Source organism: Blastococcus sp. LR1, from assembly GCF_020166105.1.
GTDB lineage: Bacteria > Actinomycetota > Actinomycetes > Mycobacteriales > Geodermatophilaceae > Blastococcus.
The window spans coordinates 283,832-341,502 of record NZ_JAIUJY010000002.1 but is presented as its reverse complement, the minus strand read 5'-3'; the positions used below and the strand labels follow the sequence as shown (position 1 = coordinate 341,502).

Here is a 57,671-nt window from a genome sequence, read left to right as displayed (position 1 = left end):
GCGGTCGGCGGGAACGTGCTCGGAGGCCTCGGCCTCGTCGCACCAGCGGATCTCGTTCCCGGCGTGCACCAGGGCGTGGGTGAACAGCGTGTCCTCGCCACCGGTCAGCCCCAGGCGCTCGTCGAAGCGCAGCCCGAGCGCGCGCACGCGGTCGAGGTCGAGCAGCAGGTTGCCGGCCCCGGCGCCGCGGACGCGGGTGCCGGTCGGCCGGGTCGGTCGGTCGAAGACGCCGGTGCCCAGGACCCACGGGTCCACGGTCGCCGGAAGCCGTCCCGCGACCGGTCCGGCCACGGCGGCGCAGCCCCAGTCGCGCCAGGCGGAGACGAGGAGGGACAACCAGTCGGGGGAGGGGTGCTCGTCGTCGTCGAAGAAGACCAGCGCGGCGGCGTCGCCGGCCTCGGTGAGGGCCCGGTTCCGGGCCGCGGAGATGCCCGGCTGCGGCTCGTGCACGTACCGGACGCCGCGGGCCGCCCAGCCGCGCACGACGTCCGCGGCGCTGCCGGCGGGGTCGTTGTCGACGACGAGGATCTCGGCCCGGGGTTCGACGGTTCCTGCCTGGACGACCAGCTCGGTCAGCAGCGGGGGGAGCAGGTGCGTGCGCCGGTAGGTGAGCACGGCGACCACCACGCGCGCCGGGGCGCCGACGAACTGCACGGCTCCTCCATCTCCAGCGGACACGGGCGCGCCGACCGGCCCGTCCTCCCTGACATCGACGCCGGAGGGCGAGACCTTGACCCCGGGCCGGATCACGCGGCGACCAGCGCGGACCGCGCGGGGCCGGTCGGTCCGGTCGCGGGATCCTCGGCGGCACGCGGCCGGCGGGCCACCAGCAGGAGGCCGAGGGCCAGGGTGAGGGTGTCGACGTTGCTGGCCATCGGGCCGAAGGGCAGCGCCCACAGCGCCATCGGGACGAGCAGGCACACCAGACCCGAGGCCTCGCGGCGGCCGAGCCGGTCGGCCAGCCCCAGCAGCACGAGCGCGCCCATCGCCAGGCCGAGCAGGATGCCCGCCGGTCCGATCCCGGACCACAGGTCGGCGACGATGGAGTGCAGCTGCACGCCGCCGTCGAGCATGTAGTTGCGCAGGTAGTTCTCGGCGGTCGGGATGTTCAGGACCTCGAGCCCCTGCGAGGCCACCTGCACGTCGGTGCTGTTGGGCACGATGCCCAGACCGAAGCCGAACGGGTGCTCGTGCATCAGCGCCCAGGTGGCGGTCCACTCCGGCCGGCCGCCGAGCAGCAGCGAGCCCGACTGCGCGATCTGCGTCGCCGTCCGCTGCTGGATCTCGCTGCCGAGCGTTCCGGCGAGCATCAGCTGGGTCATCAGGGAGTACGCGGCGGCGCCGAGCACGCCGATGAGCGGCAGCATCAGCAGCTGCCGCGACCGCCGCACGGGGCGGTCCCGGCCGGGGCGCTGCTGCCAGAGCACGAGGGCGGCCGCCACGGCGCAGAAGCCGAAGGCGCTGCGCGCGTCGTTGACGATGTTCAGCAGGCCCAGGACGCCGAGGGCGCCCACGGTGACCAGCGGATTCCCGCGGCGGGCGGCCAGCGCCATCCCCATCACCATCAGCGGGGAGGAGAGCTGGAACTTCCAGAGGTTCTCGGGACCGGACATCTCCGAGAGCTCGGTGGCCAGCATCGCCAGGCCGAAGACGGTGCCCAGGACCGGCACGCTGAGGAGCCCGCGGGCCCAGACGAGCAGTCCGATCCCGCCGACGGCCCCGAGGACGGCGGTGCCGCGGACGACGGCCTCGTGCAGCGCGAACGCGTGGTCGTCGGCGTGGGCCCAGGCGAGCAGGACGCCGGAGACGAGCCCGATCCCGGCCAGCACGAACAGCAGCGTCAGGCCGCGGTAGCGGCGGATGACCGGCAGCCACAGCGGCAGCAGCGCGACCGCGGCCAGGAAGCCGGCGGACAGGCCCATCGGCAGCGGCTGGGTGAACCCGACCGCGGCCACGGCCAGCGCCGCGATCGCGCGCGGGACGATCCGGGCCGCCCGGCCGCCGGACGGGCGGGACCGGCCGTCCACCAGCCAGGTCGCCTCCGCGCGGGAGCCGGCGCGCAGCAGCGCCCGCCGTCCGGCGCCCGGGGGGAGCAGGCCGTCGACGACCACGCCGGCCAGCGGGAGCCCGGCCGCGTCGACGGCGTCCAGCGTGGCGCGCAGCTCCGAGGTGCCGGTGCCGCGTCCGTCGACGACCACGAGCACGCCGTCCACCCCGGTCGACGGCACCGCCTGCGGATCGGGCGCCGCGACCACCTCGAGTCCCGGTGTGGCCAGGTCGGCGGCGAGGGAGGTGGGCACGCCCCGGGTGCCGACGACGGCGATCCGCCGCCCGGCGTCCTCGGCCGTGGCCGGACCGAGGGCCATGCGCACCCTGGCCAGTTCGTCGGCGCGCTGCGGCGCGGTCCCGAGCAGCCGCGCTACCCACGCCGGACGGCGGTCGGGCGCGGACAGGTGCCGCGGGAGCAGCGCCAGGACGGGCGCGGTCGTGAGCCGGGCGACGCCGCCGCGCCCGCGGACGCGCGGGCTGATCAGCTCGGCCACGCCGGCGGCCAGGGCGGCGGCGCCGACGCCGGCGACCAGGCCGAGCGCGGCCAGCGTGGACGCCGAGCGGGACGCGGGCAGAGCGCCGGCGGCGTCCCCGACCACGGTCACGGTCAGCATCGGCCCGTCCGTGCCGGCGAAGAGCAGCCCGGACTGCCGGCTGACCTCCTCGCCGACGGCGAGGACCAGGTCGGTGGCCTCCGCGGGCGTGGCGCGGGTGGCCGAGAGGTGCAGCACGCTGGCGCGCTTGTCGCGGACGACGTCGAGGTCGGCGGCGAGCGACGCGGCGGGCTCGTCCAGGTCGAGCCCGTCGGCGACCGCGTCCAGCACCGTCGCCGACGTCGTCAGCCGGGCGACCGAGGGCAGCACCGTCGTCCGCACCTCGGCGGCCGAGGAGGGGTCCTGCTCCTCGGCGATGAGGGCGGCGTCCACGTAGAGCGTGACGTCGGCCTGGTAGGCGGTGGGGGAGAGCAGGCCGACGGTGGCACCGAGCAGCACGCCGGAGGTGCCGGCGGCAGCCGCCCACACCCAGCGGGCGACGACCGCCCGCACGTAACCAGCCGGTTCCATGCCCACCCCCCTCAGGTCCGACGGTCATCTTGACCCGCATTCCAGGCCTTCCCGCCCGGAGCGACCGAAGTCGGCCCCGGGCATTACCCCTTGGGGTGGCTCCGGTCGGCGCCCGGGCCCGGGAGCGGCCCGCGCGCCGCAGACTTCCCGACGAGCAGGACCGTGCCCGGGCTCGATCGGGCGGGTCGATCGAGTTCCGCGGGGGAGCACCTGGCTGCCCGGGCGTGCGCAGGATGGAGAGCAACCGTGAATACCCGAGGGCCGTTGCACGTGCTCCGCCGGAGGTGGATCCCGGTCGCCGCCGCGACCCTCGTGGGGCTGGTCGTCGGGCTGATCTCCACGGCCACCGCACCGGTCACCTACGAGGCCCGCTCGGCCGCCTTCTTCTCCCTGGTCTCCGGCAGCTCCGCCTCCGACCTGGTGCAGGGGTCGACCTACGCGCAGAACCAGGTGGAGTCCTTCGCCCAGCTGGCGACGACGCCGGCGGTGCTGCGGCCGGTCATCGAGTCCCTCGACCTGTCGGGGACGACGGGGCAGCTGGCCGCCCGGGTGTCGGCCACGGTCCCCACCGGCACCGTCATCGTGGAGGTGACCGCGGTCGACGGCTCCGCCGAGGGCAGCGCCATCATCGCCGACGCGGTGGTCGCGTCCCTGTCCGAGGTCGTGGAGCGCATCGCGCCCAAGGACGAGCAGGGCGACCCGACCGTCACCGCCACCACCGTGTCGCCCGCGGAGGTCCCGGCGGACCGGGCCTCGCCCGACGTCCCGCTCACCCTGGCCCTCGGGCTGTTCGCCGGCCTGCTGGTCGGTCTCGCCCTCGCCTGGCTGTGGGAGCTGCTGGACACCCGCGTCCGCGACACCGACGTGCTGGCGGAGCTGACCGAGCTCCCGGCCATCGGCAGCGTCCCGTCCTGGGGCCCGGAGTCCGGCCGGGTGGTGGTCGCCACCGCGCCGCACAGCCCGCCGGCCGAGAGCTTCCGGCAGCTGCGCACCAACCTCGAGTTCCTCCGGGTGGCCGGCGAGGACGCCGGGGCCCTCGAGGGCGCCTCGGTCCTGGCCATCACCTCCTCGCTGTCGGCGGAGGGCAAGTCGACGGTCGCGGCCAACCTGGCCGTCAGCCTCGCCGAGACCGGCGCCGAGGTGCTGCTGATCGACGCCGACCTGCGCCGCCCCGCGGTCGCCGACGTGCTCGGCATCGAGGGAGGCGTGGGGCTGACGACGGTGCTCGCCGGCCACGCCGGGTTCGACGACGTGGTGCAGGACTGGGGCACCTCCGGCCTGCAGGTGCTGCCGGCGGGGGCGGTGCCGCCGAACCCGGCCGAGCTGCTCAGCTCCCCGGCGATGCGCCGTCTGATCACCGACCTGCGCGCCGCCTACGACTACGTCGTCCTGGACACCACCCCGGTGCTCCCGGTGACCGACGCCAGCGTGCTCTCCCGGATCGTCGACGGCGTCGTCGTCGTCGCCAACACCCAGCGGGTCCGCAGGCCCCAGCTCACCCAGTGCCTCGGCGACCTGTCGCAGGTCTCCGCCCGGGTGCTCGGCGTCGTCCTCAACCAGGTCCGCCGGGACGAGGAGTCCTACACCTACCGGCAGCGGGAGGACGTCGCGGACGCCGGTGGGACGCCGGACGCCGCGGAGCCGGCCGCCGAGGTGCCGGCGCCCCGGGCCGGAGATCGGCCGCGGACCGGCGCGCGGCCGGTCGGCCGAGCATGACCGTTCCGGCTGCGACGCCGTTCTCCGTGCTGATGGTGTGCACCGGCAACATCTGCCGCTCCCCGGCCGCGGAGCTGCTGCTGCGCGCCGGGCTCGACGGGGATCCCGGCGTCGAGGTGTCCAGCGCGGGGCTGGCCGCCCTGGCCGGGCAGCCGGTCGCTGCGCCCGTGGCCCGGCTGCTGGCCGAGCGCGGCGTCGACGTCGACGGCTTCACCGCCCGGCAGCTGCAGCCGCCGGCCCTGCGTGCCGCCGGGCTGGTGCTCACCATGACGGCGGCGCAGCGATCGGCGGTGGTCACCCGGCTCCCGGCCGCCGTGCGGCGCACCTTCACCCTGCGGGAGTTCGCGGAGCTGACCTCGCTGGCCGGGCCGGGGACCGGTCCGCCGGCCGAGCGGCTCGCCGCCGTGGTCGCCCAGGCGCCCCGGCTGAGGGCGCAGCGCGCCGGCTCCCGCGAGGACGACATCGAGGACCCCTACCAGCGGCCCGACGACGTCGTCGCGCGCGTCATGGACCTCATCGACGACGCGGTGGCGGGGCTGCTCGACGTCGTCGGTCCGCGCTCCGCTCGCACAGCGTGACCGGAGGACGGAGGGCCGGAGCCCCGGATCACGGGCGCTTTCGGGTGAATGACCCGTACGGGCGATGACCGAGCGTAGTCGGTTCTGGTGGAGTGGACGGGACGTCCTCGGGGGAGAGCACACATGAGTCGAGTGATCGGATACGCGCCTGGCGCGTACGACCTGTTCCACATCGGGCACCTGAACCTGCTCCGGCACGCCGCCGAGCAGTGCGACCACCTGGTCGCCGGTGTGGTCTCCGACGAGATGCTGCTGCTGACCAAGGGCCGGGCGCCGGTGATCCCGCTGGCCGAGCGGATGGAGATCGTCCGCGGCCTCCGGGTGGTCGACCAGGTCCACGCCGAGGTCGTGCCGGACAAGATCGACACCTGGCGCGAGGTCGGCTTCGACGTCATCTTCAAGGGCGACGACTGGCGCGGCACCGAGAAGGGCGACCGCCTCGAGCGCGACTTCGCCGAGGTGGGTGTCGAGGTCCGCTACTTCCCGTACACCGTGCACACGTCGAGCACCGCGCTGCGCCGGGCGCTGGCCGCGATGGAGGCCGGCGCCGTTCCGCGGCCCCGGACCCAGCGGACCGCCGGCCTGGCCGGGGAGGGCCGCCGGTGAGCGTCCCGCCCGGGACGGTGCAGGACCTGGACACCGCGGGGCGCCGGCGGATGCGCATCCCGCCGGTGCTGATGTACCACTCGATCTGCGCCTCCGAGCACCCCGATCCGCACCGGATCCGGGTCGCGCCGGACCGGCTGGACCGTCATCTGCGTCTGCTGCGCCGGCTCGGGCTGCGGGGGGTCTCCCTGGCGGAGCTGCTCGAGGCCGAGCGCCGCGGCGCCGCCGACGGGCTCGTCGGGCTCACCTTCGACGACGGCTACGCCGACTTCGTCGAGCACGCGATGCCGGTGCTCGCGCGGCACGGCGTCACCGCCACCCTGTACGTGGTGGCCGGTCTGCTCGGCGGCCAGAACGCCTGGGACGACGGCCCGCGGCTGGGTCTGCTGGACGCCGACGGCGTGCGCTCGGTGGCGGCGGCCGGTCACGAGGTGGGCAGCCACACGATGACCCACGCAGACCTGCGTGGCCTGGACGCCGGGATCCTGCGGCACGAGGTGGGCGAGAGCCGTCGCGTGCTGGAGGACGTGCTCCAGGCCGAGGTGCCGGGCTTCTGCTACCCCTGGGGGCGCTTCGACGCCGCGGCCGCGGACGCCGCGCGGGCCGCCGGGTACGACCACGCCTGCGTGACCGGCGACTTCTTCCCCGGCGACCGCTTCACGCTGCCCCGCGCCTACGTGGCGCCCGGGGACTCCGCGCCGCAGCTGCTGGCCAAGCTGGCGCGCTTCCGCTGGCGCATGCGCGGGGCGGAGACCACCCCCGCCCGCTGACCTCCGCTGGAGGCTCCCTCCTTGGAGGCACCGCGCCCGCGCGGCCGTTGAGTTCCCGCAGGCGGGGGCGTGCACTGGGAGCAGGACCGGGCCCGCAGCGGGGCCGGCGAGGGGAGCGGTGCCATGACCACGGGGACGACGACTCGGCCGAGCATGCGCGCACGCATCGCGTCGCTGGGCCCGTGGTGGCTGCTCGCCACGCTGGTGGCCGTCGACCTGGCGCTCGTCGTCATCGGGCTGGTGCGGCTGGAGCTCTCCGGTCCGAGCCTGAACGACCCGTGGCTGCTGGAGACCGACCGCGGCGTCTCGGAGTACGCCGGCTACGCGCAGCAGGCCGCGCTCGTGGTGCTGCTGCTCGCCGTCGCCCGGATGACCCGGCACCTGGTGTGGGCCGCCTACTCCGTGCTGTTCCTCGCCGCCCTCGCCGACGACTCCCTGCGGCTGCACGAGACCAAGGGCGCGTGGCTGGCCGACCGGCTGGCGGCGCACCTCTGGTTCCCCTCCGACGGGTTCATGGGGCTGCGCGCCAACGACTGGGGCGAGCTGCTGGTCTGGGGCCTCCTGGCCGCGGTGCCGGTGCTGGCCGCCGTGCTGCTGCACCTGCGCAGCGACGCCTGGAACCGCCGCGCGAGCTGGGGCATGACCGCGCTGATCGCCGTCTACGTGTTCTTCGGTGCGGTGCTCGACCAGGTCCACGTGCTCGTCGCGGACAGCTGGCTGGGCGACGTCCTCGGCGCCATGGAGGACGGCGGGGAGCTGCTGGCACTGAGCCTGGCGGTCGTCTACGTCGTGGGCCGGATCGGCCGGCTCCGCGACGGCCGGCCGATCGCCGGTGAGCCCGGCCCGGTCGAGGACGTGGTCTCCGATCGGGTGACGAGCCCCCTCCCGGTCTGAGCGCGACGGCGGGTGTCCGACCCCGGCCCCGGTGCAGGGGCCCGGGGCGAGCGGAGCGAGTCGTGGGGGGCACCGGGGTCCTTACACTGGGAGACCGGCCCCTGCCGCACTCGGCGGCACCTGCGAGGCCGTGATCCTCAGGAGTAGAGAAGCGTGACCCTGCGCGGCGTGCTCGACGTCGTCCTCACCGACCCCGGGATGGCCCGCGTGGTCGCCGCGGCGGGCAACGCCGAACTCGCCGTCACCGCGCCGCCGAGCGTGCAGCCCCTCGTGGCCGCCGCGCTGGCGGCTGCCGGTGGCGGCGACGGGGTGCCGGTCCTCCTGGTCACCGCGGGGGAGCGCGACGCCGACGCCGCCGCCGACCTGCTGCGCTGCTTCCTCCCGCAGCGGCGGATCGAGACGTTCCCCGCGTGGGAGACGCTGCCGCACGAGCGGCTCAGCCCGCGTGCCGACACCGTGGGCCGCCGGCTCGCGGTGCTGCGCGACCTCACCCACCCGGGCGCGAACGGCACCATCGACGTCCTCGTGGCGCCGGTGCGCAGCGTGCTGCAGCCGATGGCCCCCGGCCTGGGCGACCTCGTGCCGGTCGAGCTGAAGTCCGGCGACTCCGCGGATCTCGAGCAGATCGCCCGCGCGCTCTCCGACGCCGCCTACACCCGGGTGGAGCTGGTCGAGAAGCGCGGCGAGTTCGCCGTCCGCGGCGGGCTGCTCGACGTCTTCCCGCCCACCGAGCCGCACCCGGTCCGAGTGGAGTTCTGGGGCGACGAGGTCGACGAGCTGCGCTACTTCTCCGCCGCCGACCAGCGCTCGCTGGACGAGCGGCCGGAGCGGCTGTGGGCGCCGCCGTGCCGCGAGCTGCTGCTCACCGAGGAGGTGCGCGCCCGCGCCGCCACCCTCGCGGCGTCGCACCCCGGCCTGATCGAGGTGCTCGGCAAGCTGGCCGAGGGCATCGCGGTGGAGGGCATGGAGTCGCTCACCCCGGCGCTCATCGGCGGTGCTGCCATGCAGCTGCTCACCGATCTGGTGCCGGCCGGCACGCACGTGCTGGTCGCCGATCCCGAGCGGGTCCGCAGTCGCGCCGCCGACCTGGTGCGCACCGCGGAGGAGTTCCTCGACGCGTCCTGGGCGATGGCCGCGGAGGCGGGAGTGGCCCCGCTGGACCTCGGGGCGTCGTCGTTCCGCGACCTCGCCGACGTCGAGGCCGCGGCCCGCGGCCGGGGGCTGCCCTGGTGGACAACCGGGTCGTTCACCGTCCAGGCCGAGGACGACGAGCACCAGGTCACCCTGGACGCGACGCCGGTGGACAGGTTCCACGGCGAGCAGGTGGCCGCGGTGAAGAAGATGCGGGACTGGCACCGGCAGGGGTGGCGGGTCGTCGTCACCTTCGCCGGCCCGGGCCCCGCCCAGCGCGCCGCGGACCAGTTCATGGAGGCCGAGCTCGGCGCCCGCCTGGTGCCCGACATCGACCGGGCGCCGGACAAGGCGCTGACCCACGTCACGCAGGGCAACCTCGAGGCCGGGTTCGCCTTTCCCGGCATCGGCCTGGCGCTGCTCACCGAGCACGACCTCACCGGCCAGCGCGGCACCTCGATGCGCGACGCGACCAAGATGCCGGCCCGCCGGCGCAACGCCGTCGACCTGGTGCAGCTGCAGCCCGGCGACCTCGTCGTCCACGAGCAGCACGGCATCGGCCGCTACATCGAGATGATCAGCCGCACCGTCAACGGCGGGCAGCGCGACTACCTGATCGTCGAGTACGCGGCGTCGCGGCGGAACCAGCCGGCCGACCGGCTGTTCGTGCCGACCGACTCCCTCGACCAGCTCACCCGCTACGTGGGCGGCGAGGCCCCGTCCCTGTCCAAGCTCGGCGGCGCGGACTGGAAGAACACCAAGGCCAAGGCCCGCAAGGCGGTCAAGCAGATCGCCGGCGAGCTGATCCGGCTGTACTCCGCGCGGATGGCCAGCAAGGGCCACGCCTACGGGCCCGACACGATCTGGCAGCGCGAGCTCGAGGACGCCTTCCCCTTCCAGGAGACGCCCGACCAGCTGGCCGCGATCGACGAGGTCAAGGCGGACATGCAGAACCCGATCCCGATGGACCGGATCATCTGCGGCGACGTCGGCTACGGGAAGACCGAGATCGCGATCCGCGCGGCGTTCAAGGCGGTGCAGGACGGCAAGCAGGTCGCCGTCCTGGTGCCGACGACGCTGCTGGCCAACCAGCACTTCAAGACCTTCTCCGAGCGCGTCGCGCAGTTCCCGGTGACGGTGAAGGTGCTCTCCCGGTTCCAGTCGGACAAGGAGACCACCGAGATCCTCCGCCAGCTCGCCGCCGGGGAGGTCGACATCCTGGTCGGCACCCACCGGCTGCTGCAGCCGACGACCCGGTGGAAGGACCTCGGTCTGGTCATCGTCGACGAGGAGCAGCGGTTCGGCGTCGAGCACAAGGAGTACCTGAAGACGATGCGGACGGCGGTCGACGTCCTCTCGATGTCGGCCACTCCGATCCCGCGCACGCTGGAGATGTCGCTGACCGGCATCCGCGAGATGTCGACGATCCTCACCCCGCCCGAGGAGCGGCACCCGGTGCTCACCTACGTGGGCGCCTGGGCCGACAAGCAGATGGCGGCGGCGATCCGGCGCGAGCTGCTGCGCGACGGCCAGGTCTTCGTGATCCACAACCGGGTGCAGTCGATCGACAAGGCCGCGGCGAAGATCCGGCACCTGGTTCCGGAGGCCCGGGTCGCGGTCGGCCACGGCCAGATGAGCGAGGCCGAGCTCGAGCGGGTCATGGTCGGGTTCTGGGAGAAGGAGTACGACGTCCTGGTCGCGACCACGATCGTCGAGTCCGGCCTGGACATCCCGAACGCCAACACCCTGATCGTCGACCGCGCCGACACCTTCGGCCTCTCCCAGCTGCACCAGATCCGTGGCCGCGTCGGCCGTGGGCGGGAGCGGGCCTACGCCTACTTCACCTACGACCCGACCCGCACGCTCACCGAGACCTCGGTGGACCGGCTGACCACGATCGCGAACAACACCGACCTCGGCGCCGGCATGGCCGTGGCGATGAAGGACCTGGAGATCCGCGGCTCGGGCAACCTGCTCGGCGGCGAGCAGTCCGGGCACATCGCCGGCGTCGGCTTCGACCTCTACGTGCGGCTGGTCGGCGAGGCCGTGGCCGACTACCGCTCCCAGGTGACCGGCGAGGACGCTCCCGTCGAGCCGGTCGAGGTCCGGGTGGACCTGCCGGTCGACGCGCACCTGCCGCACGACTACATCCCGGGCGAGCGGCTGCGCATGGAGGCCTACCGCAAGGTCGCCTCGATCTCCGACGACGACCAGGCGCAGGCGGTGCTCGACGAGCTCACCGACCGGTACGGCGCTCCGCCGGCGCCGGTGCTCAACCTGCTCGCGGTGGCCCGGTTCCGGGTGGCGATGCGCGCGCTCGGCATCACCGAGGTGTCGCTGCAGGGCCGGAACATCCGGATCGGCCCGGTCGACCTGCCGGAGTCCAAGCAGATGCGGCTGGCCCGGCTGGCCGACGGCGCCTCGTACAAGGCGGCGGTGGAGACGATCGTGCTGAAGATGCCGGTCGGCCCCGACCGCCGCACCCCGCTGCGCGACGTCGCCCTGCTGGAGAACCTGCACTCGGTGCTGCGGGCGGTGCTCGACACCCCTGTGGCGGCGGCCTCCTGAGGCACAGCTCACACGGGGTGTGGGAGGGTCCCGGCGTGCTGACGCGCCGAGCTCCCCGCGCCCGGGCCGCCGTCCTGGTGGTGGCCGCCGCCCTGCCGATCCTCGCCGGGTGCCGGTCGGCGCCCGACGTCGCGGCCTACGTCGGCGACGAGCAGGTCACCGTGACCGAGCTCGAGGATGCGGTTCGCGATCGGCTGACCGACGACGGCGTCGCCGGCTACGCCGAGCAGAGCGGCGACGCGGAATTCACCCGCCTCGTGCTCGACGGGCTGATCCAGCGCGAGGTGTACTCGGCCGCGGCGGAGCGCCTGGACGTGCGCATCGACGACGACGACGTCACCCGCCGGATCGAGCAGCTGTTCGAGGAGCAGGTGGACGCGGCCTACCAGCAGCTGGCGGAGCAGCAGGGCCTCGGCCGGGCGGACGTGCGCGAGCTGGTCCGCCAGCAGCTGCTCCGGCGCGAGCTGGCCGCCCGCGAGGGCGAGGCCGACGCCCTGGAGGAGTCGGCCCTGCGCGAGCGCTACGACGAGGTGCGGCCCACCCTCGCCCAGCTCGAGTTCGGGTACCTGACCGTGCCCGACCAGGGGGTCGCCGACTCGGTCCTGCGTGATCTGACCGCCGCCCCGGCTCGGTACGCCGAGCTCGCCGCGCAGTTCCCAGGGCCGTTCACGCTGCCGGAGCTGGACCGCCGCGCGCCGGACGAGGTGCCGCCCCCGCTGGCCGACCAGCTGCAGGCCGCGGCGCCCGGCACCGGCTTCACCGCCGCGATCGAGGAGACCGGGGGCGTGGTCGTGGGCTTCGTCGCCGAGACGGTCTTCCCGTCCTTCGAGGACCTCCGCCCGCAGCTGGAGGAGGAGGCCGCGGGACAGGCCGACGCCGCGGGCGACGAGCTGGTCGCCGAGGTACGCGACGATCTCGACCTGCGGGTCAACCCGCGCTACGGCGTCCTCGAGAAGGGGCGGTTGGTCGAGGGCGAGGGCGGAGTCGTCGCCCTGCTCGAGGACGCGGCCGAGGCGACCGAGGGTGGCGCGGCAGACTGACCGGGTGCCCGTCGCGCTCGCTCTGACCGTCAGCTCCTCCCTGCCCGGCCTGCTGGGCCCCGCCAGCTGGCGGGCGGTCTCCTCCGGAGCGCCGCTGGCCGCGCTGCCGGGAGCGGCGGCGACCGCCGAGGTGCTGCGCGCCGAGGGGTGGGCGGTCACAGACGTCCCCGACACCGCCGCCGCGGAGGCGCTGCCCGGCGAGGTCGTGCTGCTCGTGCCCGACGACGAGCCGATCGCCGCGCCGTCGGTGGTCGAGGGAACTCCTCGCCCGGCCGGTGCCCGGTTGCTCGACGTCGTCGCCGTCATGGACCGGCTCCGCTCGCCCGGCGGTTGCCCCTGGGACGCCGAGCAGACGCACGCCTCGCTGCGCGGCTACCTGCTGGAGGAGGCGCACGAGGCCTACGACGCGATCGTCGACGACGACGCGGTGGGGATGCGCGAGGAGCTGGGCGACGTCCTGCTGCAGGTGGTCTTCCACGCCCGGGTCGCCGCCGAGGCCGCCGCCGACCGCCGCTTCGACGTCGACGACGTCGCCGGGGACCTGGTGGACAAGCTGGTCCGCCGGCACCCGCACGTCTTCGGGGACGCGGGCCCGCGTGATGTCGCGCAGGTCGAGGCCGGCTGGGACGAGATCAAGAAGGCCGAGAAGCAGCGGACGTCGCCGACCGAGGGAGTCTCCCGGTCGCAGCCGGCGGCCTCCTGGGGCGCCGCGCTGGTCCGCCGGGCAGGTCGGGCCGGGCTCTCGACACCCCCGCCGGCGGAGCTCACCGTGCGCAGCCCCGAGGAGCTGGGGGAGCGGCTGCTCGCCGTCGTCGCCGCTGCCGAGGGCCGCGGCTGGGACGTCGAGGACGCGCTGCGCGAGGCGGTGCGGCGGTACGCCGGGGAACTGGACGCGGAGGCTGCGGCGGCGGCTGCCACGGCCTCGGCGGACCGACCGGCCTAGTCCTTCTCTCCCCGTTCGTCCACCGGTCGGCGCCTCGTCCACAGGACGGATCTCCGCTGGTCAGGACGCCGTCCCCCGGTATCATCGAACACATGTTCGATACGGGGTGGATCGATGGGGCAGACATTCGCCCGTCCCCGTTCGAACGCGCGCTCTCCACGGCGTTGCTCGATCGTCCGCGGCCGCTCGTGGTCGAGGTCGTGCACCCCGACCGGGTGGTCGCTTGGGAGCGAGGCCCGCTCCCTGGTGGCTGCACGGGGCGCCGGCCGGCAGGGCAGGACTCCGCGCCGGACGATCTCGCCGACCTGAGGGGTGTCCTCGACGTGGGCATCGACCACCTGGAGCAGGCCGTCGCCGCGTCCCGGGCGATCGCACGCCTGTCGGCCGTGGTCGCGACGTCGCTGGCCGCGTTCGCCCGCTGCCGACCGGCGGCGCTGCTGGACCGGCAGCCGGGGGAGCAGGGGGCCATGTCGGCCGCGACCCGGAACGCGCGCCCTGCTGCGCTGTCCGAGGTGAGCGAGTGGGCGGTCGACGAGGTGGCCCCCTCGCTGAGCGTCACCTCGGCGGCGGCCGGAGCGCAGCTGGTGGAGTCGCTGACGCTCGTCGAGCGGCTCCCCGGCACGCTCGACCTGCTCGCGCGTGGCGAGCTGAGCCCGGCGCACGCCCGGCAGATGGTGAACGTGGTCGGCCCGGTCGAGGACGACGTGCTGCGCGCCGAGATCGAGGCCCACGTGCTGGGCCTGCGCGGCCGCAAGACGCCTCCTCAACTCGGCGACTGCGCGCGGCGGGTCGTGCTCCGCAAGGACGCCGATGCCGCGGCGCGCAAGCTGGTGGCCGCGGTCCGGGAGCGCGGTGTGCGGCTGTTCGACCGTCGCGACGGCACGGGCACGGTCTCGATCGATCTGCCGCTGCCCGCCGCGGCGGCGATCTACCGGGCGCTGGAGAGGTACGCCGACGAAGCCCGGACCGACGGCGACGAGCGGACGAAGCAGCAGCGCATGGCCGACTGCATCCAGGACCTGGTCCTGCGACCGGGCGAGAACGGTATGCCCCCGGTCACCGTCGCGCTCACCCTCGTGGCCACGCTGGAGACGATGCTGGGTGGGGCCGAGCCCGGGCAGCTCGAGGGCAAGCTGGTGTCGGCCGAGATGGTTCGTGAGCTGGCGTACACGCTCGGCCTGCTGCCGCGCCCCGAGCCCGATCTCGCGGACCTGCCCGAGCCCGATCTGGCGGACCTGCCCGACCCCGCTGCGGCCCACCCCCACCCCGAGCCCCGCCCTTACCCGCCCAGGAGCGAGGCAGCACCGGCGCCCACTCCCGTGGAGGACCGCACGCTGAGCGAATGGCTCGCGCTGGCCCGGGCGCGGAACGAGGCCGCGGTCAGGGAGGCGTTGACCGGTGCGAAGCAGGCGATCCTCGACGGCACCTGGACCGACGGCGAGCAGCGCGCACTCCTGGACGTGGGAGCGCTGGTCGGCGTGCGCGACACCGACGGGACGGGCCTCGCGCATCGGCCGCACATCGCCGTCGTGGACAAGCTGCGCGGGAGCCTGGTCGCGCTGACCGACGCCGCGGGCATCTGCCGCGGGTCGGCCCTCGGTCCACCACCAGCGACTGCCGGCTACACCCCGGGCGCGGCTCTGGACCGCTTCGTCCGGCTGCGCGACCGGCGCTGCCGTTTCCCGGGGTGCCGCGCCCGTGCGCGCACCTGCGACCTCGACCATCGACAGGAGTGGCCCGAGGGCGCGACCTCGCACGAGAACCTCTGCTGCCTGTGCGAGCACCATCACCGGCTCAAGCACCAGGCGCCGGGCTGGCGCTTCGACGAGTCGGACGATGGGGGGCTGGCGATCACCATGCCCAGCGGCGAGGTGCTGATCAGCCACCCGCCGCGGTTCGGCAGCGACGTCGACGTCCCGCCCTTCTAGTCGCGGCACGCAGGCAACCAACCAGCGAGCCGAGGGACCGGTCATGCCGTCGGCGTCCCCAAGCGGTCCACTCAGGGGCGGCTCCTAGGGTGGTGAGGTGCTTCGCCGAAAGCGACTGAAGGTCGACGACCCACGCCTCGTGTGGCCCTCTTGGTCGGTCGACCTGCCAGGTCTGTCTGAAGCAAACGCGAAGCGCGTCATCGCGTGGTCCGCCAAGGAGCAACTCGCGATCGGCGGCAGCCCGGTCGATCCCGCTGTCTCATTCACATCTCACATCGACCGAGCGATGGCCGAGTCTCTGCGTGATGGGTTGCGTATCGCACTCGACTCGAAGGCGTTGAGCGAAGAACAGCGGGACCTGATGGCCGGCTTCGCGGAGACGCTGGACGACTGGCTAGCCAACGCCACGGACTGACCCCGCACTCGTCTGGAGGTCAGTGTCAGGCCGGAGCACGCATGGCGCGTGTCTGCTCAGCTGCCCGGTCCCTGAGCGGCTCACTAAGGGACGTCTGGTGGCCTCATGCCGTTCCGCCTGGCGTAGTGCTCGTTGATCCGTCGACGTACCGGGGGTAGGCGAAGCAACATCATGCCTACGAACACGCCAGTTGGCCCCGCCGCCCCGTTCCAAGTGTCGCCGCCAAGCCAGTATCCGAGGCCTGCGGAGCAAGCGATGAGCAGAAGGTAGACCGGCACGACGACGGTCAGCGGCGCCCGGAAGAAGGGGTGCTGGTCGCCCCTTGAAGACCTTCTGGTGCCCACGGCTGAACCTTGTCATGCTCGCCACAGAGCCCCCGGTGTCTGAGCGCAGTTCACTGAGTGGGGTGTCCCTGAAGCCGCTTCAGGGCGAGTTCTGCGGACCGGGCAGGCGAGGGCTGGTCCGGACCTGGCGTTCGGCGGGCCATCGCTGAGAAGCCTGGCGGTGCGCTGGTGACGAGCGGGAACGCCCCGCCCGGTTAGGCTGTCCGGCGTGCCGAGCATCGATGCCGTAGGCGCGCGGGAGATCCTGGACTCGCGCGGAAACCCCACCGTTGAGGTCGAGGTCGCCCTCGACGACGGGACGATCGCCCGGGCCGCCGTGCCCAGCGGCGCCTCCACGGGAGCCTTCGAGGCCGTGGAGCTGCGCGACGGCGGTGAGCGCTACGGCGGGAAGGGCGTGACCAAGGCCGTCGACGGCGTCCTCGACGTCATCGGCCCGGAGCTCGTCGGCTACGAGGCCACCGAGCAGCGCCTGGTCGACCAGCGCCTGATCGACCTCGACGGCACGCCGGACAAGTCGCGGCTGGGCGCCAACGCCATCCTCGGCGTCAGCCTCGCCGTCGCCCGCGCCGCCGCGGACTCCACCGGCCTGCCGCTGTTCCGCTACGTCGGCGGCCCCTCGGCGCACCTGCTGCCGGTGCCGATGATGAACATCCTCAACGGTGGCGCCCACGCCGACAGCAACGTCGACGTCCAGGAGTTCATGATCGCCCCGATCGGCGCGGCGACCTTCGCCGAGGCGCTGGCCATGGGCACCGAGACCTACCACGCGCTCAAGGCCGTCCTGAAGCAGCGCGGGCTCTCCACCGGCCTGGGCGACGAGGGCGGCTTCGCCCCGTCGCTGCCCAGCAACCGCGACGCCCTGGACCTGATCGTGGAGGCCGTGCAGGCCGCCGGGTACACCGTCGGCACCGACATCGCGTTCGCGCTGGACGTCGCGGCCACCGAGTTCCACTCGGGCGGCTCCTACGCCTTCGAGGGCAAGCAGCTGTCGTCGGACGAGATGGCCGAGTACTACACCGGCCTGGTCGACGCCTTCCCGATCGTCTCGATCGAGGACCCGCTGGACGAGCAGGACTGGACGGGCTGGGTCTCGCTGACCCAGGCCCTCGGCGACCGCGTGCAGCTCGTCGGCGACGACCTGTTCGTCACCAACCCCGCGCGGCTGGCCGACGGCATCGCGCAGGGCGCGGCCAACGCCCTGCTCGTCAAGGTCAACCAGATCGGCACGCTCACCGAGACCCTCGACGCGGTCAACCTGGCCCACCGCAGCGGCTACCGCTCGATGATGAGCCACCGCTCGGGCGAGACCGAGGACACCACGATCGCCGACCTCGCCGTCGCCACCGACTGCGGGCAGATCAAGACCGGTGCCCCGGCCCGCAGCGAGCGCGTGGCCAAGTACAACCAGCTGCTGCGCATCGAGGAGGAGCTCGACGACGCCGCCCGCTACGCCGGTGCGTCGGCCTTCCCGCGGCTGAAGGTCTGATCGGGAGCGGATGAGCAGCGTTCGGGGGCGGCGGGGAGGCCCCCCGGCCGACGGCGGTCGCGGCGGCCGGGTCTCCCGCGCCACCGGCCGGGTGCCACGGGTGCACTCGACCCGGCCGGTGCCCTCGGGCCTGCGGTCGGGAGCCTCCAGCCGTCCCGGGCAGCGGCGCACCGACCGCCGTCCCGAACGCCGCTCGTCCGCCTCGGCGCGGCGCCGGCCGCTGTTCACCGGCCGGGCCGTGCTGCTGGTCGGGCTGATCCTGCTGCTCGCGCTCACCCTCGCCGGCCCGATCCGGCAGTACCTGGCCGGGCAGGCGGAGCTGGCCCGGCTGGCCGCCGAGGGCGAGGCGCTGGACCAGCGCGCCGCCGACCTGCGCGACGAGCTGGACCGGCAGTCCGACCCCGCCTACGTGGAGCGGGAGGCGCGGGAGCGGCTGGCCTACGTGCTGCCCGGTGACCGGCTGGTCATCGTCGTCGACGGCGAGGCGGTCGAGGGCGACGCGGGAACGCTGGCCGAGGCGACCGAGGAGCCCGAGCCCCTGTCCTGGTACGAGGGTCTGATGGCGTCGGTCGCCGACGCCGACGGAGGAGCGACGAAGTGAGCGAGCCGGTGTCCCCGGAGGACCGGGAGACCGTCGAACGGCAGCTGGGTCGTGCACCGCGGGCCCTGACCGCCGTGGCGCACCGCTGTCCGTGCGGTCAGCCCGACGTCGTCGAGACCGCTCCGCGGCTGGAGGACGGCACTCCGTTCCCGACCCTCTACTACCTGACCTGCCCCCGGGCGTCGGCCGCCGCGAGCCGGCTGGAGTCGGCGGGCCGCATGCGCGAGTGGCAGGACGAGCTGGCCACGAACCCGGAGCTCGCCGAGGGGTACCAGGCGGCGCACGAGGCCTACCTCGCCACCCGCGACGCCAAGGACGTGCTGCCCACCCGGTCCACCGCCGGCGGGATGCCGGACCGGGTCAAGTGCCTGCACGCCCTGGCCGGGCACGCCCTCGCGGCCGGCCCCGGCGTGAACCCGGTCGGCGACCGCGCGGTCGACGAGATGGGGGAGTGGTGGGCGAAGGGCCCGTGCGCGCTCCCCGAATCAGGGGACGACGCGTGACCCGGGTCGCGGCGATCGACTGCGGCACGAACTCCATCCGCCTGCTGGTGGCCGACGTCCCCGCCCAGGGCGGGCACACCGACCTGCTGCGCCGGATGGAGGTCGTCCGGCTCGGCCAGGGCGTCGACGCCACCGGCCGGCTGGCCCCGGAGGCCATCGAGCGCACCCGGGTCGTGCTCGCCGAGTACGCCGCGCAGGCCCGCGAGCTGGGCGCCGAGAGGGTGCGGATGGTGGCCACCAGCGCGACCCGGGACGCCGCCAACCGCGCCGACTTCGAGGACATGGTGCAGACGACGCTCGGCCGCCTGCCCGACGTCGTGACCGGCCGGGAGGAGGCCGAGCTCTCCTTCCTCGGCGCCACCGGCTCCATCGCGGCGGCGGCCGCTGCCCACGACCTGGCCCCCGCCCCGGCGCCCTGGCTCGTGGTCGACATCGGCGGCGGCTCCACCGAGTTCGTGCTCGGCGGGACCGACGGCGTGACTGCGGCGCGATCGGTCGACATCGGCTGCGTGCGGCTCACCGAGCGGCACCTGCGCGACGACCCGCCCACCGCGGAACAGGTCGCGCTGGCCGAGCGCGACATCCGGGCGGCGCTGGCCGAGGTGACCGCCGAGGTGCCGGTCGGCCAGGCCGCGAGCCTGGTGGGGCTGGCGGGCTCGGTCACCACGGTGGCCGCCCTGGCACTGGAGCTGCCGGACTACGACTCCGAGGCCATCCACGGTTCGCGGATCGCGGTCGAGGACGTCCGCCGGACCTCGGCCGACCTCCTCGAGGCCACCCGGGAGCGCCGGGCCGCGGAGCCCGTCATGCACCCCGGGCGGGTCGACGTCATCGGTGCCGGCGCGCTGATCCTGCGGGTGCTGATGGACGAGTTCGGCCTGTCCGAGGTGACCGTCAGCGAGCACGACATCCTCGACGGCATCGCCCTGCGACTGGCACGTGGCAACTGACGCGGGCGGCTTCCCCGTCACGCGCACGCCCGCCGGGGTGGCCCGGTCGGCGCGCAGCACTCCTGACCTGACCGTCCTGGATGCGCGGATCTCCGGCTGCTACGCCTGCCCCCGCCTGGTCACCTGGCGGGAGGAGGTCGCCCAGGTGAAGCGGGCCTCGTTCCGGGACGAGGACTACTGGGGCCGTCCGGTGCCGGGGCTGGGTCCGGCCGACGCGCGGATCGCCGTCGTCGGCCTGGCGCCGGCCGCGCACGGCGGCAACCGGACCGGCCGGGTCTTCACCGGCGACCGCAGCGGCGACTGGATCTTCGCCGCGCTCTGGCGGGCCGGGCTGGCCAACCAGCCGACGTCGACCCATATCGGCGACGGCCTGGAGCTGACCGACGTGCGGGTGGCCGCCGCGGTGCGCTGCGCTCCGCCGGCGAACGCGCCGACTCCGGAGGAGCGGGACACCTGCTCGCCCTGGCTGGCCCGCGAGCTGGAGCTGCTGCCCCGGCTGCGGGTGATCGTCGTCCTCGGCGGCTTCGGCTGGACCGCGCTCTGGCCGGTGCTCGCTGCGGCGGGGTACGCGCTGCCCCGGCCCCGACCGGCGTTCGGGCACGGCGTGGAGGTGTCGCTGGAAGGCCCGCGCGGGCTGTTGACCCTGCTGGGCAGCTACCACGTCAGCCAGCAGAACACCTTCACCGGACGGCTCACCGAGCCGATGCTCGACGCCGTCCTCTCCCGAGCGACCGAGCTGGCCGCCGGTTGATCAGTGCGCCGACAGGTGCGCCGCCAGCGCCTCGCCGAGCGCGGTGACGGCGGTCGTCGACTCCCGGACCGAGCCGGCCGAGACCTGGAAGACGTGCCACATGCCGTCGAAGCGGCGCAGGTCGACCGGCACCCCCGCGGCCCGGGCGAGCTCGGCGAGCCGCACCGCCTCGCCGAGCAGGATCTCCCGGCTGCCCACCTGCACGACCATCGGCGGGAGGCCGCCCAGGTCCGCGGCCAGCGGAAAGAGCTCCGGCGCGCGCAGGTCGCGGCCGGGCGCGAACTGCGCGGCACATCGGGCCATCCACGCCGGCTGCAGCATCGGGTCGACCAGGTCGTCCCGCCGGTCGGCGCCGGAGAGGTCCAGCCACGGCGAGATGAGGGCCAGCGCCGCCGGGAGCGGACTGCCCTCGTCGCGCAGCCGGAGCGCCGCGGTCAGGGCCAGCCAGCCGCCCGCGGAGTCACCGGCGAGGACGGTCCGCTCCGGGCGGTCGGTTCGCTCCCGCAGCTCGCGGTAGGCGGCCAGGGCGTCGTCCAGGGCAGCCGGGAACGGGTGCTCGGGGGCCAGCCGGTAGTCCAGCAGGTGCACGACCGCGCCCGAGGTGGCCGCGATGTAGGTGGCGAGCGTCCGGTGCGTGGCGGCGGAGCCGTTGGTGAAGCCGCCGCCGTGCAGGTACAGGATCTCGCCCGTGGACGGCGTGCTGTCGGGGACCATCACCTCGGTCGGCCGCCCGCCCAGCGTGCCCGGTCGGACGTCGATCCCCGGCGCGGGCGGCGTCGCCGCGCTGACCGTGTCCAGCCAGCGCCGCTGCACGGCCACCGGCACGCGGTCGCTCAGGACCGGGCGCACGAGGGTGCGGACGACGGTGCGCATGACGCCGGCGGGCAGCTGGGGTGGTCGTCTCGGGGCCAACGGTTCCTCCGGTACGGGATCGGGGGCAGCGGGGTCACCGTAAGGCCAGGGCCGGATACCGTGCGCAGCACGCCCCCGTAGCCCAATCGGCAGAGGCAGACCCCTTAAAAGGGTTGGAGTGTCGGTTCGAGTCCGACCGGGGGCACCGCAGAGCCCTGTGAGCAACGGCACCGACCCGATCGTCCGGTAAACCGACCGATCCGGTCGGTTGCCCGTAACCTGTTTTCCGTGGCCAGACCGTTCCGGCAGCAGATCGACGAGGGCATCCTCGATCGCGCAGCTGCGCTGTTCGCCCGCCAGGGCTTCGCCAAGACCTCGATCCAGGACATCGCCGACGCCGTCGGCCTGTCCAAGGCCGGGCTCCTGCACCACTTCCCGAGCAAGGACGCGCTGCGCGAGGCGGTGATCGCGCAGGTCGCCACCGTGGCCGACCGGGTGCTCGACACCGTCCGCCACCTGCCGGCCGGCCCCGACCGCGACCGGTGCGCCGTCGAGTTCGTGGTGGACGCCGCCCTGGCGCACCCTGGACTCGTGGCCCTGCTCATCGCTCCCATGACGCGGGGCGACGGCGGGGCGCTGACCGACGGCGCCGCACCCGAGGCCGCCGTGCTGGAGGCCTTCGGGGTCGACCTGGAGACCACGGGTCCCGAGCGGGTCGTGCGGGTGCTCGGCGCCCTGGGGGCGCTGGCCGTCCTCACCCTCGCGGCGCACGACCAGGACCAGACCACCGCGTGGCGCGCGCACCTCGCCGCCACCTGCTTCGACGCGCTCGGCCACGGCCGTTCCGCCGCTCTTCCCAGCTCCGACCAGGTGGAGGCCTGACCAGCATGGCTCTTCTGTTGTCCCGACTCGGCGCGTTCTCGCACCGGCACCGGCTCTCCGTCGTCCTCGTCTGGCTGGCGGTCCTCGCCGGTGGCGGCGTCGGCGCCGTGACCCTGGCCGGTGAGACCTCCAGCAGCTTCTCCATCCCGGGCCAGGAGTCCACCGTCGCCCTCGAGCGGATCGGCGACGAGTTCGGCGCCGGGGGCGAGGGCGCGACCGCACGCGTGGTCGTCGTCGCCCCGGACGGTCAGACGCTGACCACGCCGGAGGGCGCGACGGCGATCGGTGAGCTGGTCGCCGAGCTCGGGGAACTGCCCGGCGTGGTCTCCGCGACGAACCCGCTGGACCCCGCCGCACCCTCGGTCAACCGGGAGCAGGACACCGCGTACAGCACGGTCACCTACGACGCGGCTCCCGGAGAGGTCACCCCGGCCCAGCAGGAGGCGCTCCTCGAGGCCGTCGACGGCGCCCGCGACAGCGGCTTCACCGTCGAGGCCGCCGGCGAGGCCACCCAGGAGGTGCCGCACGTCGGCGGGCCCTCCGAGGCGATCGGCGTCCTCGTCGCGCTGCTCGTCCTCGCCATCACCTACGGGGCGCTCGCCGTCGCCGGCATGAACCTGCTGACGGCGACCGTCGGAGTCGGCATCGGCGTCCTCGGCGTCACCATTGCCACCGGGTTCACCGACCTGTCCTCGACCACCCCGACGCTGGCCGCCATGCTCGGCCTGGCCGTGGGCATCGACTACGCGCTCTTCATCATCACGCGCTACCGGCAGGAGCTCCGCCAGGGCTCCGACGTCGGCACGGCCATCTCCACCGCCGTGGGCACCGCCGGGTCGGCGGTCGTCACCGCCGGCCTCACCGTGGTCATCGCGCTGGCCGGCCTGTTCGTCGTCGGCATCCCGTTCCTGACCCAGATGGGTGTCGCGGCCGCCGCGACCATCGTCGTCGCCGTCCTCGTCGCCCTGACCCTGGTCCCGGCCGCGCTGAGCTTCTTCGGCCGCCGCGCGCTGCCGAAGAAGCAGCGCGCCGAGGCTCCCGGTGGAGCACCGATCGGCCGGGGCTTCCTCGCCGGCTGGGCCGCCGCCGTCGCCCGCCACCGCGTCGTCAGCCTGCTGCTGAGCATCGTGGTCCTCGGCGTGCTCTCGATCCCGTTCTTCTCCATGCAGACGACGCTGGTGCAGATGCCGGCGGCCGACAGCACCCAGGAGCGGGCCGAGCAGCTCCTCTCCGACGGCTTCGGCCCGGGCTTCAACGGCCCGCTCGCCGTCCTGTTCGAGGGCGAGGGCGCTGCCGAGGTCGCCGCCGGCGTCACCGCCGCGATCAGCGAGGTCGACGACGTCGTCACCGTCACCCCGCCGACCCCCAACGCCGACGGCACCGCAGCCCTGCTCAGCGTCATCCCGGAGTCCGGCCCGACCGACCCGGCGACCGAGCAGCTGGTCGCCGACCTCCGTGCCGAGCTGGCCGACCTCGACGGCGGCGTCGAGGCCTCGGTCACCGGTGCGACCGCGGTGAGCGTGGACGTCGCGCAGAGCCTGGACGAGGCGCTGCCGGTCTACCTCGGTCTGGTCGTGGGTCTGGCGCTGGTCCTGCTGGTGCTGGTCTTCCGGTCGATCCTGGTGCCGCTGGTCGGCGTCCTGGGCTTCGTCCTCACCGTCGGCGCCTCGCTCGGCGCCACCGTCGCGGTGTTCCAGTGGGGCTGGCTGGCCGACGTCGTCAACCTCGACGGCACCGGCCCGCTGATCAGCCTGACGCCGATCCTCGTGATCGGGATCCTCTTCGGCCTGGCGATGGACTACCAGATCTTCCTGGTGTCCCGGATGCACGAGGCGCACAGCCACGGGGCCTCGCCGCTGGACTCGATCCGCACCGGCTTCCGCCAGGCGGCGCCCGTCGTCGTCGCGGCCGCGCTGATCATGTTCTCGGTGTTCGCCGGGTTCGTGCCGGCCGGTGAGGCGACGATCAAGTCGATCGCCTTCGCGCTCGCCGCCGGCATCCTCTTCGACGCCTTCGTCGTCCGCATGGTGCTCGTCCCGGCCGCGCTGGCGCTGATGGGGGAGAAGGCCTGGTGGCTGCCCCGCTGGCTGCAGTGGCTGCCGGTGCTCGACGTCGAGGGCTCGGCTCTGGAGAAGTCGACGACCGGCCGCCACGCGGCTCCCGAGCTGGTCTCCGCCGAGAACTGAGCCCCCGGACGGGCCTGACCGCCGCAGGGTGGGTAGGCCCGTCCCATGGCACGCAACGCCGCGGTGGCGGCGACCGGGCAGTGGACCGACCCGGACGACGGGATCCGCTATCCCTCCGGGGAGGTCCACGCCTGGGAGCGGGGCCGCAACGAGACAGCCTGCGGGCTCGCGCTCAGCAGGTCCCGGCTGTCCCGCTTCCCGCACGTGCCGTGGCCCGACGTCCAGCCGGAGTCGGGGCGGCACGCCGAGGAGGTGCAGCTGGTCTGCCGGAAGTGCCGAGCGGCACAGGGTGCCCGCCGCGACGAGCGGGGCTGGCAGCGCACCAACCCGCGACCGTGAGTACGCAGGTCGACCCGCATGTCCGCCCGCATGGCCCGCACGAGGGAACCTGGGCCCTCAGGAACGCTTTCGGCGTGTCGGGCGTTGACCAGACCGAGTGGAGTGCACGAAGTTGGCTCCACGACCGACGAGTCCTCTCGAGGAGATGACGATGGCCAGTAAGAACCCGGCGTTCAGCCGCGGCTTCGGCAACAACGCAGGCCCCGGCCAGCCCTACGCCGGTGGGGGCAACGCGCCCCAGTACGGGGCGCCGCAGTACGGCGCCCCGGGCCAGTACGGCGCCCCCCAGTACGGCGCCCCGGCCCCGCAGGACCAGTACTCCGCCCCGTCGCCGTACGGCACGAGCCCGGCGACGCGGTACATGACGATGGACGACGTCGTCACCAAGACCGGCATCTCGTTCCTGGTGACCGTCCTGGCCGCCGCAGCGGTCTGGGCGATGCCCGGCAACGCGGCCTGGGGCCTCGCGCTCCCCGCGGTGCTGGTCGCCTTCGTGCTCGGTCTGGTCATCAGCTTCAAGCAGATCGCCAACCCGGTCGCGACGCTCGCCTACGGCGCCCTCTTCGGTGTCGCGCTCGGCGCGATCAGCGAGGCCTTCGACTCGATGTTCCCGGGCATCGTGATGCAGGCGGTGATCGGCACCTTCGGTGTGTTCGCGGGCATGCTGGTGATCTACAAGACCGGCGCGATCCGCGTGACCCCGAAGTTCACCCGCTGGATGATGGGCGCCCTCATCGGCGTCCTGGTCCTCGTCGTGGCGAACCTCGTGGCCGGCTTCTTCGTCGAGGGTGGTCTGGGTCTGCGTGACGGCGGCCCGCTGGCGATCATCTTCAGCCTCGTCGTGATCGGTGTGGCGGCGTTCTCGCTGCTGCTCGACTTCGACATGGCCGACGAGGCCATCCGTCGCGGCGCCCCGGCGAAGTTCGCCTGGTACATCGCCTTCGGCCTGCTGGTCACGGTCATCTGGCTGTACATGGAGATCCTGCGCCTGCTGTCGTTCCTCCAGGACGACTGAGCGCCAGCGCATACGACAGTGGCCCGGTCCCCCTCGCGGGGGGCCGGGCCACTGTCGTTCCTGCGTCAGCGCATCAGCTGAGGCGCTCGAGCACCATCGCCATGCCCATGCCGCCACCCACGCACATCGTCTCCAGGCCGAAGGTCTTGTCCTTGGTCTGCAGGCCGTTGATCAGCGTGCCGGTGATCCGGGCGCCGGTGCTGCCGAAGGGGTGCCCGACGGCGATGGCGCCACCGTGCACGTTCAGCTTGTCGATGTCGATGTTCAGGTCGCGGTAGCTCGGGATGACCTGCGCGGCGAACGCCTCGTTGATCTCGACGAGGTCGATGTCGTCGATGGTCATGCCGGCGCGCTTGAGCGCCAGCTTCGAGGCGTCGACCGGGCCGTAGCCCATGATCTCCGGCGAGAGGCCGGTGACCGCGGTCGAGACCACGCGGGCCAGCGGGGTGAGGCCCAGCTCGGCGGCCTTGGTGTCGCTCATGATGACCACGGCGGAGGCGCCGTCGTTGAGCGGGCAGGCGTTGCCGGCGGTGACCCGGCCGTCGGGGCGGAAGACCGGCTTGAGACCGGAGATGCCCTCGAGGGTGGTGCCCGGCCGCGGGCCGTCGTCCTTGGTGACGACGGTGCCGTCGGGCAGCGTGATCGGGACGATCTCGCGGTCCCAGAAGCCGTTGTTGATGGACTCCTCGGCCAGGTTCTGGCTGCGGACGGCGAACTCGTCCATCTCCGCGCGGGTCACGCCCTTGAGCAGCGCGAGGTTCTCCGCGGTCTGGCCCATGGAGATGTAGATGTCAGGGACCTGGCCGTCGTCACGGGGGTCGGCCCACGAGTCGGCGCCGCTCTCGGCGATCTTGGCGCCACGCGCCTGCGCGTCGGTGAAGAACGGGTTCTGGGTGTCGGGCAGCGAGTCGCTGTTGCCCTTCACGAACCGCGAGACGGTCTCCACGCCGGCGGAGATGAACACGTCGCCCTCGCCGGCCTTGATGGCGTGCAGCGCCATCCGGGTGGTCTGCAGCGACGAGGAGCAGTAGCGGGTGATCGTCGTGCCGGGCAGGTGGTCCATGCCCAGCAGCACGCTCACGACGCGGCCCATGTTGTGGCCCTGCTCGCCGCCGGGGAGGCCGCAGCCGAGCATCAGGTCGTCGATGTCGCGCGGGTCCAGGGAGGGGACCTTGTCCAGGGCGGCGCGGACGACGGCGGCGGCGAGGTCGTCGGGCCGCATGTCCTTGAGGGATCCCTTGAAGGCGCGGCCGATGGGCGAGCGCGCGGTCGAGACGATGACGGCTTCGGGCATGGGTCCTCCACGATGAGGTGGTCCGACACGGCGCGCCGGACATCGGTCATCTCGGAAAGTACCCCGGCACACCTGCGGCGCATCCCTCTACCGGAGCATCCCCCGCCCGGTGTGGTCGGCGTCACTACCTCAGTGCAGGTCGGCGGGCTCCGCCTCGGTCTCGGCGCGCTCGGCCTCTTCCGGCGTGGGCACGTCGGTCGGCCGGGGACGGCGCAGCAGCGCCCAGGGGCCCCGCGGGCCGGTGTCGGAGCCGGCGACCTCGGTGCCCTGGACCTCGGTGCCGGGCCGGCTCGCGGCCCGGGCGGCGGCGCGGGCCACCGGCCGGACGGACTCGCTCCGCAGCGCACGCAGCCCCCGGCCCGTGCCGGCCGGCCACACGCCGACGGCGTCGGCCACCGCCGGCAGCAGGACGGCAGCGGCCGCGGCGTAACCGAACGCGCTGGGGTGGAACTGGTCGTTGCTGAACATGCCGTGGTCGGAGGCGAACGTCGGGCCGAGCAGCGAGCCGAGCGAGACGGTGCGCCCGCCGGCCTCGACCACCGCGATGGTCTGGGCGGCGGCCATCTGCCGGCTCCACCGGCGGGCCAGGGTGCGCAGCGGCTGGGCGATGGGCCGGATGGTGCCCAGGTCCGGGCAGGTGCCGACGACGACCTCGCAGCCGGCCGCGGTGAGCCGGCGGACGGCGTCGGTGAGGTGGCCGACGGAGACGGCGGTCGGCGTCCGGCTGGTGACGTCGTTGGCGCCGATCATGATGAGCGCGACGGCGGGCTTCTCGGCGAGCGCGCGGTCGACCTGCGCCTCGAGGTGCGCGGCGCGCGCTCCGGTGACGGCGAGGCGGACCAGCCGGACCGGGCGCTCGGCCAGTTCGGCGAGCCCGGCGGCGACCAGCACTCCGGGGGTCTGCGAGGCGCGGGTGACGCCGAGGCCCACGGCGCTGGAGTCGCCCAGCACGGTGAACACGATCGGCTTCGTGCGACCGCGCCCGTAGACGCCGTCACCCGAGGGCGGGTCGTTCCTGTCGGTGTGGGCCTCGACCGTCCGGCGGGCGGCGCGGGCCTCTTCGCGCAGCAGGGCGAAGAGAGCGGCTCCGGCAACGGTCACGCTGCCCCCGCCGTAGGCGGCGCCGGTCCTGAGGAGTCGGGCGGTGTCGGTACGCATCGTCGTCCCTCCGTCCCTGCTGGTCGGCGCCCCGGTGCTCGTTGCCCCAGTGGCCCTGCTGACGTTATCGGCCGCCTACGGTGCGACCTGTGGCCCCTTCTCCTGCGGACCTGACCCTTTCGGGCGATGACGACCGACGAACTCGTCACATCGTCGACGTGCTGGTGGAGGCGTTCGGCGAGCTGATGGACGCCGACGCCGACGCCTTCCGCACCAAGTTCCGGAAGATGGCGGCCGATCCGTTCGCCTTCTACCGGGGCAGCGCGCCCCTGTTCTACGCGGACATGGCGACGATCGAGGACCGCTGGAGTGACGAGCGGACGTCGCGCGTGTGGATCCAGGGCGACCTCCATGCGGAGAACTTCGGCACCTACATGGACGGCGCCGGGCGGATCGTCTTCGACGTCAACGACTTCGACGAGGCCTACCTGGGGCACGTCAGCTGGGATCTGCGCCGATTCGCGGCGAGCTTCGCGCTGCTCGCCTGGCGCAAGGCGCTCGGGGACGACGTCATCGCCGACCTGCTGTCGCTGTACCTGAATTCCTACCTCGACCAGGTGGAGGCGTTCACGTACTCCGACGAGGACCGCTCCTTCGCGCTGCTCGCCGGCAACACCGAGGGCGCCGTGCACGACGTGATCCTGGAGACCACGGCCCGCACCCGGCTGGGGCTGCTGCAGCGGATGACCGTGGTGGAGGACTTCCAGCGGCGGTTCGCCGACCGGCCGCGCAACCGCCGTCTCGACGACGCCGAGCGGGACCGCGTGCTCGCCGCGCTGGAGCGCTACCGGGAGACGGTGCCTTCGGGCCAGCGCCGCCGGGAGGTCACCTACGACGTCAAGGACGTGATCGGCACCGGTGGCTTCGGCATCGGCAGCGCCGGGCTGCCCGCGTACAACGTGCTGCTCGAGGGCTACGACCAGGCGCTGGAGAACGACGTCGTGCTGTCGCTGAAGCAGGGCAACGTGCCGGCTCCCAGCCGGGTGGTTCCCGATCCGGAGATCCGTTCCTACTTCGAGAACGAGGGCCACCGGACGGCGCTGAGCCAGCGGTCGCTGCAGGCCAACGCGTCGCAGTTCCTGGGCTACACCGAGATCGACGGCCGCGGGTTCGTCGTCGCCGAGCTCTCGCCGTACGAGGTCGACCTGGACTGGGAGGACCTCACCGAGCCCGACGAGATCGCCCCGGTCATGGCCCAGCTCGGCCGGGCGACGGCGAAGCTGCACTGCGTCGGGGACGCCGACAGCGACCACACCCTGGTGCCGTTCCAGACGGAGGAGGCGATCACGGCGATGATCGGCGACCGGCGCGAGGAGTTCGTCGCCGACCTGGTCGAGTTCGCCCGCTCCTACGCGCTGCGCACGCAGGAGGACCACCGGTTGTTCGTGAACGCCTTCCGCGCCGGGCAGATCCCGGGCATCAGCTCCAGCGGCTCCCACCCCCTGCCGGCCGACTAACGAGATCGGCGCCCCTTCCTCGTCCGCAGGTAGTCGGCGACCACGTACTCGCCCAGCCGGTCGGCGTCGGGCTGGAACACCCGGCCACCCGCCCGCTGGGTGAGGTCGTGGACGAAGTGCACCAGGCCGGGGTCGGGGTCCAGGGCGAAGACGTTCACAGTCGCCCCGGACCGCGCCACCCGCTCGACCTCGGCCACCGTGCGGGCGATGGTCTCGGGCATCGGCGGCCAGCAGAAGAACGGCGCCCCGTCGTCCTCCAGGTGGGCGGTGGGCTCGCCGTCGGTGACCACCAGGACCACCGGCTCGGCGTCCCTGTGCCTGGCGAGGAACCGCCGCGCGAGCATCAGGCCGTGCTGCAGGTTGGTGCCCTGCAGCGTGTCGACGGACAGCTCGGCGAGGGTCTCCGGACGCAGCACCTGGGCGGTCGAGGAGAAGCCGATGATCTCGATCGCGTCCTGCGGGAACTTCGTCGTCACCAGCGAGTGCAGCGCCATCGCCGTCGACTTCGCCGCGCCCCACGTGCCGCGCAGCGCCATCGAGTAGGAGAGGTCCACGAGCAGGGCGACGGCGGCGCCGGTGCGCCGCTCGGTCTCCACCACCTCGAAGTCGTCGACGGCGATGCGCACCCGCCGCTGCCCCTCACCCCGCGGCTCGGAGGCCGTGCGCAGGACGGCGTTCTTCACCGTGCGGACGACGTCCAGCGGCTGCTCGTCGCCGAACCGCCACTCGCGCGAGCTGCCGGTGAGCTCCCCGGCGGCTCCTGCGTCGGCGACGTCGTGCTCACCGCGGCCGGTGGCGTCGAGCTGGGCGAACACCCGGCGCAGCGCGGTCGCGCCCAGCCGGCGCACCGCCTTGGGCGAGAGCTCGAGCTTGCCCTCGGTCCGGTTCAGGTAGCCCTGTCGCTCGAGTTCCCGCTCCAGCTCACGGAGTGCGGCGAGGTCGTCGGCGGCCGAGCGGCCCAGGGCGCGCTCCAGCAGCTCCTGGTCGACGTCGGCCAGCGAGGCGCCGGCGTATCCCTGGGAGAGCTGGTTGGACAGCGCCTCCAGGTCGGCGAGCTCGGCGACGGCGCTGGTGGCGTCACCCAGACCGAGCGACGGCTCGCCGTCGGGCACCTGGCCGCGCTGGCCCCACGGGAGGTCGGGCCGGGCCTGGCGGAGCGCGTCGGAGAGGTGGCTCATCTCGCTGGCCAGCCCCATGTCCTCCATGGTCTGGGCCATCAGCTCGCCCAGTTCCGCGCGCTGCTCGGGGGAGAGGCCGGCCATCATGCGTTCCTGCGCGGCGGCGCGGCGGGCGAGGGAGTCGATCAGCTCCTCGACCGTCCCCGGCTGGTCGGGGAAGAACTGGCCGTGCTGCTCCATGAAGTCGGCGAACTGCTGGTCGGTGTCCTCGCCGCGGTTGTGCGCGTCGACCAGCCGGGACAGGTCGGCGACCATGTCCTTGACCGCCTGCAGATCCTCGGGCGAGCTGTTCTCCAGCGCCTGCTTCATCGATGCGAAGGAGCTGTCGAGCACCTCCCGGCGGAGCAGGTCCTGGATCTGCTCGTAGGCCTGCCGGGCCTCGGCCGAGCGCCAGTCGTAGTCCTTGAGCGACCGGACCGCGCCCGCGGTGTCCTCGGGCAGCGCGTCGAGCTCGGCCTCCTTGAGCCGCGCCATGTCGTCCGGGTCGGGGAACAGCTCGCGCCGCTCGGCCTCGACGGCGCGGTCGAGCAGCTCGCGCACCTCCTGGAGCGTCCCGTCCATCCGGCCCGCGGTCCGCGCCTTGCGCAGCCGGTCGCGGACCTCCCGGCGCAGCTCGTCCAGCCCGCGGCGGCCCTCGGCGCCGCGGCGCAGCAGCTCGCGCAGCGCCTCGCGGACGCCGCTGCCGCCGAGCACCGAGTCGCCGATCTCGTCGACGGCGTTGCCCAGGTCGTAGGGCGGGGCGAGCGGGTCCGGCCCGCCCTGCCACCGCCCGTACCGGTACCCCTTGGGGGCGCGGTGCGCCATCTCAGGCCCCGTAGACCGTGCGGCCGCCGTCGGTGTCCTTGGCCAGCCGGCGGGTCAGGTAGAGGCCTTCGAGCGCGAACTCGACAGCCGCCGCGGCCTGCTCGGCGGACTGGTCGCCCTCCGGCACGCCCAGGCGGCCGAGCAGCTCCGCCAGCTTCGGGATGGTGCCCAGCTGGCCGAGCAGCGCCGGCGCCGGCACCAGCTCGCCGGACTCGACGGTCTCCCCGCCGGTGAAGTGCTCCTGCAGCCCGGTCAGGTCCAGCCCCGCGCACCGGGCGCGGAAGGTCTGGGCGGTGGCCTGGCGCAGCAGGTGGTCGAGGATCTCCAGCTCGCGGTCGTCGTCCGGGTCGGAGCCGGAGTCGGCGAACTCCACCTTGCCGCGGCTGGCCGGGACGATCGCCGGCAGGTCGACCACCCGCGCGACCGGCCGGGTCTCCCCGGCGACCGCGGCACGGCGGACGGCGGAGGCGGCGACGGTCTCCAGCCCGGCGATCGCGAACCGGGCGCTGACGCCGGAGCGGGAGTCGACGTGGCTGGACTCGCGGACCAGGCGGGTGAACCGGGCGACGATCTCCACCAGGTGCGCCGGCACCACCGGCTGCGCGAGGTGGTCGGCGCCGAACGCCGTCGGCCAGCTCAGCGCCGCCTCCTGCTGGAGCAGCCGGATCTCGTCGGCGAGCTCGATCGGGTAGTGGGTGCGCACCTCGGCGCCGAACCGGTCCTTCAGCGGGGTGATGATCCGCCCGCGGTTGGTGTAGTCCTCCGGGTTCGCGCTGGCCACCAGCAGCAGGTCCAGCGGCAGCCGGACGCGGTAGCCGCGGATCTGGATGTCGCGCTCCTCGAGCACGTTCAGCAGCGCGACCTGGATGCGCTCGGCGAGGTCGGGCAGCTCGTTGACGCTGAAGATGCCGCGGTTGGTGCGGGGGACCAGGCCGTAGTGCACCGTCTCCGGGTCGCCGAGCGTGCGGCCCTCGGCGACCTTGATCGGGTCGACGTCGCCGATGAGGTCGCCGACGCTCGTGTCCGGCGTCGCCAGCTTCTCCCCGAAGCGCTCGCTGCGGTGCAGCCAGCCGACCGGGGTGGCATCGCCGTGCTCGGCGATCTGGCGGTGCGCCCAGACGCTGATGGGCTGGAGCGGGTGCTCGTTGAGCTCGCTGCCGACGAGGACCGGGGTCCACTCGTCCAGCAGGCCGACGAGGGTGCGGATCAGCCGGGTCTTGCCCTGGCCGCGCTCGCCGAGGAGCACGAGGTCGTGGCCGGCGATGAGCGCCCGCTCGACCTCGGGCAGCACGGTGTCCTCGAACCCGACCATGCCGGGCAGCGAGGGCTCGCCGGCGGAGAGCCGGGTCAGCAGGTTGGCGCGGATCTCGGCCTTGACCGGCCGGAAGGTGGCCCCGGTGGCACGGAGCTCGCCGAGAGTGGTGGGTGCGGGGGAAGCGGACGCGGGTGCGGGGGTCTCCGTCACCCCCGAAACGGTACGACGGGGATGCGACACGCGGGACGGCTCGCGCTGCGCCGCGACGTGGGCCCGGCCGCGGCACCGGACGTCCAGCCGGGCCACGGCTCGGCCCGACGTCGGCCGAGGTGGCCAGACCCCCGTGAGCGACGCACCGACGGCATCGCCGCGGTGGCCGACGGTTGCTGCGAGGATCGCGACGTGTCCGTGCCCCTCGTCACCGGCGCCGACGTCGAGGCGGCCGCGGAGCTGCTGGCCGGCGTCGTCCGCCGCACCCCGCTGGAGCACTCGCGGGGCCTGGCCGACCGGGTCGGCGGCCCGGTCTGGCTCAAGTGCGAGAACCTCCAGCGCACCGGCTCCTTCAAGCTCCGTGGCGCCTACACGCGGATCGCCCGGCTGACCGACGCCGAGCGCGCGCGGGGCGTGGTGGCCGCCAGCGCCGGGAACCACGCCCAGGGGGTCGCGCTGGCCGCCCGCCTGCTGGGCGCCGAGGCGACCGTCTACATGCCCGAGACCGCGCCGCTGCCCAAGGTCGCCGCGACCGAGGCCTACGGGGCGCGGGTCGAGATGTTCGGGCTGTCGCTCGCCGAGCCGCTGCTGGCCGCGGCCGAGCACGCCGAGCGCACCGGCGCCGTCTTCATCCACCCCTTCGACCACCCCGACGTCATCGCCGGGCAGGGGACGGTCGGGCTGGAGGTCCTCGAGCAGTGCCCGGAGCTGGCCACGGTGCTGGTGTGCGCCGGTGGCGGGGGACTGGTCTCCGGGATCGCCGCGGTGGTCAAGGAGCGCCGTCCCGACGTCCGGGTGGTCGCGGTCCAGGCGGAGACGGCGGCTGCGCTGCCCGGCTCGCTGGCCGCGGGCCGGCCGGTGGCGCTGACGTCGATGAGCACGATGGCCGACGGGATCGCCGTCCCGAAGCCCTCGGACCTCTCGTTCGCCCACGTGCAGGGCCTGGTCGACGAGGTGCGCACGGTCAGCGAGGAGGACCTGTCCCGGGCGCTGCTGTTCTGCCTGGAGCGGGCGAAGCTGGTCGTGGAGCCCGCGGGGGTCGCGGCGGTGGCCGCGGTCCTGGCCGATCCGACGGCGTTCCGGGCGCCGCTGGTCGCCGTCGTCTCCGGCGGCAACATCGACCCGGTGCTCATGCTGAAGGTCGTCCAGCACGGCATGGCCGCGGCCGGCCGCTACCTCTCCCTGCGCCTGCGGGTGCCCGACCGGCCCGGCTCGCTGGCCGCGGTGCTGGCCGAGCTGGCCACCGTGGGGGCCAACGTGCTGGAGGTCGAGCACGAGCGGACGACGACGCGCCTCGGGATCGGCGAGGTCGAGATCTTCGTCGTCCTGGAGACCCGCGGCCCGGTGCACGCCGGCGAGGTCATCGCCGCCCTGCGCGGCGCGGGCTACGCCGTCACCTCGGAGTAGTCGCCGCCGCGGAGCATGGCCGCGACCGATGAGTTCTCGGGCTGCCGCGAGTCCTGGTTGCTGTCCCGCATCCGCGGGGCGGGACAGGAAGGCCTGCGCGTGTACGGGACGGAGAAAACCGGTGGGGAACTGTCAGTGGGCAGGCCTAGCGTCCGCGGCATGACAGACGCCATCGTGGTCGAGGGGCTGGTCAAGCGCTTCGGCGCCACCACCGCTCTCGACGGAGTGGACCTGACCGTGGCCGAGGGCTCGGTGCTCGGGCTCCTCGGCCCGAACGGCGCCGGGAAGACGACGGTGGTGCGCGTCCTCGCCACGCTGCTCGGCGCGGACGAGGGCCGGGTGGAGGTGGTCGGGCTCGACGTGGCCCGGCAGGCCGACGAGGTGCGCGCGGCCATCGGCCTCACCGGCCAGTACGCCGCCGTCGACGAGTACCTCACCGGGTTCGAGAACCTGGAGATGGTCGGGCGGCTCTACCACCTCGGGAAGCGCGAGGCGCGGAAGCGGGCGGGGGAGCTGTTGGACCGGTTCGACCTGACCGACGCGGCGAACCGGCCGGCCAAGACCTACTCGGGCGGCATGCGTCGCCGCCTGGACATCGCCGCCTCGCTGATCAACCGCCCGCGGGTGCTGTTCCTCGACGAGCCGACCACCGGCCTCGACCCGCGCAGCCGGCTGGCCATGTGGGAGTTTATCGCCGAGCTCGCCGACGGCGGGACGACGATCCTGCTCACCACCCAGTACCTGGAGGAGGCCGACCGCCTCGCCGACCGGATGGTCGTCATCGACCGCGGCCGCGTGATCGCGCGCGGAACCTCCGACGAGCTCAAGGCCCAGGTCGGCGGTCAGCGGCTGGAGTTCACCGTCACCGATGCCGGCGTGCTGCCCCGCATGGTCGAGCGGCTCCGCCCGCTGGGGGTCGACGACCCGGTGGTCGACGAGCAGGCCCGGCGCCTGTCGCTGCCGGTCAGCGGCGGTGCGGAGGTGCTGGCCGAGGCGCTGCGCCTGCTGGACGGCGACACCGACCAGATCTTCGACGTCGGGCTGCGCCGCCCCGACCTGGACGACGTCTTCCTCGCCCTCACCGGACGGGCGGCCGAAGAGGTCGCCACCGACGACCCGACGACCGAGCCGGCCATGACCGGAGGTGCCCGATGAGCAGCCTGGCCGCGACGTTCTCCGACAGCGTCGTCATCACCAAGCGGAACCTGATCAAGGTCAAGCGGGTGCCGGACCTGATCGTGTTCGCGACGCTCTCGCCGATCATGTTCGTGCTGTTGTTCCGCTACGTGTTCGGTGGCGCGATCGGTGGGCTGCCGCCGGGCGTCTCCTACGCGGAGTTCCTGCTGCCGGGGATCTTCGCCCAGACGATCGTGCTCGGGTCCACGACGACCGGGGCGAGCATCGCCGAGGACCTGCAGAAGGGCCTCATCGACCGCTTCCGCTCGCTGCCGATGGCCCGTTCGGCGGTCCTGGTCGGGCGCACGGTGGCCGATCTCGGGCTCAACGCCATCTCCATCGTGGTGATGGGGCTGACCGGGCTGGTGGTGGGCTGGCGGATCAACTCCTCCGTGGGCGAGGCGGTCGCGGGGTTCTTCGTGCTGCTGCTGTTCGCCTACGCGGTCTCCTGGCTGATGGCACTGGTGGGCCTCCTCGTCCGGACGCCGGAGGTGGTCAACAACGCCAGCTTCATGGTGATCTTCCCGCTGACGTTCGTGGCCAACACGTTCGTGCCGCTGGAGTCGTTCCCGTCGGCGCTGCGCACCTTCGCGGAGTGGAACCCGGTGTCGGCCGTGGTCCAGGCGGCGCGAGACCTCTTCGGCAACTCCTCGCCGCTGTCGCCCGTGCCGGACGCCTGGTCACTGCAGAACCCGGTGCTCTACACGCTGATCTGGGTGGTTCTCATCCTGGCCGTCTTCGTGCCGCTGTCGGTGCGCAGCTACGGCCGCGCCGCCGGTCGCTGACGAAGGCCCCGCCGCCCCACGCCCGGTCCCTGCAGCGGGGCCGGGCACGGGGCGGGAGGATGGACGGCGATGAGCACTGCTGACGCCCTCGCCGCTGACAACCCTCTCGCCGCGCCGTCGGAGCTGCCGTTCCGGCTGCCGCCGTTCGCCGACATCACCCTCGAGCACTGCCGCGAGGCGCTGCTGGCCGGAATGGCCGAGCACCGCCGTGAGGTCGCCGGCATCGTCGGATCGGCCGAGGAAGCGACCTTCGAGAACACGATCGTCGCACTGGAGCGGGCCGGCGCCCTGCTCGACCGGGCGTGGTCGGTGTTCGGCAACCTCTCCTCGTCGGTCGCCACGCCGCGGCTCCGCGAGATCGAGCGCGAGATCGCGCCACTGGCCGCCGCTCACGACGACGCCCTGCGCCTGGACCCGGCGCTGTTCGCCCGCGTCGACGCGGTGCACGCCTACCGCGAGACCGCCGGGCTGGACGCCGAGTCGCTGCGGCTGGTCGAGCGGTACCACCTGGACTTCGTGCTCGCCGGTGCCCGGCTGGACGACGCGGGGCGGGCGCGCCTGAGCGAGCTGAACCAGGAGCTGTCGGAGCTGTCGACGACCTTCGGCCAGAACCTGCAGCTGGCGACCGAGGCCGCGGGCGTGCGGGTCGCGGACGCCGCGGAGCTCGACGGGCTGAGCGACGAGGAGGTGGCGGCCGCCGCGCGTGCCGCCGCCGACCGCGGGGTCGACGGCTACCTGCTGACCCTGGTGCTGCCCACCGGCCAGCCGCTGCTGGCCAAGCTGCGCAACCGGGAGCTGCGCCGCCGGGTGTTCGAGGCATCCATTGCCCGTGCCTCCGGGGGCGAGCACGACAACCGGCCGGTCGCCGAGCGGATCGCCCGGGTGCGCGCCGAGCGGGCCCGGCTGCTGGGCTTCGCCACCCATGCCGACCTCGTCCTCGCCGACCAGACGGCGGCGACGACCGAGGCGGTCGACGCGATGCTGGCCTCGATGGTCCCGGCGTCGGCGGCCAACGCCGAGGCCGAGGCGGCGGTGCTCCGCGAAGCCGCGGAGCGGGACGGCGTCGAGCTGGCGGCCTGGGACTGGGCGTACTACAGCGAGCGGGTGCGGGCCGATCGCTACGCCGTCGACACCGCGGCGCTGCGGCCGTACTTCGAGCTCGACCGGGTGCTGGTCGACGGCGTCTTCCACGCCGCCGAGCTGCTCTACGGCTACCGCTTCACCCCGCGCCCGGACCTCACCGGCTTCCACCCCGACGTCCGCGTCTGGGAGGTCACCGACGCCGACGGCGCCGAGGTCGGGCTCTACCTCGGTGACTTCTTCGCCCGCGAGGGCAAGCGGGGCGGGGCCTGGATGAGCTCCTTCGTCCGCCAGTCGGCGCTGCTCGGCACCAGGCCCGTCGTCTTCAACTGCCTCAACGTCTCCCGGGCACCCGAGGGGAAGCCCACGCTGCTGACCCTCGAGGAGGTCAACACGCTCTTCCACGAGTTCGGGCACGCGCTGCACGGGCTGAGCTCCGCCGTCACCTTCCCGCGGTTCTCCGGCACGAGCGTGCCGCGGGACTTCGTGGAGTTCCCGAGCCAGGTCAACGAGATGTGGGCGCTCTGGCCGGAGGTGCTGCGGCACTACGCCCGGCACGTGGAGACCGACGAGCCGCTGCCGGCCGCCGTCGTCGAGGCGATCGACGCCGCCCAGCTCTGGGGCGAGGGGTTCGCGACGCTGGAGTACCTCTCCGCCACCCTGCTCGACCAGGCCTGGCACCGGATCACGCCGGAGACCGAGGTCGGCGACCCGGTGGAGTTCGAGGCCAAGGCCCTGCAGGATGCCGGGGTCGCTTCCGAGCTGGTGCCGCCGCGCTACCGGACGACGTACTTCCAGCACATCTTCGCCGGGGGCTACTCCGCCGGTTACTACTCCTACATCTGGTCGGAGGTGCTGGACGCCGACACGGTGGAGTGGTTCAAGGAGAACGGCGGCCTCCGGCGCGACAACGGGAACGTCTTCCGCGAGCGGCTGCTGGCCGTGGGCGGATCGGTGGACCCGCTGGCCGCCTTCCGGGCCGTGCGGGGCCGCGACGCCGACCCCGGGCCGCTGCTCCGTCGTCGCGGTCTGGCACCGGCGGCCTGATCGATCGGGGGACACCCCGCACGCAGTGACCCCGGCGGTGGGGCCGGTGCGCCACGATGCCGGGCATGGACGTCCTGATCGGCATCGTGGCGATGCTCGTACCGGCGAGTGCGATCGCGGCGGTGCTCCTCCCGCCGGTCCTGCTGGCGGTGGGACGACGCCGTCCCCTGCTGGCGGCCGGCGCCTACCTGGCCGCGTTGGCGTTCGTGGCCGCCTGGGTCATCGCCGCGAACGACCACATGGAGTGGGCGGACCGCACCGGCGGGCAGGGCAGCGTCGTCGCGGGCGGCTCCTGGCTCGTCCTGGCCCTCGCCGCGGCCACGTGCTCCGTCGTAGCCTCGCTGCACCGCTCCCCGGCCGTGCCTGCCGCCCAGGCCTGACGCCGACGGGCCCGTCCGCCAGGAGGTACCCGATGGAGCTGTTCCCGCCGATCCCGTACGCGGGGTGGTCGGACACCCTCGCCACGGTGCACCGGTTCGCGCAGGTGGTCGGCCGCGTGCGGCTGCTCGCAAGCCCCCGGCGCAACCACTGGTGGAACGTTCCCTTCCACCTCACCGGCCGCGGGATCACGACCCGCCCCATGGGCCTGGACCCGACGTTCACCATCGACCTCGACCTGCTCGACCACCGCGTCGACGTCACCACCGTCGACGGTCGGCGCGCCTCCTTCGGCATGGTCGGGCGCTCGGTCGCGTCGTTCCACCGGGAGCTGCAGGTCTCCCTGGCCGCCGTCGGCGTCTCCGGCGTCGACATTGCCGGTGCGCGCCCGTTCGACCTGCCCGACGCCGACCGGCCCTTCGCCGAGGACACCGAGCACGCGAGCTACGACCCTGCCGCGGTCACCCGCTACTGGCAGGTGCTCAGCCAGGTCAACGTCGTCCTGGAGGAGTTCGCGGGTCACTTCTCCGGCAAGACCAGCCCGGTGCACCACTTCTGGCACACGTTCGACGTGGCCGTCACCCGGTTCTCCGACCGGGTGGTCCCGCCCGCCGAGGGCACCGACGCGGTGACCAGGGAGGCCTACTCCCGCGAGGTCGTCAGCTCGGGGTTCTGGTTCGGGGATCCGACCTATCCCGACCCGGCGTTCTACTCCTACACCTCGCCGGAGCCTGCGGGGCTGGCCGACGCCGAGCTGCCCGCCGGCGCGACGTGGGTCGAGCGCGGGGGCAGCCACCTGGCCGTCCTGCCCTACGACACAGCGCGGAGTGCCCACGACCCGAGAGCAGCCGTGTCGGCCTTCCTCGAGGCGGCCTACCTCGCGGGGGCCACGCGAGCCGGGTGGGACGTCGAGGCGCTGGCCTGCCGGAACGGCATCACCGACCCCGCGCGCAGGGGCTGAGCCTCGCCCGAACGGCCACGGACCCGGGCGTCAGAGCCAGGGGAGCGAGAGCACCAGGTCCAGATCGTCGGGGGCGTCGCCGTCGCGGACCAGCCGGTTGGGCTGGCGGTGGCCGCACGCCGTGCAGCGGTGCACCACCTGCCAGCCCTTGCCGGACTTCTCCACCAGCCCGACCGGCTCCATGGGCTGCCGGCACTCGCTGGCCCGGTCACCGGGCAGCTCGTCGACGTGCAGCGACCACAGGCAGTACGGGCAGTGGTTGCGGTAGTGCCCGTCGGTGTTCGCCGGTACGGGTGCCGCGCAGTGCACGCACGGGAAGCCGGTGTTCTCCGCGCGGCGGGAGCGGCCGCGAGGTCCGGTCACCGACTGATCAGGGGACGAACGGCTCGATGCCGACGACCTCGACGGTGATGGCCTTCCCGTTGGGGGTCTGGTACGTCACCTTCTTGCCCGGCTTCGCGCCCATGATCGCCGCGCCCAGCGCCGACTCGGGGGAGTAGACGGTCAGGTCGGTCGTGCCCGCGATCTCGCGGGAGCCGAGGAGGAACTTCTCGGTGTCGTCGTCACCCTCGAACCGGATGGTGATGACGGTGCCGACGCCGGCGTTCGTGACCTTCGTCGGGGGCTCGCCCACGTGCGACTTGCGGAGCAGGTCGGTGAGCTGACGGATGCGGGCCTCCTGCTTGCCCTGCTCGTCCTTGGCCGCGTGGTAGCCGCCGTTCTCCTTGAGGTCGCCCTCTTCGCGGCGGGCGTTGATCTCCGCCGACATCGCCGGGCGGTTCCCCACCAGCTGGTCGAGCTCGGCCTTCAGCCGGTCGTAGGCCTCCTGGGTCAGCCAGATGCCCTGGTCCTGCTCGTCAGTGGGGGTGGACACGGGGGAGAACTCCTGGAACTCGTGGGTGGCGGCCCGGTCGGGCCGCCGCGGGTCGATCCGGCCAAGCTAACACCGCCGCTCGGCCCGGTGCATCGATCCGCCGCGGACGCCGGGCACCTGAACCGCGACGTACCGGCACGGGATCGGGCCTCTGCAAGGGCTGTCCGGGTGGTCCTTCCGGGCGAGGTGTGGGCCACACCTCGTGGGCATCCGTCATCACCGCCGCCGGGCGAGGGACACTGTGCGGGTGACCCAACCCGACCAGCTGCGCCTGCTCGCCGTGCACGCTCATCCGGACGACGAGTCGAGCAAGGGCGCCGCCACGATGGCGAAGTACGTGGCCGAGGGTGTTCGCGTTCTGGTGGCGACCGCCACCGGAGGCGAGCGCGGCTCGGTGCTCAACCCGGCCATGGACCGCCCCGAGGTGTGGGAGCGGCTGCCGCAGATCCGCGCCGAGGAGATGGAGCGGGCCCGCGACATCCTCGGGATCGAGCAGGAGTTCCTCGGTTTCGTCGACTCCGGGCTGCCCGAGGGCGATCCGCTGCCGCCGCTGCCCGAGGGCTGCTTCGCGCTGGTGCCGCTCGAGGAGGCGGCCGCGCCGCTCGTGGCGCTGATCCGCCGGTTCAAGCCGCAGGTGATCACCACCTACGACGAGCGCGGTGGCTACCCGCACCCCGACCACATCAAGACCCACGAGATCTCGATGTACGCCTTCGACGCCGCCGCTGATCCGGACCGCTATCCGGAGCTCGGCGAGCCCTGGCAGGCGAGCAAGCTCTACTACCACATGAGCTTCACGCTGCCCCGGACGAAGGCGATCCACGAGGCGATCCTGGCCAGCGGTGAGGAGTCGCCCTACACCGAGTGGCTGGCGAACTGGGATCCCGCGCACGACATCTCCCACCGGGTCACCACGCGGGTGCCCTGCGGCGAGTACTTCCCCGTGCGTGACGCCGCCCTGATCGCGCACGCCACCCAGATCGATCCGCTCGGCCGCTGGTTCGCCTGCCCGGTGGAGACCCAGCAGGAGATCTGGCCGACGGAGGACTACGAGCTGGTCCGCTCCCTGGTGGACTCGACCACGCCGGAGGACGATCTGTTCGCCGGCATCCGAAGCGAGGTGGGCGTCCGATGAGTTCCGCGGCACAGGTCCTGATCACCGCCGGCGAGCAGCTGCCCGAGGACGTCGGCAAGTCCGGCCCCTTCGGCCTGCTGCTCGTCGTCCTGCTGCTCATCGCCGCCGCGCTGCTGGTGAAGTCGATGAGCGGGCACCTCAACAAGCTGCCGCACAGCTTCGACCCGGCCGACCGGGAGCCGGTCGTCGAGGTTCCCGACGACATCTCGGAGCTCGACGACCCGGCACAGCCGGGCCAGGAGCTCCTGGACACGTTGCGCAGGGCGCCGCTGGCGATCGAGGCGCCCCGGCGCGACGAGGACGGCACCGCTACCGAGCGCTGACCTCCGGGAGCCGTGCCAGGCTCCCGGGGTGCTCGAGACGACGAACCTGCTGCGCACCGCGTACGACGACCTCCGCGGGGTCCTGGGCGACGTCGCGCTGGCCGGCGAGCAGTGGTCGCCGACGGGGTGCCGCGGCTGGGCCGTGCACGACCTGACGTTCCACCTGCTCGGGGATGCCCGCCGGGCCCTCGTCGGCCTGAACACGCCCGCCGGCGGGCCTGCGGAGCGAGACGCCGTCAGCTACTGGCGGGCGTGGCAGCCGCCCGGCTCGGACGACGACGCGGCCATGCTCCGGACCCGGACCGTGGCCGGCGTGGCGCTGAGCTCCGCGGAGCTCGTCGAGGAGTACGCGGAGACGACGGCGGCGGTGCTCGTGGCGGCCTCCCGGATCGCCCCGGGGGAGTTCGTGCGGACGCAGGGCCGGGTGCTGACGGTCGACGCGCTGCTCTCCACGCTGGCTGTGGAGGCCGCCGTCCACCACGTCGATCTCGTGGCGCACCTCGACCGGCCGGGGCCGTCGGCCGGGCCCCTGGCGGAAGTGCGCCGGGTGCTCGAGGGCCTGGCAGGTGGACCGCTGCCGGTCGCCTGGGACGACGTCACCGCGGCCCGCCGGGGAACCGGCCGGGAGCCGCTCACCGCCTCGGACCGCGCCGAGCTGGGGGAGCGCGTCGCGGCCTTCCCCCTGTTCGGCTGACCGGCCGGGTTCGCGAGGGCCGGCGCGGTCCGCTCAGGGCGTAGTCGTGGAACTCCCGCAGCACGCGAGAGCGGCTTACCGTGTAAGCGTGTAATCAACACGTTGACCACTGGAGGTCACCATGCTCGGACACCGTTCTCCCGATCAGTTCCCCTTCGCCGGCGGAGGGCTCGGCGCCGGCCGCGGCAGGGGAGGCCGGGGACGCGGCTCGGAGGCGCCGCCGCCGATCGACCGCACCGAGGTCGCCGGCTGGTTAGCCGGGCGGTTGCCGGACGGCTGGTTCACGGGACCGGTGGAGCTGACCGTGGACCGGGACGAGATCACCGTCGTCGGCACCCTGCCCGAGCCCGAGGCCGGCGAGGGGGACGCCGACTCGGCGCGGATCGGACGCATCGAGCGCTTCCGGGAGGAGACCCGCAGCGAGCGCATGGCGGTCGCCGACGCCGCTCAGCAGCGGTACGGCCGCTCGGTGGCCTGGGGCGCCGCGTGCGGCGGGACGCGACAGCTCTTCACGCACGCCTCGGTCCCGGTGATGACCCGGTTGCGGCAGCCCGAGCGCCTGGTGCTGGACACGCTCGTCGACGCCGGGGTGGCCCGCTCCCGCTCGGAGGCGCTGGTGTGGGCGGTGCGGCTGGTGGGCCGCAACGCCGACGCGTGGCTGAGCGAGCTGCGGGTCGCGATGACGGCCGTCGAGGAGGTCCGCGCCCGGGGGCCGCAGCAGGAGGACTGAGCGGGGTGCTCGCCCTGTCGTCCCGACCAGGGACACTGGGCCGGTGACCTCCGCGCCCGTCCCCGCCGCCACCGACGTCCTCGTGGTCGGTGCCGGGCCGGCCGGCTCCTCGGCCGCCGCCTGGGCGGCCCGTGCGGGGCACGACGTCGTCCTCGCCGACGCGGCGGTCTTCCCGCGGGACAAGACCTGCGGCGACGGCCTCACCCCGCGGGCGATCGCCGAGCTGGACCTGCTGGGGCTGGGGGACTGGGCGCGCTCGAAGGCCCGCAACCGGGGCCTGCGCGCGGCGGGCTTCGGGCGCCAGTGGGAGCTGCCCTGGCCGGGCGGGAAGTTTGCCGACCACGGCAGCGCGGTGCCGCGCACCGAGCTGGACGCCCGCATCCGGCAGGTCGCCGTCGACTCCGGCGCGGTTCCGTTCGAGGGCGCCCGCGCCGTCGACGTCGAGCGGAACGGGGACCGCGTGACCGGCGTCGTCTTCGAGCTCGCCGACGACAGCCGGACGACCGTGGGGTGCCGGCGGCTCGTCGTCGCCGACGGCGTCCGGTCCCCGCTCGGCCGGGTGCTGGGTCGCACCTGGCACCGGGACACCGCCTACGGCGTCGCTGCGCGCAGCTACGTCCGCTCGGCCCGCAGCGACGACGAGTGGATCAGCTCGCACCTGGAGCTGCGCGGCACCGAGGGCGAGCTGCTCTCGGGCTACGGCTGGGTCTTCCCGCTGGGCCGCGAGGCCGGCGAGGTGAACCTCGGCGTCGGCACCCTGGCGACGTCGAAGCGGCCGGCCGGGGTGCAGCTGAAGTCGCTCCTGGAGTTCTACGCCGAGAGCCGTCGCGAGGAGTGGCAGCTCGACGGGGCGGTGCGGGACGTGACCTCCGCGCTGCTGCCCATGGGTGGCGCGGTCTCCGGCGTCGCCGGCCGCAACTGGGCGCTGATCGGTGACGCCGCCGGCTGCGTGAACCCGCTCAACGGCGAGGGCATCGACTACGGCCTGGAGACCGGCCGCACGCTGGTCGGGATGCTGGGCGAGGACGACTGGACGACGTCCTGGCCGGCGACGCTGCGCCGGCACTACGGCGAGGCGTTCTCCATCGCCCGGCGGCTGGCCGGCCTGCTGACGGTGCCGCGCTTCCTGCCCGCTGCGGGTCCGGTGGGCATGCGGTCCCGCCCGCTGATGACGGTCGCCCTGCGGGTGATGGGCAACCTGGTCACCGACGAGGACCGCGACCTGACCGGCCGGCTCTGGCGTCTCGCCGGCAAGGCCTCGGTGAAGCTGGACGAGCGCAAGCCGTTCAGCTGACCCGCCGGGCGAGGACCCGGGCGGCGAGCACCCCGCCCACCGCGCCGAACAGGTGTCCCTGCCAGGAGATCCCCGGGCTCGGCAGCAGTCCGCCCAGCAGCGTGCCGCCGTAGACGATCGCCACCAGGAGGCCGATCGCGAGGTAGTGCAGTCGCCGGTCGAACAGGCCCCGGGCGACCAGGTAGGCGGCGAATCCGAAGACCACACCGCTGGCCCCGATGTGCAGCGAGCCGTCGGCGCCGAACAGCCAGGTGCCGAGCCCGCCCACCAGCGCGACGATGACCGTGACGGCCAGCAGGCGGGCCAGCCCGCTGAGCGCCACGACCGCGCCGAGCACCAGGAACGGCACCGTGTTCCCGGCCAGGTGCCCGAAGTCCGCGTGCAGGAACGGAGCCAGGACCACGCCGGTCAGCCCGTCGACCTCCCGCGGCTCGATGCCCAGCAGGTCGAGTCGCCCGCCGAGCACCACGTGCACGATCTCCGCCACCCACATGACGCCGGCCAGCACCGCCAGCGTCAGCAGTCCGGCCCGGCGGTCCTCCCGGGACGACGTCGCAGAGGCGCTCATGGCCGGTCTCAGCCGACGAACGGGGAGTTGAACACCGCGAAGTAGACGGCGATGTAGTGGCAGATCGCCGCGACGACGGTCATCGCGTGGAAGACCTCGTGGTAGCCGAAGGTCGCCGGCCACGGGTTGGGCTTCTTGATGCCGTAGGCGATGCCGCCGAGGGTGTAGAGCACGCCACCGACGGCGAGCAGCACCATCGAGGCGACGCCGGCGATGTGCAGGATGTCGGTCAGCACGAACACCGCCACCCAGCCGAGGCCGATGTAGAGCGGCACCCCCACCCAGCGCGGCGCGGTCGGCCAGCTCATCTTCAGCGTGACGCCGGCGAGCGCGCCGGCCCAGACGAAGGCGAGCACCCAGTAGCCGGTGGGCTGGTCGACGGCGAGCAGGGCGAAGGGCGTGTACGTCCCGGCGATGAACAGGAAGATCATCGAGTGGTCGAGCCGCTTCATGATCTTCCAGCCGCGGGGTGACCAGCGGCGGCGGTGGTAGAGCGCGCTGATCCCGAACAGGCCGCAGATCGTCACGCAGTAGACGGCCACCGACCAGCCGGCCCGCGCCCCCTGGTTCGCGGCGAGCGGGATGAGCACGGCGCCGGCGATGATCGCGCCGAAGAACGAGACGAGGTGGATCCAGCCGCGTGCCCGGGGTCGCGTGTCCGGGTGGGTCCAGTCGGAGTCGGCGAAGTCCGTGGCGTCCCAGGCGCGCTCGACCTGCTCGCCCTCGGCGACGACGGTGGCGACGGCTTCCTGCGCGGGGGCCTCGACTTCCGAGCCGTCCGCCTCCACCCGGACTGTGTCGCGATCGTGCGGAGAGACGCTCATGGCCCGAGGTTACGGAGCCGTAGGTACGGCGTCACCACGACAGCCCTGTGAGCTTGCTGCCAGCGCCGCGTCCGACGGGCCGGGGAGCTGCGGGCCGGAGGGCAGCGCGAGGCCTACTGTGACCGCGTGGGGGTGCGTCGGCAGGTCAGGGACGCCCTGATCCAGGTCTACGAGCGCCGGCTGGCCCGTGCCCTGGTGAACGCCGACGTCCCCCGCCACGTCGGCGTGATCATGGACGGCAACCGCCGGTGGGCGCGCTCGATCGGCCTCGACGACGTCGCGCACGGCCACCGCCGGGGCGCGGACAAGATCGTCGACCTGCTCGGCTGGTGCGACGACGCCGGCGTGCAGGTGGTCACCCTCTTCATGCTGTCCACCGACAACCTGCGCCGGTCGGAGTCCGAGCTCGAGGCGCTGCTCGGGATCATCGAGGACGTCGCCGTCGACCTGTCCCGGCCCGGGCGGCGCTGGCGGGTGCGTTCCATGGGCGCTCCGGAGGTGCTGCCGGCGCGCACGGTGGCGGTCCTGGAGCAGGCCGAGCGGGACACCTGCACCCGCGCGGGTGCGACGGTGAACCTCGCCGTCGGCTACGGCGGGCGGCAGGAGATCGCCGACGCCGTACGGTCGCTGCTGGCCGAGCACGCCGAGCGCGGCACCTCCCTGGAGGAGCTGGTGCAGGCGCTCGAGGTGGAGCACATCGCCGAGCACCTGTACACCCGCGGCCAGCCCGATCCCGACCTGGTGATCCGCACCAGCGGCGAGCAGCGGCTCTCGGGCTTCCTGCTGTGGCAGACGGCGAACACCGAGTTCCACTTCACCGACGTGTACTGGCCTGACTTCCGCCGGGTCGACTTCCTCCGCGCGCTGCGCGACTACTCCGCCCGGCACCGCCGTTTCGGCGGGTAGGCGGAGCTGCGAAACTGCGTCCATGACCGCCGGAGCCCTCGACGTCGCCCTGGAGTACGTGCGGCTGGGACTGCGCTTCGACCGCGTGGAGCCCGGGTTCGTCGACGCCTACACCGGCGATCCGCGGATCCGGGCGCAGGTTCTGGACGAGCCGGCGCCGACGCCGCAGCAGCTCCGGGACCGGGCGCGCGAGCTGCTGGCCGAACTGGACGCCGCGGAGCTGCCGGAGGACCGGGCGGACTTCCTGCGCGGGCAGCTGACCGGGCTGGAGTGCAGCGCGCGGAAGTTCAGCGGTGAGCCGGTCGGGTTCGTCGAGGAGGTCCGCAGCTACTTCGAGGTGGACGTCGAGCTCGGCGACGAGGCGGTCTACGCCGCCGCGCACGCGGACCTGGACTCGTTGCTGCCCGGCGACGGGACGCTCGCCGAGCGCTACGCCGCCCACCGCCGTCGTGAGGAGTGCCCGCCGGCCCGCCTGGAGGTCGCGGTGCACGCCCTCTCCAGCGCGTTGCGCGACCGGGTGCGCGGCCAGTACGGGCTGCCCGAGGTGGAAACGGTCCGGTACGAGGTCGTCACCGACAAGCCGTGGTCGGGCTTCAACTACTACGAGGGCGGCTTCCGCTCGAGGGTGGCCATCAACGCCGACCTGCCGCACCGGCTCAGCCAGCTCCCGCACCTGGTGGCGCACGAGTCCTACCCCGGCCACCACACCGAGCACTGCCGCAAGGAGCGCGGGCTGGTGGAGCGCACCGGCCGGATCGAGCACACGGTCTTCCTCGTGAACACCCCGGAATGCCTCATGGCGGAGGGGCTGGCCGACCTCGGCGTGCAAGCGGCGATCGGCGAGGGCTGGGGCCCGTGGGCGGCGGACATCCTGGGCGACCTCGGGCTGCGCTTCGACGGGCATCTCGCCGAGCGGATCGCGGCGGCCGCCGCTCCGCTGAACCGGGTGCGGCAGGACGCCGCCGTGCTGCTGCACGACCGAGGGGCCGGCGCCGACGAGGTCAGCGCATTCCTGCAGCGCTGGTCGCTGGTGAGCCCGGAGCGCGCCCGCCAGCAGATCCGCTTCCTCACCGATCCGCTGTGGCGGGCCTACACCTCCACCTACGTGGAGGGCTTCGCACTGCTGTCGCGCTGGCTGGATGCCCGGCCCGCCGATCAGCCGGTCGCCGACCGTTTCCTGCGGCTGCTGGACGAGCCGCTGACCCCCGGCCGCGTCACCGCCGAGCTCCGGACCGCCTGAGCCGTGTCCCGCCGATCACCTGCGCAGGCCAGGTTCCTCGGGCTCTGGTCCGCGGGCTGGCTCGCCCTCCTGCTCGTGCTCGGGATGCTCCGGTTCGGCGACCCGGCCGTGCAGTGGCCGGTGCTGCTCGTGCCCGCGCTCTGGGCGCTGGTCGCGCTGCGGCCGCGACGCCGTGCACGGACGGCGGGGGCGGATCGCGAACCGCCGTCCCGGCGCCGGCGCGAGGAGCCGGAGGAGATCCCGTGGGACGACGACTCCGGGCTGCCGTTGTACGACGACCCGAGCCTTCCGCCGAGCACGCGCACCGACACCGTGGAGCGCCCGGCGGTGCGTCGTCGCCCGGATCCGCGCGAGGACGACCGGTGGTGAGCGCCGGAGGCTGACGCCTTCGGCGAAATCGCTGGCTCCGTGTCGGTGGGATCCCCGATGCTGTCCTGCGTGATCTCCGCCCGCGGGCTCGCCCGCACCTTCCGCAAGCGCAAGCAGGAGGTGCACGCCGTCGTCGGCGTGGACCTGGACGTCGCCGCCGGCGAGATCGTCGGCTTCCTCGGCCCGAACGGCGCCGGGAAGACGACGACGCTGCGGATGCTCACCACCTTGATCGAGCCCACGGCCGGGGAGGCCACGGTCGCCGGCTGCGACCTGCGCACGGACCCGGTCGGTGTGCGACGGCGGATCGGCTACGTCTCGCAGAGCGGCTCGACCGCTCCGGAGGCGCGCGCGGGGGAGGAGGTCGTCGACCACGCCCGGCTGTACGGGATGAGCCGTGCGGACGCGACCGCCCGCGGGCAGCGGCTGTTCGCCGAGCTCGACCTGGACGGTCTCTGGGAGCGCCAGCCCAAGGCGATGTCGGGTGGTCAGCGGCGCCGGCTGGACATCGCGATGGGGCTGATCCACGAACCGGGTCTGGTCTTCCTCGACGAGCCGACGACCGGCCTCGACCCGCAGGCCCGGGCCAACCTGTGGCAGCACATCCGGGCGCTGCGCGAGGAGCGCGGCACCACCGTCTTCCTCACCACCCACTACCTCGACGAGGCCGACGCGCTCTGCGACCGGATCCTGGTCATCGACCACGGTTCGATCGTCGCCGCGGGAACCCCCGACGAGCTGAAGTCGCAGGTGGGCGGCGACGTCGTCACCGTCACCGCCGACCGGGAGGTGGTAACCGAGGTGGCCCGTCTGGCGGCCGCGCTGCCGGGGGCGGAGCCGCCGCAGGTGGTCGACGACCGGGTGGTGGTCCGGGTGCCGCACGGCGGTACCGCGCTGGTGGAGTTGGTCCGCGGGCTGGACCGCGCCGACGTCGCCGTCAGCGGCATCGAGAGCCGCCGGCCCAGCCTGGACGACGTCTTCCTCGGCCTGACCGGCCGTTCCCTGCGCGAGACGGGCGCCGCCCCGGCCGCGGTCCAGGAGGTGGCGACCCGATGAGCACGCTGCTGCACGACACCGGGGTCGTCTTCGCCCGGGCCATGCGCCTCTCCCTGCGCAATCCGGCCTGGCTGGTGATCAGCCTGCTGCAGCCGGTGCTCTACATCCTGCTGTTCGGCCCGTTGCTGGAGCCGCTCTCCGGCCAGCTGGGCTCGGGGAACGCCTATCAGATCTTCGTGCCCGGGATCCTGGTGCAGCTGGGCATCTTCGGGGCGCTGTTCGTCGGCTTCGGGCTGATCGCGGAGTACCGGGCCGGCGTCATCGAGAGCCAGCGGGTCACGCCGGCCAGCCGCACCGCGCTGCTGCTGGGCCGGGTGCTGCGCGACGTCGTCGTGCTGCTGGTGCAGGGCACCCTGCTGGTGCTGGTGTCGCTCCCGCTGGGTCTGCGGGCGCCGCTGCTCGGGGTGCTGCTCACGCTGGTGGTGATCGCGCTGCTCGGTGCGGCGTTCGCGTCGGTCTCCTACGCGCTGGCGCTCACGCTGAAGAGCGAGGACGCGTTCGCACCGCTGCTCAACGCCTTCGTGCTCCCGGTGCTGCTGCTGTCGGGGATCCTGTTGCCGATGTCGCTGGCGCCGGGCTGGCTCCAGGCGGTGAGCGACGTCAACCCGCTCAAGCACGTCGTCGAGGGGGCGCGGGCCTTCTTCGTCGGGGGCTACGACACCTCCACGGCGTGGTGGGGCGTGGCGATGACGCTCCTGCTGGCGGTGCTCGGGTGGTACTTCGGCGTGCGACGTTTCCGGCGCGAGTCCAGCTGATGAAGGACTCCGACGCCCCCGGCACTCGCATGCTGGCGCCGGGCCCCTGCGTGGGGGCCGTTCCATCTCCTGGGGCAGATGTGACGGCGGTTACCCCGTTGAGTGAACTTCAGGTACCGGCCGGGTCGGTGCAGGCGCCTTTGTCGGTGGGCGGGCCTACCGTCCGGGGTGGAAGGCGAGGTGTCCTCGCCGTCCACGGGAGGCCCGGTTGGTGCGACTGCGTTCGTCGATCAGGGGGGCCGGTACCCGGCCTCTGCGCCGGGGCCCGGCCACCTTCGAACCGGGGCGCGCCTCTGTCACGAGGCCGCGTCCCACGGGAGCCGACACATGACCGAGCTCGCGAGGTCCGTAGAGAACAGCACCCCTGGGCGTACCCGGGACGAGCGCCAGCGAGGACCTGGCACGACCACTGCCCGCCGCACGTTCGTCCTCGACACCTCTGTCCTGCTCTCCGACCCTCGCGCGCTGCTGCGCTTCGGGGACGCCGACGTGGTGCTGCCGCTCGTCGTCATCGGTGAGCTGGAGGACAAGCGCAATCACCCCGAGCTCGGCTGGTTCGCCCGGCAGACGCTCCGGATGCTCGACGACCTGCGGGTCACGCACGGCCGGCTGGACGCCCCTGTCCCGATCGGTGAGGCCGGCGGCACGCTGCACGTCGAGCTGAACCACAGCGACCCGTCGGTGCTCCCGGCCGGCTTCCGCAACGACAGCAACGACTCGCGGATCATGGTGGTCGCCCTCAACCTGCGGGCCGAGGGCCGGAACGTCTGCCTGATCACCAAGGACGTGCCGCTGCGGGTCAAGGCGGCCGCGGTGGGGCTGGACACCGACGAGTACCGCGCGCACGACGTGGTCGACGCCGGCTGGACCGGCATGGCGGAGCTCTCGCTGGACGACGCCGAACTCGACGCCCTGTACGAGAGCGGGGAGGCGTTCCTCCCCGCGGCCGCTGAACTGCCCACGCACACGGGGCTGGTGCTGCTCTCCTCGCGCGGGTCGGCCCTCGGCCGCGTGACGCCGGACAAGCAGGTGCGGCTGATCCGTGGCGACCGCGAGGCGTTCGGCGTCCACGGGCGGTCGGCGGAGCAGCGGATCGCGCTGGACCTGCTGCTCGACCCGGAGATCGGCATCGTGTCCCTCGGTGGCCGCGCGGGCACCGGCAAGTCGGCGCTGGCCATCTGCGCAGGCCTGGAGTCGGTCATGGAGCGCCGGGCGCACAAGAAGGTGGTCATCTTCCGGCCGCTGTACGCCGTGGGCGGTCAGGAGCTCGGCTACCTGCCCGGCGGCGAGGGCGAGAAGATGTCGCCCTGGGCGCAGGCGGTCTACGACACGCTGGGTGCGCTGGTCTCCAAGGAGGTCCTCGAGGAGATCGCCGCCCGCGACCTCATCGAGGTGCTGCCGCTGACCCACATCCGCGGCCGGTCGCTGCACGACTCGTTCGTGATCGTCGACGAGGCCCAGTCGCTGGAGCGGGGCGTGCTGCTGACGGTTCTGTCCCGGCTGGGCACGAACTCCCGGGTGGTCCTGACGCACGACGTCGCCCAGCGCGACAACCTGCGGGTCGGCCGGCACGACGGCATCACCGCCGTCATCGAGAAGCTCAAGGGGCACGTCCTCTTCGCGCACACGACCCTCACCCGGTCCGAGCGCTCGCCGATCGCGGCCCTGGTCACCGAGATGCTGGAGGACCTCCCGATCTGACGGCTCCCGCCCGCTGGATCGATCGCCCGCTCTGCGGGTGTTCCTCGTGCTCTGCGCCTCCTGCAGGACGCCCGGATCGCGAGGAACGCCCGCAGAGCGCGGTCACGTCGGCCGCCGGGCCCGCTCGTGCGCGCGCCGGACCTTGGCGGCGAGGCGGTGCGGCGTCTCCAGGTCGGCCCACCCCCAGCGCAGCACGCCCCACCTCTCGTCTCGGATGGCGTCCTCGCGGAGCTTCTCCCGGTGGACGGCGTCACCAGCGGACTCCCCGGGGCGGCGCAGGCGGCCGTACTTCACCCGCCCGTCGAACTCGCCGACGAGCCGGTCCTCCGGCCAGGCGAAGTCCGTGCGTGCCACCAGCAGGCCGGCCGGCGAGCGGACCTCGAACTGCAGCTCGGGCACCGGCAGCTTCCAGCGGGCGAGGACGACCCTGCTCCGTGATTCGCCGACGCTCTCGCTGCGCGCGTCCGCGAAGGCGATCGCCCGGGCGGCGGCGCGGCTGCCGGGGGAGCCGACGACGTCGAACAGCCGGGCGCGGAGGGTCTCGTGCGTCACGAGTCCCTGATGGAGCGCCGCGTCGATCGCGACCACCGCCGTCTCGTGGGGCAGCGAGCGTGCGAGGTCGAGGACGGTGCGCACGGCATCGGTCACCGCCACGCCCGCCACCTGGACCACCTCGTCGTCGCGCAGGCGGGCGACGTGGCCGCAGAGCACGGCCGTGCGCGCAGTCGAGGTCCCGGGCGGGCGGGTCACGTGCACCCGGTCGAGGGGGACGTTCCACAGCGGCAGTCCGAGGAGCACGGCGGCCGACTGGTGGCTGACCACGGCGGTCCGTCGCAGCTGGGGCACCGTGGCCCGGACCAGCAGAGCGTGCTGATGGACGCCGGTGGCGGCGTCCTCTGCGTAGGCGCCCCGCCGCACCCGGACGAGCCCGCCCGCGCGGACCGTTCGCGCCAGCTCGTCGTCGTCCCAGCCGTCGGCCAGCGCGTCGCGGCGGAGGATGACGGGGACGGGAACCGGCGGCTCGGACATGCGCCCACCGTCGGGCGTGCGCGGGCCGAGCGGCCACCGGCGGGACACCTCGGTGGACAGCCCCGGCCCCTGTGGACGGCTGCTCTGTGCCGCAGCTCCCGCTCAGCCGACGCTGCAGCGTGGCCACACCGCGAGTTCGGTGGCCAGAGCGGAGCCGAGGGCGGGGCGCGGGGCGAGGGTGGGGGCGGCCGGAGCGGGTCAGGCGGCGGCCGACTCCTCGTCGTCCTCGATCTCCTCGGCGGCAGCGGGAACCGGCCGCTTCGCCGGACGACGCTTCGGCTCCGGGGCCGGCTTCGGCGGGGCGAAGACGGCGCGCACCAGCGCGACGGCGGCCCATCCCGCGAGCAGGCACCAGGGGAGCCTGCTCACCATCTCCTCGGTGGTGAAGTCCCCGCGCAGTCCGAGCGCCAGCACCGGCAGGGCCAGCACCAACCCGACGAGCAGCACGTCCCAGCGCAGCGGGCTCATGCCTGTGGGCTCTCCAGACGCTCGCAGAGCAGCGAGGCCCAGCGGTGGGGGGTCGCCCGGACGCCGTCGAGGAGGGCCACGGGCAGGGTGAGCCGGCGGAGGACCGCGGCCGGGTCGGCGCTGAGGTCGGTGTCCTGGACCGCGAGCGCGTCCACCCGGACCAGTCCGTCGAGCCACGCCTCGACGTCCTCGGGCTTGCGGGTGGCCTCGACGACGGCCCAGACCGCGGCCGGCGCCCAGATCTCCAGCATCCGGGACATCCAGTAGGTGTCGGCGCGCAGCGGGGCGTCGACGGCGACGATGGTCAGCGTGCTGCTCTCGGCAGCCTCCTGACGGCGGTCGACGGCGGCGTCGATCGTGGTGACCCGGCTGGCCTGGGGTGCGAGGCCGGCGAGGTCGCCACGGGTCGCCCACTGCACCCGGTCGCGGTCGAGCCGGAGGGTGGCGGCCAGGGACTGCGCGGCGCGCAGGGTCTCCAGGCCCGGACCCACCACGAACAGGACCTCTCCGGGACCCGACGGCATCGCCGGGACCTCGGGGAGGTTCCGCGCGAGCGCCCGAGTCAGCGCCGCGTACGTACCGGAGGCGGACAGGGCGTCGGCGAAGTCGGGGCCGAGCAGCTGCTCGGGGAGGCCGAGGCCGGTCAGGCGGGTGGTGACCTCGGTGGCGGCCTGCTGCGCCGCGGTCGTCGCGGCGTCGTCCGCCTCGTCGTCCAGCTCGTGCATGTCGAGCACGTCCGGGCCGGCCATGAGCGGGGCCACCGGCAGGCGGGTGACCGTCGCCAGCGCGCGGGGAGCGCGAGGGGCGCGGGCCTGCGGCGCGGCGGCAGGGGTGGTGTCGGCGTCCTCGACGTCGGCCGGCTCGGGCGTCTCGGTCCGGGCCGACCGCGACGGGGGAACGGGAGGGCGGCCCGTCGACGGCGGGACCGGCGGCAGACCGCGGCCACGGGACCCGGAGCGCGAGGGCAGCATGGAGATCCGCGGCATCACGGTCGTGGCGTCCATCGACATGCCCAGGGGGGCGGGGTCGCTGGCCGTGCGGGCCAGCAGGGGAGCGAGCTCGCCGGCCTCCTCGGCGATGGTCTCCGCCACGAGCTCCCGGGTGCCCTCGGCCTCGGCGGCCAGGGGAGCGGGCTGCTCCACGACGGGGGCGGGCGTGGCCTCGGCGGACGGAACCGCGACGGCTGCGACCGGCTCCACGTCGAGGACCGGGAGGATCGGCTCCTCGCGAGGGGTCTCGACGACGGGAGCAGGCGTCTCGGCCGTCTCGAAGAGGGCCGCAGCCGGCATCGGCTCGACCGTCGACGACTCGGCGACGGGCGCGGGCGCGGGGTCGCTGAGGACGACCTCGGCCCAGATGGGGGAGTCGCTGCCGGTGGCCGGAGCGGCTGCCGTGGCGGGCTCGCCCCACAGCGGGGTGTCGGCCACGCGGGGGGCGGGGGCGTCCCAGCCCAGCCCGGTGCCGCCCGTCGCGGGGGCCGGCGGGCCGAAGAGCGAGTGGTTCGAGGAGACGAGGTCCCAGGCCGGCGCGGACACGGGAACGACGGGCGGGAACACCGCAGGCGAGGCGACGGCTGCGGCGGGGGCCCACGAGACGGGCGCGGCGGGAGCGGGCTCGGGGAGGGCGGCCACCTGCTCGGCAGGGGCGAAGACCTCGATCGGGGCCTCGACCGGAGCCGGGACGTCGGCCGGGATCTCGGCCAGGACCGGCAGCTCGTCCGCGACCTCGGCGACGGGCGTCTCGACGACGACCGCGGCGGGCTCGACCGTGGCGGCCCCGACGGCGGCGGGCTCGACGAGGACCTCCTGCGGGGAGTTGCCGGCCAGCATCTTGCGCAGGATCCCGGCGAGGGCCTCGTCCGAGTGCCCCTGGGCGAGTGCCGCGCGCAGGGTCTCGGCGATCTCCTCCTGGCGGGAGGACGACGCCGGAACGGCGACCTCCTCCTCGGCGGCCCAGGTCGGGACGACGGGAGCGGACGGGCTGGTGGAGGGCGCCGTGACGACCTGTTCTCCCACGGTGATCTCCTCCTGGTGCACGGTCCGGGACCGCGTCGATGAATCTGCTGAACGGATGGCCGCGGCGAGTGACGGCCGGGGTGCCGGGGTGTCCGGCACGTCCACCAGGTGCTCGGCGCTGCGGGCCGCCGGCTCCGGCGCCGAGGGCGGCGGCTCCTCGAGGGCCGGGATCCCCGGCTCCTCCAGGGCCTGGGCGACCGCCTGCCGCACCTCGCGATCGCTGGACACCATGCGGGCGAGCGCGGCGGTGAACGGCGAGGGGGCGCCGGCCGAGTCGAGAGCCGCGGCGAACGGGGAGACGACGGGGGCGCTCTCCTCGGTCGGCGCGGGCGGAGCAGTGCGGGAGCTCTTGGTCGCGGTCGCCCGCGGGAAGGTGGCGCGGGGCGTTCCGCTCGCCACCGGGGGCTCGGCGGCCGGCCTGCTCGCGGCGGCTGCCGTGCGGGAGGCCGAGGAGCCGCCGGAGAACGTGGACCCGGACGAGAAGGAGGAACTGCCGGAGAACGAGGAACCCGACGAGGCCGGGGACCCGCCGGAGAACGAGGGGCCGCCGGAGAACGAGGGCGCGGGCGACGGCGAGGACGACGTCGTCGGCGTGCGCGGAGCGGCGGCAGGGAGCCCACCGAGCAGCCCGGCCAGCTCGTCGAGCCGGTCGTGGTCGGGAGCTGCGGAGGAGACCGGGCGGGGACCGGTCGCCGGCCCGCGGACGGCGTCGCCGGAGCGTGCGGCCTCGGCGGCCCAGGCGGCAGCCCCGTTGCGGGCGGGGGCGGCAGCCCGCGCACGAGCGGGCGTCGCGGAGGCCAGGGGGGAGTCGAACGAGCTGACGGGAGCGGCCGGCGAGGAGCCGGTCGACGGCGTCGGCACACCGGGGCGGACGAACTGGTCGGCCACCTCGGCGACGTAGCGCTCGGTCGTGAAGAACCCGAGCACCCCACCGGAACGCACCCGGCGGACGCCGACCACGCGTGCGTGGGGACCGAACTGCTCCCGCGCCGCGGCGATGGCGTCGTCACGGGTGGCGGCCTCAACGGATCGCAACGGCACCGCTCACCACTCCCAGCGACTCGATCTGCGCTGTCCGGGACACCTCCGCGTAGGAGATGACGGGCAGCCGGGGAAGAATCTGGCGCATCAGGCGCGACAGGGCCGGGCGGACCTGCGGCGAGCAGACGAGGACCGGCGAGAGGCCGGACCGCTCGGCGTCCTCGAGCATTCCGCTGCAGCCGCTGACCAGGGCGTCGACCGCGCCGGCGTCGAGGGCGAGGACTGCCCCCATGTCGGTCTGGCGGACCGCTTCCAGCAGTCGCTGCTCGAAGCCGGGCTCGAGGGTGAAGACGTGCAGTCGCTCGTCCGGGGTGACGTAGGGCTGGCTGATCGCCGAGCCCAGCGCCGCGCGAGCCGCCTCGACCAGACCGTCGAGTTCGGTCGACTGCTTCGCACGTACAGAGAGTGCCTCGAAGATGCGGACCAGGTCCCGGATCGACACACCTTCACCGAGCAACGCGTGCAACACGCGTTGCACCTCTCCCAGGGTGAGCAGAGTGGGCGTCATCTCCTCGACGACGATGGGGTGCGAGCGGCGCACCATCTCCACGAGGAGCCGCACGTCCTCCCGGCCGAGCAGGTCGGGGGCGTTCTGCCGGACGACCTCGGCCAGGTGCGTGGTGATGACCGAGGACCGGTCGACGACGGTGGCGCCGGCCATCTCGGCGGCCCGCTGGAGCTCCGAGGGAACCCACTTGGCGGCCAGGCCGAACACCGGCTCGCGGGTCGGCTTGCCGGGCAGGCCGTCGAGCGCGTCGCCGATGGCCAGGACGGTCCCGGACGGGGAGATGCCCTTGGCGACGGGGACGCCGTTGAGCCAGATGACGTACTGGGAGGAGGGGAGGTCG

The 57,671-nt window shown here is 73.9% G+C and carries 52 protein-coding genes and 1 tRNA gene (2 of these 53 running past the window's edge); 38 read left to right on the top strand and 15 right to left on the bottom strand.

What is annotated here, in order from left to right:
- Positions 1-654, bottom strand: partial view of an oligosaccharide flippase family protein gene (locus tag LBW97_RS06305; protein WP_224498558.1) — the 5' end (the start) only. 1,857 nt of this gene lie to the left of the window's left edge; 654 of the gene's 2,511 nt are visible here — the first part of the coding sequence; the start codon lies at positions 652-654; its stop codon lies off the left edge, out of view.
- Between the two features lie 92 nt (positions 655-746).
- A complete protein-coding gene (locus tag LBW97_RS06300) occupies positions 747-3,113 on the bottom strand; it encodes a hypothetical protein (RefSeq protein ID WP_224498557.1) in 2,367 nt (788 codons plus the stop codon).
- Between the two features lie 246 nt (positions 3,114-3,359).
- Here LBW97_RS06300 and LBW97_RS06295 point away from each other — a divergent pair, with 246 nt between their 5' ends.
- From LBW97_RS06295 to LBW97_RS06225, 15 genes are all read left to right on the top strand, one after another.
- Positions 3,360-4,829: a polysaccharide biosynthesis tyrosine autokinase gene (locus LBW97_RS06295; RefSeq protein WP_224498556.1), complete on the top strand. Its 1,470-nt coding sequence runs from the start codon at positions 3,360-3,362 to the stop codon at positions 4,827-4,829.
- Entirely contained in the window at positions 4,826-5,407 is a 582-nt protein-coding gene (locus LBW97_RS06290; protein ID WP_224498555.1) for a hypothetical protein, read from the top strand. Before LBW97_RS06295 ends, LBW97_RS06290 begins: the two co-directional genes overlap by 4 nt.
- A 123-nt stretch (positions 5,408-5,530) precedes the next feature.
- Positions 5,531-6,013 carry an adenylyltransferase/cytidyltransferase family protein gene (locus tag LBW97_RS06285; RefSeq protein WP_224498554.1) on the top strand — a complete coding sequence of 161 codons (483 nt, stop codon included), beginning with the start codon at positions 5,531-5,533 and terminating at the stop codon, positions 6,011-6,013.
- The gene (locus LBW97_RS06280) at positions 6,010-6,783 is read left to right on the top strand and encodes a polysaccharide deacetylase family protein (protein ID WP_224498553.1); all 774 of its coding nucleotides are present in this window, start codon (positions 6,010-6,012) and stop codon (positions 6,781-6,783) included. The genes LBW97_RS06285 and LBW97_RS06280 overlap by 4 nt, the downstream gene beginning before the upstream one ends.
- Before the next feature lie 153 nt (positions 6,784-6,936).
- Entirely contained in the window at positions 6,937-7,677 is a 741-nt protein-coding gene (locus LBW97_RS06275) for a hypothetical protein (RefSeq protein WP_224498552.1), read from the top strand.
- 153 nt (positions 7,678-7,830) lie between these two features.
- Positions 7,831-11,376: a transcription-repair coupling factor gene (mfd, locus tag LBW97_RS06270; RefSeq protein ID WP_224498551.1), complete on the top strand. Its 3,546-nt coding sequence runs from the start codon at positions 7,831-7,833 to the stop codon at positions 11,374-11,376.
- A 35-nt stretch (positions 11,377-11,411) separates the two neighbouring features.
- A complete protein-coding gene (locus tag LBW97_RS06265) occupies positions 11,412-12,416 on the top strand; it encodes a SurA N-terminal domain-containing protein (RefSeq protein WP_224498550.1) in 1,005 nt (334 codons plus the stop codon).
- Positions 12,417-12,420: 4 nt separating this feature from the next.
- Positions 12,421-13,359 (top strand): MazG family protein, encoded by a 939-nt coding sequence (locus LBW97_RS06260; protein ID WP_224498549.1) that lies wholly within the window; start codon positions 12,421-12,423, stop codon positions 13,357-13,359.
- A 323-nt stretch (positions 13,360-13,682) separates the two neighbouring features.
- Positions 13,683-15,287, top strand: coding sequence for an HNH endonuclease signature motif containing protein (locus tag LBW97_RS06255; protein ID WP_224498548.1), 1,605 nt, complete (start codon positions 13,683-13,685; stop codon positions 15,285-15,287).
- Positions 15,288-15,384: 97 nt separating this feature from the next.
- A complete protein-coding gene (locus LBW97_RS06250) occupies positions 15,385-15,702 on the top strand; it encodes a hypothetical protein (RefSeq protein WP_224498547.1) in 318 nt (105 codons plus the stop codon).
- A 552-nt stretch (positions 15,703-16,254) separates the two neighbouring features.
- Positions 16,255-17,532, top strand: coding sequence for a phosphopyruvate hydratase (gene eno, locus LBW97_RS06245; RefSeq protein WP_308010428.1), 1,278 nt, complete (start codon positions 16,255-16,257; stop codon positions 17,530-17,532).
- A gap of 10 nt (positions 17,533-17,542) precedes the next feature.
- Positions 17,543-18,133, top strand: coding sequence for a septum formation initiator family protein (locus LBW97_RS06240; RefSeq protein WP_224498546.1), 591 nt, complete (start codon positions 17,543-17,545; stop codon positions 18,131-18,133).
- Positions 18,130-18,636, top strand: coding sequence for a DUF501 domain-containing protein (locus tag LBW97_RS06235; protein WP_224498545.1), 507 nt, complete (start codon positions 18,130-18,132; stop codon positions 18,634-18,636). The genes LBW97_RS06240 and LBW97_RS06235 overlap by 4 nt, the downstream gene beginning before the upstream one ends.
- The gene (locus tag LBW97_RS06230) at positions 18,633-19,586 is read left to right on the top strand and encodes a Ppx/GppA phosphatase family protein (RefSeq protein ID WP_224498544.1); all 954 of its coding nucleotides are present in this window, start codon (positions 18,633-18,635) and stop codon (positions 19,584-19,586) included. The genes LBW97_RS06235 and LBW97_RS06230 overlap by 4 nt, the downstream gene beginning before the upstream one ends.
- Positions 19,576-20,337, top strand: coding sequence for a uracil-DNA glycosylase (locus LBW97_RS06225; protein WP_224498543.1), 762 nt, complete (start codon positions 19,576-19,578; stop codon positions 20,335-20,337). Before LBW97_RS06230 ends, LBW97_RS06225 begins: the two co-directional genes overlap by 11 nt.
- Here the strand turns inward: LBW97_RS06225 and LBW97_RS06220 are convergent, their stop codons facing one another.
- Positions 20,338-21,210: an alpha/beta hydrolase gene (locus LBW97_RS06220; RefSeq protein WP_224498542.1), complete on the bottom strand. Its 873-nt coding sequence runs from the start codon at positions 21,208-21,210 to the stop codon at positions 20,338-20,340.
- A gap of 110 nt (positions 21,211-21,320) precedes the next feature.
- Here LBW97_RS06220 and LBW97_RS06215 point away from each other — a divergent pair.
- The 5 genes from LBW97_RS06215 to LBW97_RS06195 all read left to right on the top strand — a co-directional run bounded on the left by LBW97_RS06215 (position 21,321) and on the right by LBW97_RS06195 (position 25,611).
- A tRNA-Leu gene (locus LBW97_RS06215) sits at positions 21,321-21,394 on the top strand.
- 83 nt (positions 21,395-21,477) lie between these two features.
- Positions 21,478-22,071: a TetR/AcrR family transcriptional regulator gene (locus LBW97_RS06210; protein ID WP_224498541.1), complete on the top strand. Its 594-nt coding sequence runs from the start codon at positions 21,478-21,480 to the stop codon at positions 22,069-22,071.
- 5 nt (positions 22,072-22,076) lie between these two features.
- Positions 22,077-24,257: an MMPL family transporter gene (locus LBW97_RS06205; RefSeq protein ID WP_224498540.1), complete on the top strand. Its 2,181-nt coding sequence runs from the start codon at positions 22,077-22,079 to the stop codon at positions 24,255-24,257.
- A 45-nt stretch (positions 24,258-24,302) separates the two neighbouring features.
- A complete protein-coding gene (locus LBW97_RS06200; RefSeq protein ID WP_224498539.1) occupies positions 24,303-24,596 on the top strand; it encodes a hypothetical protein in 294 nt (97 codons plus the stop codon).
- A 151-nt stretch (positions 24,597-24,747) separates the two neighbouring features.
- Positions 24,748-25,611: a Bax inhibitor-1/YccA family protein gene (locus LBW97_RS06195; RefSeq protein ID WP_304505409.1), complete on the top strand. Its 864-nt coding sequence runs from the start codon at positions 24,748-24,750 to the stop codon at positions 25,609-25,611.
- A 73-nt stretch (positions 25,612-25,684) separates the two neighbouring features.
- Here the strand turns inward: LBW97_RS06195 and LBW97_RS06190 are convergent, their stop codons facing one another.
- Positions 25,685-26,905, bottom strand: a complete 1,221-nt coding sequence (locus tag LBW97_RS06190; RefSeq protein WP_224498537.1) for an acetyl-CoA C-acetyltransferase — start codon at positions 26,903-26,905, stop codon at positions 25,685-25,687.
- Between the two features lie 129 nt (positions 26,906-27,034).
- On the bottom strand, positions 27,035-28,063 hold the full coding sequence (locus LBW97_RS06185; RefSeq protein ID WP_224498536.1) for an SGNH/GDSL hydrolase family protein: 1,029 nt from the start codon (positions 28,061-28,063) through the stop codon (positions 27,035-27,037).
- Positions 28,064-28,152: 89 nt separating this feature from the next.
- On the opposite strand from LBW97_RS06185, the gene LBW97_RS06180 reads away from it, so the two are divergent.
- Positions 28,153-29,520, top strand: coding sequence for a DUF2252 family protein (locus tag LBW97_RS06180; RefSeq protein WP_224498535.1), 1,368 nt, complete (start codon positions 28,153-28,155; stop codon positions 29,518-29,520).
- Here LBW97_RS06180 and LBW97_RS06175 read toward each other — a convergent pair.
- Positions 29,517-31,502, bottom strand: a complete 1,986-nt coding sequence (locus LBW97_RS06175) for a VWA domain-containing protein (RefSeq protein WP_224498534.1) — start codon at positions 31,500-31,502, stop codon at positions 29,517-29,519. The two genes, LBW97_RS06180 and LBW97_RS06175, sit on opposite strands and share 4 nt — an antisense overlap.
- A gap of 1 nt (position 31,503) precedes the next feature.
- Positions 31,504-32,967 carry a sigma 54-interacting transcriptional regulator gene (locus LBW97_RS06170; protein ID WP_224498533.1) on the bottom strand — a complete coding sequence of 488 codons (1,464 nt, stop codon included), beginning with the start codon at positions 32,965-32,967 and terminating at the stop codon, positions 31,504-31,506.
- Positions 32,968-33,159: 192 nt separating this feature from the next.
- Between LBW97_RS06170 and ilvA the strand changes: the two genes are divergently transcribed.
- The 6 genes from ilvA to LBW97_RS06140 all read left to right on the top strand — a co-directional run bounded on the left by ilvA (position 33,160) and on the right by LBW97_RS06140 (position 39,801).
- A complete protein-coding gene (gene ilvA / locus LBW97_RS06165; protein WP_224498532.1) occupies positions 33,160-34,374 on the top strand; it encodes a threonine ammonia-lyase in 1,215 nt (404 codons plus the stop codon).
- A gap of 159 nt (positions 34,375-34,533) precedes the next feature.
- Positions 34,534-35,529, top strand: coding sequence for an ATP-binding cassette domain-containing protein (locus LBW97_RS06160; RefSeq protein ID WP_224498531.1), 996 nt, complete (start codon positions 34,534-34,536; stop codon positions 35,527-35,529).
- Positions 35,526-36,335, top strand: a complete 810-nt coding sequence (locus LBW97_RS06155) for an ABC transporter permease (RefSeq protein WP_224498530.1) — start codon at positions 35,526-35,528, stop codon at positions 36,333-36,335. Before LBW97_RS06160 ends, LBW97_RS06155 begins: the two co-directional genes overlap by 4 nt.
- Before the next feature lie 69 nt (positions 36,336-36,404).
- Positions 36,405-38,462, top strand: a complete 2,058-nt coding sequence (locus LBW97_RS06150) for a M3 family metallopeptidase (protein ID WP_224498529.1) — start codon at positions 36,405-36,407, stop codon at positions 38,460-38,462.
- Positions 38,463-38,527: 65 nt separating this feature from the next.
- Positions 38,528-38,842 (top strand): hypothetical protein, encoded by a 315-nt coding sequence (locus tag LBW97_RS06145; RefSeq protein WP_224498528.1) that lies wholly within the window; start codon positions 38,528-38,530, stop codon positions 38,840-38,842.
- A 32-nt stretch (positions 38,843-38,874) separates the two neighbouring features.
- Complete coding sequence (locus LBW97_RS06140) at positions 38,875-39,801, top strand: DUF5996 family protein (protein WP_224498527.1); 927 nt, start codon at positions 38,875-38,877, stop codon at positions 39,799-39,801.
- A 30-nt stretch (positions 39,802-39,831) separates the two neighbouring features.
- Here the strand turns inward: LBW97_RS06140 and LBW97_RS06135 are convergent, their stop codons facing one another.
- Positions 39,832-40,164 (bottom strand): RNHCP domain-containing protein, encoded by a 333-nt coding sequence (locus tag LBW97_RS06135; protein ID WP_224498526.1) that lies wholly within the window; start codon positions 40,162-40,164, stop codon positions 39,832-39,834.
- A 7-nt stretch (positions 40,165-40,171) separates the two neighbouring features.
- On the bottom strand, positions 40,172-40,675 hold the full coding sequence (gene greA / locus LBW97_RS06130; protein ID WP_224498525.1) for a transcription elongation factor GreA: 504 nt from the start codon (positions 40,673-40,675) through the stop codon (positions 40,172-40,174).
- Positions 40,676-40,922: 247 nt separating this feature from the next.
- Between greA and mca the strand changes: the two genes are divergently transcribed.
- The 5 genes from mca to LBW97_RS06105 all read left to right on the top strand — a co-directional run bounded on the left by mca (position 40,923) and on the right by LBW97_RS06105 (position 44,851).
- A complete protein-coding gene (gene mca / locus LBW97_RS06125) occupies positions 40,923-41,810 on the top strand; it encodes a mycothiol conjugate amidase Mca (RefSeq protein WP_224498524.1) in 888 nt (295 codons plus the stop codon).
- Positions 41,807-42,133 (top strand): hypothetical protein, encoded by a 327-nt coding sequence (locus tag LBW97_RS06120; protein ID WP_224498523.1) that lies wholly within the window; start codon positions 41,807-41,809, stop codon positions 42,131-42,133. Before mca ends, LBW97_RS06120 begins: the two co-directional genes overlap by 4 nt.
- A gap of 28 nt (positions 42,134-42,161) precedes the next feature.
- Entirely contained in the window at positions 42,162-42,827 is a 666-nt protein-coding gene (locus LBW97_RS06115) for a maleylpyruvate isomerase N-terminal domain-containing protein (RefSeq protein WP_224498522.1), read from the top strand.
- A 121-nt stretch (positions 42,828-42,948) separates the two neighbouring features.
- Positions 42,949-43,557 (top strand): hypothetical protein, encoded by a 609-nt coding sequence (locus LBW97_RS06110; protein ID WP_224498521.1) that lies wholly within the window; start codon positions 42,949-42,951, stop codon positions 43,555-43,557.
- A gap of 43 nt (positions 43,558-43,600) precedes the next feature.
- Positions 43,601-44,851, top strand: coding sequence for a geranylgeranyl reductase family protein (locus LBW97_RS06105; protein WP_224498520.1), 1,251 nt, complete (start codon positions 43,601-43,603; stop codon positions 44,849-44,851).
- Here LBW97_RS06105 and LBW97_RS06100 read toward each other — a convergent pair.
- Both LBW97_RS06100 and LBW97_RS06095 read right to left on the bottom strand, forming a co-directional pair.
- On the bottom strand, positions 44,844-45,419 hold the full coding sequence (locus LBW97_RS06100; protein WP_224498519.1) for a rhomboid family intramembrane serine protease: 576 nt from the start codon (positions 45,417-45,419) through the stop codon (positions 44,844-44,846). The genes LBW97_RS06105 and LBW97_RS06100 overlap by 8 nt on opposite strands.
- Before the next feature lie 8 nt (positions 45,420-45,427).
- The gene (locus LBW97_RS06095; protein ID WP_224498518.1) at positions 45,428-46,243 is read right to left on the bottom strand and encodes a hemolysin III family protein; all 816 of its coding nucleotides are present in this window, start codon (positions 46,241-46,243) and stop codon (positions 45,428-45,430) included.
- Positions 46,244-46,369: 126 nt separating this feature from the next.
- On the opposite strand from LBW97_RS06095, the gene LBW97_RS06090 reads away from it, so the two are divergent.
- The 6 genes from LBW97_RS06090 (at position 46,370) to LBW97_RS06065 (ending at position 52,270) form a co-directional block, all read left to right on the top strand.
- On the top strand, positions 46,370-47,149 hold the full coding sequence (locus tag LBW97_RS06090; RefSeq protein WP_224498517.1) for an isoprenyl transferase: 780 nt from the start codon (positions 46,370-46,372) through the stop codon (positions 47,147-47,149).
- Between the two features lie 22 nt (positions 47,150-47,171).
- Positions 47,172-48,389, top strand: a complete 1,218-nt coding sequence (locus LBW97_RS06085) for a DUF885 domain-containing protein (protein ID WP_224498516.1) — start codon at positions 47,172-47,174, stop codon at positions 48,387-48,389.
- Positions 48,390-48,392: 3 nt separating this feature from the next.
- Positions 48,393-48,758 carry a hypothetical protein gene (locus tag LBW97_RS06080; protein ID WP_224498515.1) on the top strand — a complete coding sequence of 122 codons (366 nt, stop codon included), beginning with the start codon at positions 48,393-48,395 and terminating at the stop codon, positions 48,756-48,758.
- 69 nt (positions 48,759-48,827) lie between these two features.
- A complete protein-coding gene (locus LBW97_RS06075; RefSeq protein ID WP_224498514.1) occupies positions 48,828-49,814 on the top strand; it encodes an ATP-binding cassette domain-containing protein in 987 nt (328 codons plus the stop codon).
- Entirely contained in the window at positions 49,811-50,569 is a 759-nt protein-coding gene (locus LBW97_RS06070; protein WP_224498513.1) for an ABC transporter permease, read from the top strand. The genes LBW97_RS06075 and LBW97_RS06070 overlap by 4 nt, the downstream gene beginning before the upstream one ends.
- A 327-nt stretch (positions 50,570-50,896) precedes the next feature.
- Positions 50,897-52,270, top strand: coding sequence for a PhoH family protein (locus LBW97_RS06065; protein ID WP_224498512.1), 1,374 nt, complete (start codon positions 50,897-50,899; stop codon positions 52,268-52,270).
- A 102-nt stretch (positions 52,271-52,372) separates the two neighbouring features.
- On the opposite strand, the gene LBW97_RS06060 is transcribed toward LBW97_RS06065, so the two are convergent.
- The 4 genes from LBW97_RS06060 to flhA form a co-directional block, all read right to left on the bottom strand.
- Positions 52,373-53,299 (bottom strand): hypothetical protein, encoded by a 927-nt coding sequence (locus tag LBW97_RS06060; RefSeq protein WP_224498511.1) that lies wholly within the window; start codon positions 53,297-53,299, stop codon positions 52,373-52,375.
- 198 nt (positions 53,300-53,497) lie between these two features.
- Entirely contained in the window at positions 53,498-53,767 is a 270-nt protein-coding gene (locus LBW97_RS06055; protein ID WP_224499015.1) for a hypothetical protein, read from the bottom strand.
- A complete protein-coding gene (locus LBW97_RS20190) occupies positions 53,764-56,817 on the bottom strand; it encodes a hypothetical protein (protein WP_304505408.1) in 3,054 nt (1,017 codons plus the stop codon). Before LBW97_RS20190 ends, LBW97_RS06055 begins: the two co-directional genes overlap by 4 nt.
- Positions 56,804-57,671: the 3' portion of a flagellar biosynthesis protein FlhA gene (gene flhA / locus LBW97_RS06045; RefSeq protein WP_224498510.1), read on the bottom strand. 1,178 nt of this gene lie beyond the right edge of the window; only the last 868 of its 2,046 coding nucleotides appear in the window; its start codon lies beyond the right edge, outside the window; the stop codon is at positions 56,804-56,806. The genes LBW97_RS20190 and flhA overlap by 14 nt, the downstream gene beginning before the upstream one ends.

Coding starts and splice junctions, on each gene's coding strand:
- LBW97_RS06300 (WP_224498557.1), bottom strand. CDS start 3,113: ATGGAACCGGCTGGTTACGTGCGGGCGGTCGTCGCCCGCTGGGTGTGG.
- LBW97_RS06290 (WP_224498555.1), top strand. CDS start 4,826: ATGACCGTTCCGGCTGCGACGCCGTTCTCCGTGCTGATGGTGTGCACC.
- LBW97_RS06285 (WP_224498554.1), top strand. CDS start 5,531: ATGAGTCGAGTGATCGGATACGCGCCTGGCGCGTACGACCTGTTCCAC.
- LBW97_RS06275 (WP_224498552.1), top strand. CDS start 6,937: ATGCGCGCACGCATCGCGTCGCTGGGCCCGTGGTGGCTGCTCGCCACG.
- LBW97_RS06240 (WP_224498546.1), top strand. CDS start 17,543: ATGAGCAGCGTTCGGGGGCGGCGGGGAGGCCCCCCGGCCGACGGCGGT.
- LBW97_RS06220 (WP_224498542.1), bottom strand. CDS start 21,210: ATGCGCACCGTCGTCCGCACCCTCGTGCGCCCGGTCCTGAGCGACCGC.
- LBW97_RS06205 (WP_224498540.1), top strand. CDS start 22,077: ATGGCTCTTCTGTTGTCCCGACTCGGCGCGTTCTCGCACCGGCACCGG.
- LBW97_RS06200 (WP_224498539.1), top strand. CDS start 24,303: ATGGCACGCAACGCCGCGGTGGCGGCGACCGGGCAGTGGACCGACCCG.
- LBW97_RS06195 (WP_304505409.1), top strand. CDS start 24,748: ATGGCCAGTAAGAACCCGGCGTTCAGCCGCGGCTTCGGCAACAACGCA.
- LBW97_RS06190 (WP_224498537.1), bottom strand. CDS start 26,905: ATGCCCGAAGCCGTCATCGTCTCGACCGCGCGCTCGCCCATCGGCCGC.
- LBW97_RS06185 (WP_224498536.1), bottom strand. CDS start 28,063: ATGCGTACCGACACCGCCCGACTCCTCAGGACCGGCGCCGCCTACGGC.
- LBW97_RS06175 (WP_224498534.1), bottom strand. CDS start 31,502: ATGGCGCACCGCGCCCCCAAGGGGTACCGGTACGGGCGGTGGCAGGGC.
- LBW97_RS06160 (WP_224498531.1), top strand. CDS start 34,534: ATGACAGACGCCATCGTGGTCGAGGGGCTGGTCAAGCGCTTCGGCGCC.
- LBW97_RS06155 (WP_224498530.1), top strand. CDS start 35,526: ATGAGCAGCCTGGCCGCGACGTTCTCCGACAGCGTCGTCATCACCAAG.
- LBW97_RS06150 (WP_224498529.1), top strand. CDS start 36,405: ATGAGCACTGCTGACGCCCTCGCCGCTGACAACCCTCTCGCCGCGCCG.
- LBW97_RS06145 (WP_224498528.1), top strand. CDS start 38,528: ATGGACGTCCTGATCGGCATCGTGGCGATGCTCGTACCGGCGAGTGCG.
- LBW97_RS06140 (WP_224498527.1), top strand. CDS start 38,875: ATGGAGCTGTTCCCGCCGATCCCGTACGCGGGGTGGTCGGACACCCTC.
- LBW97_RS06120 (WP_224498523.1), top strand. CDS start 41,807: ATGAGTTCCGCGGCACAGGTCCTGATCACCGCCGGCGAGCAGCTGCCC.
- LBW97_RS06110 (WP_224498521.1), top strand. CDS start 42,949: ATGCTCGGACACCGTTCTCCCGATCAGTTCCCCTTCGCCGGCGGAGGG.
- LBW97_RS06100 (WP_224498519.1), bottom strand. CDS start 45,419: ATGAGCGCCTCTGCGACGTCGTCCCGGGAGGACCGCCGGGCCGGACTG.
- LBW97_RS06095 (WP_224498518.1), bottom strand. CDS start 46,243: ATGAGCGTCTCTCCGCACGATCGCGACACAGTCCGGGTGGAGGCGGAC.
- LBW97_RS06085 (WP_224498516.1), top strand. CDS start 47,172: ATGACCGCCGGAGCCCTCGACGTCGCCCTGGAGTACGTGCGGCTGGGA.
- LBW97_RS06070 (WP_224498513.1), top strand. CDS start 49,811: ATGAGCACGCTGCTGCACGACACCGGGGTCGTCTTCGCCCGGGCCATG.
- LBW97_RS06065 (WP_224498512.1), top strand. CDS start 50,897: ATGACCGAGCTCGCGAGGTCCGTAGAGAACAGCACCCCTGGGCGTACC.
- LBW97_RS06060 (WP_224498511.1), bottom strand. CDS start 53,299: ATGTCCGAGCCGCCGGTTCCCGTCCCCGTCATCCTCCGCCGCGACGCG.
- LBW97_RS06055 (WP_224499015.1), bottom strand. CDS start 53,767: ATGAGCCCGCTGCGCTGGGACGTGCTGCTCGTCGGGTTGGTGCTGGCC.